Origin of the sequence: Suilimivivens aceti (assembly GCF_025567405.1) — a bacterium.
Lineage (GTDB): Bacteria > Bacillota > Clostridia > Lachnospirales > Lachnospiraceae > Suilimivivens > Suilimivivens aceti.
Map to the genome: position 1 here is coordinate 57,672 of NZ_JAOQKJ010000005.1, position 57,671 is coordinate 115,342.

At 42.6% G+C, this 57,671-nt stretch carries 54 protein-coding genes, 1 tRNA gene and 2 pseudogenes (1 of these 57 only partly in view); 12 read left to right on the forward strand and 45 right to left on the reverse strand.

Features of this window, described 5'->3' with window-relative positions:
* The first annotated feature begins 123 nt into the window (after positions 1-123).
* Together OCV77_RS06885 and OCV77_RS06890 are read left to right on the forward strand one after the other, a co-directional pair.
* A complete protein-coding gene (locus OCV77_RS06885) occupies positions 124-717 on the forward strand; it encodes an alpha/beta hydrolase (protein ID WP_262574233.1) in 594 nt (197 codons plus the stop codon).
* Complete coding sequence (locus OCV77_RS06890; RefSeq protein WP_262574234.1) at positions 714-1,121, forward strand: SseB family protein; 408 nt, start codon at positions 714-716, stop codon at positions 1,119-1,121. Before OCV77_RS06885 ends, OCV77_RS06890 begins: the two co-directional genes overlap by 4 nt.
* A 44-nt stretch (positions 1,122-1,165) precedes the next feature.
* On the opposite strand, the gene OCV77_RS06895 is transcribed toward OCV77_RS06890, so the two are convergent.
* Positions 1,166-1,699: a helix-turn-helix domain-containing protein gene (locus OCV77_RS06895; protein ID WP_262574235.1), complete on the reverse strand. Its 534-nt coding sequence runs from the start codon at positions 1,697-1,699 to the stop codon at positions 1,166-1,168.
* A gap of 66 nt (positions 1,700-1,765) precedes the next feature.
* Positions 1,766-1,972, reverse strand: a pseudogene (locus OCV77_RS16800) (AraC family ligand binding domain-containing protein); the annotation flags it as partial.
* A gap of 128 nt (positions 1,973-2,100) precedes the next feature.
* Between OCV77_RS16800 and OCV77_RS06900 the strand changes: the two are divergent.
* Both OCV77_RS06900 and OCV77_RS16805 read left to right on the forward strand, forming a co-directional pair.
* Positions 2,101-3,291 (forward strand): MFS transporter, encoded by a 1,191-nt coding sequence (locus OCV77_RS06900; protein ID WP_262574236.1) that lies wholly within the window; start codon positions 2,101-2,103, stop codon positions 3,289-3,291.
* A 65-nt stretch (positions 3,292-3,356) separates the two neighbouring features.
* On the forward strand, positions 3,357-3,500 hold the full coding sequence (locus tag OCV77_RS16805) for an ATP-binding protein (RefSeq protein WP_262574237.1): 144 nt from the start codon (positions 3,357-3,359) through the stop codon (positions 3,498-3,500).
* 8 nt (positions 3,501-3,508) lie between these two features.
* Here the strand turns inward: OCV77_RS16805 and OCV77_RS06910 are convergent, their stop codons facing one another.
* From OCV77_RS06910 to OCV77_RS06950, 10 genes and pseudogenes are all read right to left on the reverse strand, one after another.
* On the reverse strand, positions 3,509-3,841 hold the full coding sequence (locus OCV77_RS06910) for a DUF4143 domain-containing protein (RefSeq protein WP_262574238.1): 333 nt from the start codon (positions 3,839-3,841) through the stop codon (positions 3,509-3,511).
* Positions 3,810-4,085: pseudogene (locus OCV77_RS16810) on the reverse strand (AAA family ATPase); the annotation flags it as partial. The gene OCV77_RS06910 and the pseudogene OCV77_RS16810, both read right to left, overlap by 32 nt.
* A gap of 133 nt (positions 4,086-4,218) precedes the next feature.
* Positions 4,219-4,797: a hypothetical protein gene (locus tag OCV77_RS06915; RefSeq protein WP_262574239.1), complete on the reverse strand. Its 579-nt coding sequence runs from the start codon at positions 4,795-4,797 to the stop codon at positions 4,219-4,221.
* Positions 4,794-5,651: a hypothetical protein gene (locus OCV77_RS06920; RefSeq protein WP_262574240.1), complete on the reverse strand. Its 858-nt coding sequence runs from the start codon at positions 5,649-5,651 to the stop codon at positions 4,794-4,796. The genes OCV77_RS06915 and OCV77_RS06920 overlap by 4 nt, the downstream gene beginning before the upstream one ends.
* A 23-nt stretch (positions 5,652-5,674) precedes the next feature.
* A complete protein-coding gene (locus tag OCV77_RS06925) occupies positions 5,675-6,295 on the reverse strand; it encodes a hypothetical protein (RefSeq protein WP_262574241.1) in 621 nt (206 codons plus the stop codon).
* Positions 6,296-6,361: 66 nt separating this feature from the next.
* Complete coding sequence (locus tag OCV77_RS06930) at positions 6,362-7,411, reverse strand: ORF6N domain-containing protein (protein WP_262574242.1); 1,050 nt, start codon at positions 7,409-7,411, stop codon at positions 6,362-6,364.
* An 81-nt stretch (positions 7,412-7,492) separates the two neighbouring features.
* Positions 7,493-7,771: a helix-turn-helix domain-containing protein gene (locus tag OCV77_RS06935; RefSeq protein ID WP_118097008.1), complete on the reverse strand. Its 279-nt coding sequence runs from the start codon at positions 7,769-7,771 to the stop codon at positions 7,493-7,495.
* Positions 7,772-7,849: 78 nt separating this feature from the next.
* Positions 7,850-8,080 carry a hypothetical protein gene (locus tag OCV77_RS06940; RefSeq protein ID WP_262574244.1) on the reverse strand — a complete coding sequence of 77 codons (231 nt, stop codon included), beginning with the start codon at positions 8,078-8,080 and terminating at the stop codon, positions 7,850-7,852.
* Positions 8,061-8,468, reverse strand: a complete 408-nt coding sequence (locus tag OCV77_RS06945; protein WP_262574245.1) for a replication initiator protein A — start codon at positions 8,466-8,468, stop codon at positions 8,061-8,063. The genes OCV77_RS06940 and OCV77_RS06945 overlap by 20 nt, the downstream gene beginning before the upstream one ends.
* 98 nt (positions 8,469-8,566) lie before the next feature.
* Entirely contained in the window at positions 8,567-8,713 is a 147-nt protein-coding gene (locus OCV77_RS06950) for a hypothetical protein (RefSeq protein ID WP_262574247.1), read from the reverse strand.
* 240 nt (positions 8,714-8,953) lie between these two features.
* Between OCV77_RS06950 and OCV77_RS06955 the strand changes: the two genes are divergently transcribed.
* Positions 8,954-9,766 carry a helix-turn-helix domain-containing protein gene (locus tag OCV77_RS06955; protein WP_262574249.1) on the forward strand — a complete coding sequence of 271 codons (813 nt, stop codon included), beginning with the start codon at positions 8,954-8,956 and terminating at the stop codon, positions 9,764-9,766.
* 90 nt (positions 9,767-9,856) lie between these two features.
* Here the strand turns inward: OCV77_RS06955 and OCV77_RS06960 are convergent, their stop codons facing one another.
* The 24 genes from OCV77_RS06960 to trmB form a co-directional block, all read right to left on the reverse strand.
* Positions 9,857-10,981: a DUF2971 domain-containing protein gene (locus tag OCV77_RS06960; protein ID WP_262574251.1), complete on the reverse strand. Its 1,125-nt coding sequence runs from the start codon at positions 10,979-10,981 to the stop codon at positions 9,857-9,859.
* 423 nt (positions 10,982-11,404) lie between these two features.
* The gene (locus tag OCV77_RS06965) at positions 11,405-15,397 is read right to left on the reverse strand and encodes a type I restriction endonuclease subunit R, EcoR124 family (RefSeq protein ID WP_262574253.1); all 3,993 of its coding nucleotides are present in this window, start codon (positions 15,395-15,397) and stop codon (positions 11,405-11,407) included.
* A gap of 15 nt (positions 15,398-15,412) precedes the next feature.
* Positions 15,413-16,624: a restriction endonuclease subunit S gene (locus OCV77_RS06970; protein ID WP_262574255.1), complete on the reverse strand. Its 1,212-nt coding sequence runs from the start codon at positions 16,622-16,624 to the stop codon at positions 15,413-15,415.
* A complete protein-coding gene (locus tag OCV77_RS06975; protein ID WP_262574257.1) occupies positions 16,621-19,386 on the reverse strand; it encodes a type I restriction-modification system subunit M in 2,766 nt (921 codons plus the stop codon). Before OCV77_RS06975 ends, OCV77_RS06970 begins: the two co-directional genes overlap by 4 nt.
* A 37-nt stretch (positions 19,387-19,423) precedes the next feature.
* Positions 19,424-19,615, reverse strand: a complete 192-nt coding sequence (locus OCV77_RS06980) for a helix-turn-helix domain-containing protein (protein ID WP_331488800.1) — start codon at positions 19,613-19,615, stop codon at positions 19,424-19,426.
* 788 nt (positions 19,616-20,403) lie between these two features.
* Positions 20,404-22,410, reverse strand: a complete 2,007-nt coding sequence (locus OCV77_RS06985) for a recombinase family protein (RefSeq protein ID WP_262574260.1) — start codon at positions 22,408-22,410, stop codon at positions 20,404-20,406.
* A 48-nt stretch (positions 22,411-22,458) separates the two neighbouring features.
* Positions 22,459-23,451, reverse strand: coding sequence for an ORF6N domain-containing protein (locus OCV77_RS06990; protein WP_262574261.1), 993 nt, complete (start codon positions 23,449-23,451; stop codon positions 22,459-22,461).
* Positions 23,452-23,605: 154 nt separating this feature from the next.
* A complete protein-coding gene (locus tag OCV77_RS06995) occupies positions 23,606-23,971 on the reverse strand; it encodes a helix-turn-helix domain-containing protein (protein WP_055304882.1) in 366 nt (121 codons plus the stop codon).
* A 66-nt stretch (positions 23,972-24,037) separates the two neighbouring features.
* A complete protein-coding gene (locus OCV77_RS07000; protein WP_262574262.1) occupies positions 24,038-24,274 on the reverse strand; it encodes a hypothetical protein in 237 nt (78 codons plus the stop codon).
* Positions 24,275-24,595: 321 nt separating this feature from the next.
* Positions 24,596-24,904 (reverse strand): replication initiator protein A, encoded by a 309-nt coding sequence (locus tag OCV77_RS07005; protein ID WP_262574263.1) that lies wholly within the window; start codon positions 24,902-24,904, stop codon positions 24,596-24,598.
* A 146-nt stretch (positions 24,905-25,050) separates the two neighbouring features.
* Entirely contained in the window at positions 25,051-25,407 is a 357-nt protein-coding gene (locus OCV77_RS07010) for a MobC family plasmid mobilization relaxosome protein (RefSeq protein WP_262574265.1), read from the reverse strand.
* 372 nt (positions 25,408-25,779) lie between these two features.
* Positions 25,780-26,067, reverse strand: a complete 288-nt coding sequence (locus tag OCV77_RS07015) for a TfoX/Sxy family protein (RefSeq protein ID WP_262574490.1) — start codon at positions 26,065-26,067, stop codon at positions 25,780-25,782.
* A gap of 246 nt (positions 26,068-26,313) precedes the next feature.
* Positions 26,314-27,804, reverse strand: coding sequence for a hypothetical protein (locus OCV77_RS07020; RefSeq protein WP_262574267.1), 1,491 nt, complete (start codon positions 27,802-27,804; stop codon positions 26,314-26,316).
* Positions 27,805-27,813: 9 nt separating this feature from the next.
* The gene (locus OCV77_RS07025) at positions 27,814-29,079 is read right to left on the reverse strand and encodes a hypothetical protein (RefSeq protein WP_262574268.1); all 1,266 of its coding nucleotides are present in this window, start codon (positions 29,077-29,079) and stop codon (positions 27,814-27,816) included.
* Positions 29,080-29,112: 33 nt separating this feature from the next.
* A complete protein-coding gene (locus OCV77_RS07030; RefSeq protein WP_262574269.1) occupies positions 29,113-29,283 on the reverse strand; it encodes a hypothetical protein in 171 nt (56 codons plus the stop codon).
* 141 nt (positions 29,284-29,424) lie between these two features.
* Positions 29,425-31,149 carry a 23S rRNA (uracil(1939)-C(5))-methyltransferase RlmD gene (rlmD, locus tag OCV77_RS07035; protein WP_262574271.1) on the reverse strand — a complete coding sequence of 575 codons (1,725 nt, stop codon included), beginning with the start codon at positions 31,147-31,149 and terminating at the stop codon, positions 29,425-29,427.
* Positions 31,150-31,192: 43 nt separating this feature from the next.
* Positions 31,193-32,140, reverse strand: coding sequence for a 3'-5' exoribonuclease YhaM family protein (locus OCV77_RS07040; protein WP_262574273.1), 948 nt, complete (start codon positions 32,138-32,140; stop codon positions 31,193-31,195).
* A gap of 38 nt (positions 32,141-32,178) precedes the next feature.
* Positions 32,179-33,495 (reverse strand): S1C family serine protease, encoded by a 1,317-nt coding sequence (locus OCV77_RS07045; RefSeq protein WP_262574274.1) that lies wholly within the window; start codon positions 33,493-33,495, stop codon positions 32,179-32,181.
* Between the two features lie 12 nt (positions 33,496-33,507).
* Positions 33,508-33,939 (reverse strand): GtrA family protein, encoded by a 432-nt coding sequence (locus OCV77_RS07050; protein WP_331488804.1) that lies wholly within the window; start codon positions 33,937-33,939, stop codon positions 33,508-33,510.
* Positions 33,940-34,107: 168 nt separating this feature from the next.
* A tRNA-Pro gene (locus OCV77_RS07055) sits at positions 34,108-34,181 on the reverse strand.
* Between the two features lie 172 nt (positions 34,182-34,353).
* The gene (locus tag OCV77_RS07060) at positions 34,354-34,953 is read right to left on the reverse strand and encodes a cytidylate kinase-like family protein (RefSeq protein ID WP_262574275.1); all 600 of its coding nucleotides are present in this window, start codon (positions 34,951-34,953) and stop codon (positions 34,354-34,356) included.
* 15 nt (positions 34,954-34,968) lie between these two features.
* A complete protein-coding gene (locus OCV77_RS07065; protein WP_262574277.1) occupies positions 34,969-36,315 on the reverse strand; it encodes an ArsB/NhaD family transporter in 1,347 nt (448 codons plus the stop codon).
* Between the two features lie 105 nt (positions 36,316-36,420).
* Entirely contained in the window at positions 36,421-36,738 is a 318-nt protein-coding gene (gene trxA / locus OCV77_RS07070; RefSeq protein WP_118798795.1) for a thioredoxin, read from the reverse strand.
* Positions 36,739-36,774: 36 nt separating this feature from the next.
* The gene (gene trmB / locus OCV77_RS07075; protein ID WP_118798796.1) at positions 36,775-37,431 is read right to left on the reverse strand and encodes a tRNA (guanosine(46)-N7)-methyltransferase TrmB; all 657 of its coding nucleotides are present in this window, start codon (positions 37,429-37,431) and stop codon (positions 36,775-36,777) included.
* A 165-nt stretch (positions 37,432-37,596) separates the two neighbouring features.
* Between trmB and OCV77_RS07080 the strand changes: the two genes are divergently transcribed.
* Positions 37,597-39,084, forward strand: a complete 1,488-nt coding sequence (locus OCV77_RS07080; protein WP_262574279.1) for a D-alanyl-D-alanine carboxypeptidase family protein — start codon at positions 37,597-37,599, stop codon at positions 39,082-39,084.
* On the opposite strand, the gene OCV77_RS07085 is transcribed toward OCV77_RS07080, so the two are convergent.
* The 5 genes from OCV77_RS07085 to OCV77_RS07105 form a co-directional block, all read right to left on the reverse strand.
* Entirely contained in the window at positions 39,075-40,037 is a 963-nt protein-coding gene (locus OCV77_RS07085; protein WP_262574280.1) for a 3'-5' exonuclease, read from the reverse strand. The two genes, OCV77_RS07080 and OCV77_RS07085, sit on opposite strands and share 10 nt — an antisense overlap.
* Positions 40,038-40,114: 77 nt before the next feature.
* The gene (locus OCV77_RS07090; RefSeq protein WP_262574282.1) at positions 40,115-41,419 is read right to left on the reverse strand and encodes an RND family efflux transporter; all 1,305 of its coding nucleotides are present in this window, start codon (positions 41,417-41,419) and stop codon (positions 40,115-40,117) included.
* A 4-nt stretch (positions 41,420-41,423) separates the two neighbouring features.
* Complete coding sequence (locus tag OCV77_RS07095; protein WP_262574283.1) at positions 41,424-42,272, reverse strand: carbohydrate ABC transporter permease; 849 nt, start codon at positions 42,270-42,272, stop codon at positions 41,424-41,426.
* Positions 42,273-42,275: 3 nt separating this feature from the next.
* Positions 42,276-43,124, reverse strand: a complete 849-nt coding sequence (locus OCV77_RS07100; protein ID WP_118798801.1) for a carbohydrate ABC transporter permease — start codon at positions 43,122-43,124, stop codon at positions 42,276-42,278.
* Positions 43,066-45,435: an ABC transporter substrate-binding protein gene (locus tag OCV77_RS07105; protein ID WP_262574285.1), complete on the reverse strand. Its 2,370-nt coding sequence runs from the start codon at positions 45,433-45,435 to the stop codon at positions 43,066-43,068. The genes OCV77_RS07100 and OCV77_RS07105 overlap by 59 nt, the downstream gene beginning before the upstream one ends.
* A 208-nt stretch (positions 45,436-45,643) precedes the next feature.
* Here OCV77_RS07105 and OCV77_RS07110 point away from each other — a divergent pair, with 208 nt between their 5' ends.
* From OCV77_RS07110 to OCV77_RS07125, 4 genes are all read left to right on the forward strand, one after another.
* Positions 45,644-46,318, forward strand: coding sequence for a response regulator transcription factor (locus tag OCV77_RS07110; protein WP_118798847.1), 675 nt, complete (start codon positions 45,644-45,646; stop codon positions 46,316-46,318).
* Positions 46,319-46,325: 7 nt separating this feature from the next.
* Positions 46,326-47,693, forward strand: a complete 1,368-nt coding sequence (locus OCV77_RS07115; RefSeq protein ID WP_262574286.1) for a sensor histidine kinase — start codon at positions 46,326-46,328, stop codon at positions 47,691-47,693.
* A gap of 226 nt (positions 47,694-47,919) precedes the next feature.
* Entirely contained in the window at positions 47,920-48,216 is a 297-nt protein-coding gene (locus OCV77_RS07120; RefSeq protein WP_416910407.1) for a transporter substrate-binding domain-containing protein, read from the forward strand.
* Positions 48,203-49,219 (forward strand): response regulator, encoded by a 1,017-nt coding sequence (locus OCV77_RS07125; protein ID WP_262574287.1) that lies wholly within the window; start codon positions 48,203-48,205, stop codon positions 49,217-49,219. The genes OCV77_RS07120 and OCV77_RS07125 overlap by 14 nt, the downstream gene beginning before the upstream one ends.
* A 31-nt stretch (positions 49,220-49,250) precedes the next feature.
* Here the strand turns inward: OCV77_RS07125 and OCV77_RS07130 are convergent, their stop codons facing one another.
* A complete protein-coding gene (locus OCV77_RS07130; protein ID WP_118798806.1) occupies positions 49,251-50,060 on the reverse strand; it encodes an alpha/beta hydrolase in 810 nt (269 codons plus the stop codon).
* A 177-nt stretch (positions 50,061-50,237) separates the two neighbouring features.
* Entirely contained in the window at positions 50,238-52,580 is a 2,343-nt protein-coding gene (gene yicI / locus OCV77_RS07135; protein WP_262574288.1) for an alpha-xylosidase, read from the reverse strand.
* Between the two features lie 205 nt (positions 52,581-52,785).
* On the opposite strand from yicI, the gene OCV77_RS07140 reads away from it, so the two are divergent.
* Positions 52,786-53,721, forward strand: a complete 936-nt coding sequence (locus OCV77_RS07140; protein WP_262574289.1) for an AraC family transcriptional regulator — start codon at positions 52,786-52,788, stop codon at positions 53,719-53,721.
* Positions 53,722-53,777: 56 nt separating this feature from the next.
* Here OCV77_RS07140 and OCV77_RS07145 read toward each other — a convergent pair whose 3' ends face one another.
* Positions 53,778-54,464 carry a YjjG family noncanonical pyrimidine nucleotidase gene (locus OCV77_RS07145; RefSeq protein ID WP_262574291.1) on the reverse strand — a complete coding sequence of 229 codons (687 nt, stop codon included), beginning with the start codon at positions 54,462-54,464 and terminating at the stop codon, positions 53,778-53,780.
* A 1-nt stretch (position 54,465) separates the two neighbouring features.
* On the reverse strand, positions 54,466-56,742 hold the full coding sequence (locus OCV77_RS07150) for a beta-glucosidase (protein WP_262574293.1): 2,277 nt from the start codon (positions 56,740-56,742) through the stop codon (positions 54,466-54,468).
* 193 nt (positions 56,743-56,935) lie between these two features.
* On the opposite strand from OCV77_RS07150, the gene OCV77_RS07155 reads away from it, so the two are divergent.
* A protein-coding gene (locus OCV77_RS07155; RefSeq protein ID WP_262574295.1) for an AraC family transcriptional regulator crosses the window boundary here: on the forward strand, positions 56,936-57,671 show its 5' portion. Its footprint extends 14 nt past the window's final position; the window shows 736 of its 750 coding nt (coding positions 1-736); its start codon is at positions 56,936-56,938; its stop codon lies off the right edge, out of view.

The window sequence follows — 57,671 nt, forward strand, 5'->3', positions numbered from 1 at the left end:
TCCTTATTTATCATAGCAAAATTGTAGGTACTTTCAACACTTATTTAATTATGGTAATATAATAGAAAATACATTGTCCAAAATCAGAATAGAACATAAAGAATCAGATGGGAGACTTCAAATATGAAACTGGCTGTTTACTTCCCCGGTGTCGGCTACCACTGTGACAAACCACTGCTGTACTATGCCAGAAAAATCGCTGCCGCCTGTGGCTATGAACAGCATATTAGCTTATCTTATACAACTCAGATCAGGGATCTCCTCGGAAATCCTATCAATATGAAAGCTGCTTTTCTGGAGCTGTATGAGCAGGCAGAGAGTGCACTTGACAAGACAGCGGCTTTCTCACAGCAGTCAGGCGTAGCTTCCTGCTGTGACGAAATCCTCTTTATCTCAAAGAGTGTTGGTACTGCCATCGCTGCCCGTTATACTAGCGAGCATAACATCCCCTGCCGGCATATCCTGTATACACCTCTTGCAGAAACCTTTGCTTTTCATCCCCGGAATGGAATCGCCTTTACAGGAACTGCCGATCCCTGGGTTAATACCACAGTGATCCGGCAGCAATGCCAGGAACATCAGATACCGTTTTTTCTCTATGAAAATGCAAACCACTCACTGGAAACTGGTGATGTGTTCCGGAATCTGGACATCATAAAAGAAGTTATGCAGAAAACAGAAGAATTTATCAGAAAAGGAATTGGAAATCACTTATGACAAACCAGGATGAACGTTTAAAAGGAAATGAAAAAATAGAAACTGCTATTGCTGCTCTTCAGCAGGAGCCCAGCGATGAGCTGCTGGCACACACACTGACTATCATCAGACGGCGAATGAAGGAACAGGGGCAGTTTATCCTGGCAGTTGAACCTGCCGCTGCCGGAACCCAGATCAATATACAGGCTGTAAAAGCCCCGGACGGCACCACCTGGTGGGCCGCCTTCACCAGCTTTGACGAGGAATTAAAAGGAAGTGGAAGTGTCATGTCCACCTTTCTCACAGATATCCAACAGTTGTTTGAAGCAGCCCTGAAAACAGAAGAAATCAAAGGAGTTATCCTGAATCCCTGGAACCGCACCCTGATGCTGGATAAGAGCCTGATTAGGATTATCATTGGCTGAAAATCGGATATTTTCATAAACGCAGATACTTTTTGATGGACAATTCATTTCTTTGCCCTTCTGTACTCTGAAGGGGTTAAGGAATACACCTGCTTAAATGATCTGCAGAAATAATCTTTATTACTGAAGCCCGTATCTATTGAAATAGCACTTACCTTCTTTTCTGTATTACTAAGAAGTAATGCTGCTTCCTTTAGCCTGTAGCATATCAGATAATTGACCGGAGATGTATTCAGCACATTCCGAAATAAATTCAGGGCAGTACTGGTACTCACATTACCAGCTTTAGCAATATCTGAAAGGGAAATTCTTTCCGTGTAATTCAGGTGAATGAACTGCATCATCATTTGTAAACGTGCAAGTGATGATGAATTCGTACTTTGAATTTTCGGGCAGCAGACAACATTTGACGTTATGTGTTCCCATATCTTTTGTATCTGAACAGATATCTGAAGTTCATTTATTTCACATCTGCTGAGCTGTATAAGCCTTTGCATCTCAGACAGTATTTCTTCCTGCCACTCCTGTGAAGAAGAAAAAATATAATAATCCAGAGATGCGTTCAAAAAGGGTAACACAAATTTCTGATAGATCAGGCTTTCTGTCGGAGCAATCAGAGATGGAAGAAAGAGAAAATTAGGAATTGCAGCGTTGTTTTCGGAATGCATTTTATGAAGAACCCTGGAATTGATAAAAATTCCCTGTCCCTTAGACAAATCAAAATTCTTTTCCCCTATATGAAAGTGAACCATACCAGCTTCGATATATACAAATTCAAATTCAGCATGCCAATGCCAGTCAATACAGTTAAAATCAACTTTTCTATCTGTGACATGACAGCCTCCACACAACCCGTTTTATGATATTCTACAGTATATTGACGAAATAATACAGTGAAAAAGAAGTGAAAATATTATATAGTACTATTTAATGGTGCTGAATAGATAAATACACCAAAGAGCTACGAGGAGAAAAATCGATGAAGAATTATAAAAAGACAAAATTAGCGTGTTATTTAGGATTTATCACACAGGCAGTTGCTGCAAATTTTGCACCTTTACTATTTCTGAAATTTCATACAGATTACAACATTTCACTTGGAAACATTGCCCTGATATCAACCTTCTTTTTCTTTACCCAGCTTTTGGTAGATTTATTCTGTGCCAGGTACGTAGACAGAATTGGATACAGAGTATGTATTGTTGCTTCTGAAGTATGTTCGGCTGCAGGACTCATTGGTCTGGCATTTTTACCGGAAATACTCCCTTCTCCATTTATCGGTATTATTATAAGCGTAATCTTATATGCAATCGGAAGCGGCCTGATCGAGGTTTTAGGAAGTCCCATTGTGGAGGCATGTCCATTTGAGAACAAGGAGGCTACTATGAGTCTTCTACATTCCTTTTACTGCTGGGGAGCAGTTGGAACCATACTTGTTTCGACAGTTTTCTTTCTGCTGTTTGGAATTGACAGTTGGAAATGGCTTGCTGTTATTTTTGCGCTGATCCCTGCTGTTAATATTTACAATTTTGCAACCTGCCCGATTGAATCCTTAGTTGAGGAAGGGCAGGGAATGGGCATCAGGAATTTATTTTCAAAACCCATGTTCCTGATTGCCATTGTGATGATGGTCTGCTCCGGAGCATCCGAGCTTGCCATGGCACAATGGGCATCTGCATACGCAGAATCAGCACTCGGCCTCTCAAAGACCGTTGGAGATCTTGCCGGGCCTTGTATGTTTGCTGTGACAATGGGAATTTCGCGAGTGCTGTTTGGAAAAGCCTGTGACAAAATGAACCTGGACAGATTTATGATTGGTTCCGGTATCTTATGCTTTATCTGTTATGTATTAGCATCTTTTTCAGAAAATCCGATGATCGGACTTGCAGGATGTATTGTATGTGGGTTTTCTGTCGGAATCATGTGGCCGGGAACAATCAGCATCTCTTCAAAGGCATTTCCAACAGGTGGAACTGCAATGTTTGCACTTTTAGCAATGGCAGGTGATCTTGGCGGAAGCATAGGTCCTGCCATTGTAGGAAAGGTTGCAGACATATTTGGAGGCAGTATTCATGTGGGCATGCGCGTTGGGCTCCTGTTCCCAGTCATATTATGTATTATGTTAATTTTATTCAATATTCTGAATCACAACGCGGATAAGCAGAAATAAATGCCCACTTTTTAATTTTTGCACGTATCAGAAACGCTTTGAGAAATACGATCTGATCATAGCCGATGAGCTTGCTTTCCCTAAGGGCATCCCAGAAATCAACCATTATTACTTCGAACCTTACATTCGAGAGATTGGACGAGATTTTTGGAGATGCCGCCATTACAAGTGCAATCGTTGATAGGCTTACATATAAATCTTATGGTTGACCAAATCCTCAGATGCAAAATACACTATATAACGGCACTGACTTTATCCCCTTTATCATTCCATAGTTCCTGGTGGAAATCCTGATTGCATACGCAGGTTCGTATTTTTCCATATAAACCATCATACTTTTGGCCTTCACATGGCTTCCAGCTTTGCACTCTACAGGAATAACATGACTGTCTTTCTGGATCAGAAAATCTACTTCTGCAGTATTATCTGATTCCCAATAATGAAGATCATAACCATTGGTTTTCAATGCAATTGCAACATAATTTTCTGTCAATATACCACGAAAATGTTCTGTTTCCTTACTTTTCCACCGGAAATGAATATTTTTCACGGTTTACTGCCACTCGGGGCAAGCTGCCAGCTGCCATTACATGATATTCCGGTGCTTCTTCTGAAAAATATTTCAGAGAAGTCAAAGCTCTTTCACACATCTGTATCTCATCAAAAATAATAAGTGTATTTTCCGGTACGATCTTTACCTGATAATATTTTTCCAAAACAGATATGATATGATCTGCATGAATATCTGCTTTAAAATATTTACCGATTTTTTCATCAGTTTCAAAATTTACGTAAACCGTATTTTTATACTAATCGATCATTTATGTCCAAATCCACTATTAACCTTCCAAGTTTGTAGCTGTTGGAAGTGATGCCATATTGGACTATCTCCTGATTTTCGGTATCGGATCACCCCCGGAACCTGGTCTACGAGGACTGTTCCTCATAAAATGCGTCCTTCGCCTCAACCGTCAGGTCATCCAGTTCCGAGAAAACCTCATTGAAATTTTTAGGGAAGTTGTTTTCACCGAACGCTTCTATCCTGCTTCCATCCACAAATTCCGCCTGAAATCTCATGCTATAGCCATCTAGTGCATTGGGATCCTCTCCGCGAAAACCTGCCCAGGACGCAACGTTATAATTCTCCAGAATCGTACGTGCTTTATCAAGGGTCTCTGCAGCCACCGGATAATCAAAAAACTCCTCTTCTTCTCCATCCCATGGCTCCACCCGTACGAGCGCTCCTTCCTCCTGCCGGATCAAGCTTATGCTCCAGATCGGTTCCACCATCGTTCCATGCACATAATATGTCAGTTCCTGAATATCCGGAAGCGGTGTGCTCTGACTGTTTTCCTGATTCTCCGTGCTCTCTGTGTCTGCTCCCACCATCGCGTCTTCCGGCATTTTATCCGGCTTATTTCCAGTCCACTTTCCGCAGCCTGTGATCAACGCCGTCCACATAGTAAATGCCATAAGCAATATCCAGCCTTTCTTTCCCTTTTTCATAAGCCACTTCCATCTTCTTTTTGGTCACGCTTCTTCATGAGCATCCGAATGCCTGTCAAAAGCAGTAAAATTGTTACTACGACTCTGAAAATACTTATTCCACCGGAAGACATTCCACTTTTTTTAAGCGCGGTTTTTTTATCCAGTTCTCCGCTTAACATATTGGGTGTCGCCCCTTTTACATGTGTCAGAGTTCCCTGCTCCTGAAGGCCGATTACTGTCACCATATCCCCATCACTCTGATGAGGAACGGAATACTGATAACGCCGATCGCCTTCCTCGAAGACTCCTCTGCCCATCCGCTGAGTTCCGATAAATTTTTCACCACGGTATTTCCGGTCTGTGAGAATGGTGAGCCCTGCCTCTTCCAGCATCTCCTCATCAAATTCGTATTCTCTTCCCAGCATAAGATTCTCGAGAAACTCGTCCGACAGATGATAAATTCCCACATCTGCTTTGCCCAGGAATATTCCAAGACCTCCCAGATCGGAATCCCATTCCATATTTTCCTCTGTCATAGGACCGTTCCATTCTTTCAGCTTCATTTTTTTTGCGCTTCGCATGGCACGTGGGGCATAGATTGTGAGTCCCAGTTCATCATCATAAGCCGGTTCCAGAACCTTCAGTTTTCCACAGACAATCACGATCTTTCCATCATTTGCCGGATCATAGCTGCCCTGTCCTACATATACCACATCATCCACTTTGTCCTGAACAGCCGCACGCTTTGCAGCACACGATTTCACTGTAGAGACCGCACAAAGTAAGCCGAGCAATATCACGATAACGGCACTTGTTTTTTTTCCTGGTTTCTGGGTTTTCTTCATCTTCCCACCCCTTTCTTTCCAGATCATACATCACTGCTCTTCTGATCGCTTTATGGCCAGGGATTCATGATCATATAAACAGTGATGGCATACAATGGTAATACAATGAATAACGGCAACGCCCAGTTTCCCATCGTCTCCCTGACATTCTTCCAACGCATATGTAAAGTTTTCCTGTTCTTTTTCTTTAGGTGGATACGTTTTCGATTTCCATTTTCCAGAAGCTGAAAGATCACAGGTGAATCATAAACCTCAATTCGTCCAAACACCACGAATCCTGCCATAGAAATCGGAAGTGCCAGACACAGCCAGATGATATTGTAACTATAATCCAGCTGCTGGAACAGAGTCCAGTCACCGGAACCCATACACTTAAATGCAGTGAGGATCCATGCCAGAATACAAGTAGAAGCATTTACCAACAGGAGGATCATCGCAATCTTTACGATACGCCCCGGAGAGTAGAATCCCAGCTGTACTGGGAGCTCCTGTCCGTCAATCGTTTCAAAGAACACCGGTTTTATGGAGTCTTCTGGTTTCTTCTTTTCTTCTTCGCTGATACTCTTAAGAATCTTTTTTCGAACTCTGGCCTCTCTTCCCTTACTAAACACCGTAAACAGAATCAATGCCGCTACCAGTCCGACCATGCCAACCAGTTCTTTCGGATCCATAGGTACTCCGCCATAATTCCGAAATGCAAAAAAGATTTTGTACTCTTTTTCAATACATTCACTCCTCTAGTGTGGTAAAATCAAAGTTGGATTTTTCAACAGTGTGGCAATAACCGGAGCATATTTAGATATTCCATAATCTTCAACAATACTGGTTATTCTAGCCCCTGCATCCTTTGATGAAGCCCCACATAAGAAAATCCTTTCATTAGCAGTTCCATAATCTAATACGATAAAACGATCATGGAATATACCACCTGTCTTTTTCATTGATATTTTTACGGATGGATATTCCTTGCAAAAATCCGTAAATTCTATATTATGAAGTTTATTATTCCCAACATTATCGCTGAATAAAGTAATATTTACTCCTGTAGGAGAATTTTTAAGATGTACCAGCGTTCTTAATCCAATATAATTGTCAACGACATATATTGACGACTTTGCCTGCTTATAAATGGATTCATATACCTCATCTGCACTACTGAATTTTGCATTAAACATAAGCCACTTTTCATCATCATCTGAAACAAAGCTGTTCATCATATCAGCCAACTCAGATTTTGTCACAACATCCTTCAAGCCTTCTGCAACATCTGAAATCTGCTTTTCAAGAGATATCATATCTGAGTTGATTTTGTTAATTTCTATTCTGTTGTTAGCAGTTTCCATGCTTAACTGAAGTATTTCCCGCTGACCGATAAGATCACGATTTTCTAATATGTAATCTTTCATTTTCTTAAAGGTTCTTATTAATGCCTTGCTCTGCTTAACAGCCAACGGTCCTTTCAAGACAGTCATCAGCATATATAATCCTTGCTCTGTAAATACATGAGGATTATAACGACTTTTTGAACTTATATTTGCGGTACAATTTTTGTACCGCAAATCTTCTAATTCCTCATCTGTCAATTCAAACATAAAATCTTCATCAAATTTTTCAATATTATTTTTTACCTGTCTATTAAATCCCTTCGTATCATAGCCATATATCTCTGCTAAATCAGCATCAAGCAATACCCTTTTACCCCTAATTTTATACAGTTTTTCTTTTAGATATTCTTCTGTTACTTCTATTACTGTAACATTGATTTCTTTCTTTTTATCTTCTGCCATAGAACTCCTCCATCCATTTTGCGGTCAAAAAAATCGTCCGCAATTCTCATATGGCCATTTTACTAACGTCAGTAAAATGGTCTATTCCTCTTTTTTCTTCATTTTGTCATAATACGCTTTATACCTATAAATCGTCCGCTCACTGACATTGTTCCGCTTCGCAATTTCTACCATTGTCATGCCGCTCTCATACCCAACAACAAAATCATTATAAATTGCCATCCACTTGGCGTTATGTTTCTGACGACCGCTTAATTTACGATTTCTGTAATACTCCAATTCCTCCCGAAGTTCTGCATTCTCTTTTTCCAACTCCTCAATTCTTTTTAATGCCTCTTCAAGTGTTACCGTTTTCTCCATTCCCCTGTTCTCCGTTCATGTCATTTTCGTTTTGTCTATATTGTAAATATCTATGTTACTTTAGTCAATCCGATTATGTCATGTTGTGTCATTTTTTACAATAGCTTTCATACAATCGAAATACCGCTGATATCGTTTACAGTCTAAACTTCTCCAAAAGCAGTCAGCCTGTATATTCTTTATCCACTCACGCAAAATCCATTTTCTTTTTATTGCCGGTCCATATTTTAAGATCAGCGCTGTCACAACATCCACACATCTCTCAAATGCTGCATTCTCTTTTGCATCATCATAATATTTCTTTCTCATTTGTCCGCCCCTTTCTGTGCTTAAATTGCTTTGGCAGCCAATTATCGTTATCTGCTTTCAACAAGTCATGCACATATATCTTATTCGGCCTTCCTAATCCCTGATGGCTTCGATAAATCAGATTATGTGCCTCCAGTTCCTTCAGCATCTTGTTAATCTTCTTATTTCCCAGATGCAACAGCCTCATCATTTCTTTGATTGTAAAAATGATAAATGTAGCTCCATATACATCTCGCCACACATCACCATTACACTCTGATAAGCAGCGCCGATCCAACAAAATCATATAAAGTGCCTTTGCCTCATTCGTCATACTTCTAAATTGCTCCTCTTTAAATAATCGTTTCGGTAATCTGTAAAACTTATCATCATATTTTGTATTTTCCATTTTTCCTGATTCTCCATATACTTTGAGTTTCTTTCGTCATTAACAGCCTTTTGTGCCCAATTCTTGCATAAGATTCAACTCTCGCAACATAAATATTGCTAATTGGCAAGCAGTGCATTTGTACGTACAAAATGCCTTTTTAGCTTGTTGGTGTCCGCCCCCAATCCCCCAAAACCATGAAAACGACTTTTCATGGAGCTGCGCCTTCCGGCTTTTTTCATACTGATACATTTATAACATTCCATAATTTTTGTACTCCTTTCCGATTCATTGTATGAAACTATTTTCTCAAAATTTTTATACGAATCCGGTATATCCAAGATGCTGGAAAAATATCCTCTTTATGATTTTTTCCAATATTCTGGATAAGACATGAATTAGAATTCACTTTATTCTTTACTAATATCATGGTAATCTATCTATATCTTTGAAACGAGGAATATACTATGCACACAAGGCTTACCATACCAGAATGACTGAAAGATTTGAGAGTCGCTGAAAAAAGAATGTCATTGCAGGAATTGTCTGATGCTACCGGCATCCCGAGTTCCACACTTGGCAACTATGAGAAAGATGAAAATGTAGATATGTCACTTGGCAATCTACTGACACTTGCAGATTTCTATCATGTAAGCACCGATTATCTTCTTTGCCGAACTGAACTACGTGAACATACAAATAAGTCAGTATCCGAACTGCATCTCAATGATGATGCAGTCCAAATACTGACTGATGAAAAATATAATCCACGGTTATTATCAGAATTACTCTCTCATGAAAACTTCCACAAATTCATGACTGACCTGGAAATCTATATTGATGGATTTAATGATAAAGGCATTCAGATAGCAAATACTTTTCTTGATGTGATGAGATATAAACTGAACGAACTCGGTGCCGACTCCACCGATGCTTTTACAAAAATATTTGATACTTCTCACATAGAGACAGAACAGTATTACATAAACATCCTGTTGGAAGATTTAAAGCCAATCGTCTCTGACCTGAGAAATACCCATATGAAAGACAGCAACACTGCCAGTGATATTGACTATCAAAGCATGGTCAAAAATATCATTGATGATTTTACTTCTCCAACTCAGATTTCTACAGAGGATACTCCCGAAGCCTCTAATGATGCTTATATTAACGGACTACTCCTTTTGTTCTGCAAAAATTTGGAAATGAAAATCACCCAGCTTTCTGTGGAAGAAAAGCAGACATTAAAAGAAATATTTTCCCGGTCTAAACCTGCAAAAGAACATCGGAAGCTGAGGCGAAGGAATCCCAAGTTATAAACTACTTACCAAAAACAAGGCATTTCACCTCAATTAGGTAATCTGCCTTGTTTTCTATGATTCTTAAATATATGCACATCTTATTTGCCCTTATCTTAATGGACAATCTGATTTCTTCACTTTGTTTGCAAGTTTTAGCAACCCGTTATTTTTACAATAAAACTGCAAATCTCTTACGGTTTGTTTTGATGTAGGTCCAATAACGATAGAGTCGAATAAATCTTCAAAGTCTATTCCTTCTTTTTCACACAATTCTGTTAAATTCAAAATATAGACCTGTCTAATAGTATTAAGTATTTTACATTGAAGATGCTTATCATTTTCATTAACAAAAAGTGGAGAAATCCTTATTTCTTGCTCCGTCGAAAAACTTTCATGCTTATGAAGCATTGCACATAACAACAAATTATCAATCAAATCGTTTAAATTTGAAAAATCGTCCATCTTATCATATTGAATATAATCTCGTAACAGTTCTTCCATTTTATGTTGCTTGGCACAATAACCATAATATTCTTCATTCATAATGATCTGATTGTAAAAAATAAGCTTAAATAACGTTGCTGTATTAAATACAATCGCTACTCCTTGTCCACCACATGCATACCTGTCCCATTGTGCTGCATCATTATGTGCTTTGGATACGCAAAATATATATGGATATTCTTTTTGCAATCTATCTTTGATTTGCCCAAAAACATCATTGGCTTTTTCCTTATTAGCTGAATCAATGCATGCATATACCTCTTTTTCCAGATCGTTTATAAACCCTATTAATTCTTCTCGATCATTCATATGTTCTGCACTGCCAAGCCAAATCTCTTTCTTGCCAATAATCCCACATAATGCATTTATATCTGTATAATGCCATAGTGTTTTTCCATACTTTTTTACCGCCCTTTTCACTCGTTCTTCCCTATAGTCATCTCTTCCCATAGAATTGTTTGCCTTGTAATTTACTACTTTTGTATCAAACAATGGATTGAGCTGTTCATCCTCATATCGATCTTGTAAATCCATTTCATGGTCGTACACATCAAGCATGATGGTCGGTTCAAGTGAAAGGTCTTTACCGACCTCTAGTTTATGATGAACGATGCACTTCTTCTCATCGTCCCAGCGTTCGTAGCAGTAATATTTTCCATCTGCTGTAAAATAACAGCCACGGTTAGGATTAAACCCACTCTTGCGCTTCTTTGTTTCATTGTTCTTCATTGCAGTATCCTTTCCGTCCGAGTGGAGGACGGTGGGACACAAAAAGAGCCTGTGGTTGAAGATGAACCACAGGCTCTGATTTGCCGAAATAGGCGCACAAAAGCAACGGTGGGTGCATCTTCGCTTCAAACACAGCTGTTATTGCTGTGTTTGGAACTCTTATGCATCCCATCGTCCTTATAGCGCTATTCGGACTAAACGAGATTTGTTTTATTGATTACATTTAAAAGTTACCACATTTGCTTTTTTGCCCGTTGTAGAAAGGTCTACGGAAAAATGATGTAAAAAGGCTCTGCGGAATCTAATTACTACGCAAAGCCCTATAAATTGGCATTAAACTGTTGAAGAAAGTTCTACAAAAAAATTTTAAGAACAAAAATAGACCGGATTTCTCCAGTCTACTTTTGTTCTTATCTATTATCATTATTTGATGGGTGGTTGATGTATCAAATGTTCATAATGAATCGCCACCAATTCCGCATAAGTATCAGAATAATCCTCTGCCCAATACAGATGCAGTATTTGGTCATATATGGTATTCTCTTCACCCTTAGCTCCCGGAAGCGTCAAGTCCAATGGTCTCTCCGCTAACTGCAACAATCTATTGCTTAACCTGAACGGAATATGAATTCCCAAGCAACAGGAAACGACATTCTCTTTTGTGAGATTCTTTCCTTTCTTCATATTGCTGACAGTCGTATTATCAAGTCCGGTTACCGACTTAAGCGTTCGAAACGATACATTACAAATCTTCTTATCCATCAACGTCGCAAGTGCTTCTCCGAATTCCATGCCATTTATCGCAGCAAGCATCTCTCGCGCAATCTCGTTCACAAGACCAAGGCTCAATTTCTCATCATCCGACAATGCCGAAAGCTCATCATAATAATTGAAGGTCTTGCTTGCCATAGAGCTCGGCAGGGTAATATAGTGGAGCTCCCCCGTCTCTTTATCCATTACAAACTGCAGGAAGCATTCTTCCTCATGTGCTTTGGCATATTCCGTAAAAAACAATTTTCCCTCGTCATCTCGTTCCAAATATTTCTTATCATAAACACAGAGCTTATTATCCACATATGCGAAACAATCGGTATCCACCATGCTGGCAAGGGCCTTGCTCTCCGAATACCATTCTTTGAGTTTTGCCTTTTTGACGGATGTTGTGATAGTTTTCCCTTCCATCACTTCATCTGTCAGCACAACTCCCACCGGCTTCGAATTGCTGTCGGTGTCCATAGATACCGTTTCGACTTTCGTCTTATGCTTCCTGTCAAATTCATTCTCAGGATATGGATCCTGCCCGCCCGAAAGAAGAAAATACCGCAGATAAGCATCCACTAACATTGCAAGCCTTGACTGGCGGAAATTCTGATGCTCCACAACAGCAAAAAATTCTGTTGCCTTACTATTATCCACGCTCGCCTTCAGTTCATCAAATTTACCATGTGCCTCTATGGTTTCCTTCGTGACTTTCTTTGCCAGCATTTCGCGCAAGAGCCTCTCATAGCATCCCAGTCTGCGAACCACCCGCTTGATCCTTGCGTTTTCAGCCCCCTTCATCAGGTCAGATATATACTCGCGGAAAGACTTACCCGGAATGATTCTTGCATTACCAGCTTGCACATCATGAAGGAAAACCTTTGCATACTTTTGTTCCTCTGCTGACAACATGGAAAACGACTTATGCAAATCAGTCAACGTCTTGTCCAGTGTTTCTTGATCATACTCGCCCTGAATCAGCTTGAGGAACTTTTCAAAACGAGTATTCATGTACTCGGCGTCAATCTTTGTCGTGTCATACTCCGTGATATGAATTTTTACATCATACGGAACATCCCCGCCGTGACCTCCGCCACCACCTCCTGCCATCTCCTTATATCTTGCTAACAGAATCAGATACGTCATTTCATTGAATAGCATCTCGATATCCGTTCCGTCTTCAGCAGAATACACTCGTTGTTTCCAGTTGAAGCCCTGTATCTTAGCTGCTTGAAGATAGGTGTCGAATTGATTGAACGCCTTGGCAAACTTCCGTTTCTCAGACTGTTCCTCTGGTAGCTTCTCAAAGTTATTAATGGCACCAGCATCAAATATTTCCTTAATCTCTTCAAATGTCCTATTAAGATTACGCAAATTCCTCGGCAACTTGTCCACGAATAACCCTGTAGGGACATTGCCGGAATAAGCCTCTACTGCCGCTTCGATGTTTTTCTCCATCGTATTCGGCCTTCGATAATATTTTATGATACCAAAAGGCTTCTCTGATTCGTTGAACAGTCGATTGGTTCTCGAAAATGCCTGGATTAAGTTTTCAAACTCCATCACCTTATCCAGATAAATAGTATTTACCCACTTTGAATCAAAACCGGTCAGCATCTGATTTACAACGATTAAAATATCTATTTGCTGATTCGGCTCCAATCTTTCATACGGTTTCTTATGTGCAAGTCTCAGGCTCACATCCTTCCTGAACTTGTCATACGTCGGTATTGTAAATGTCTGGCCCAATCGATCCCGATAATCTTCCAACATATCCACGATACCGTCTTCCTTATCCAAAGATCCGGTACCGCTTTCGTTATCGATAGTAGGATCAAACATTGCCGTTATCATAAGCTCAGGCATTTCTTTTTTCATAAGCCGCCAATATCGTACCGCTTCTGGAATACTGGATGTCGCAAATATCGCATGGAACTTACCACCACGACTGTATATAAGCCATTTCTTCTTAATATCCGAAATAACCCCCATGACGTACTCATCCGTCTGGTACTGCTCATTCGGGATGAAATCCTCTATGCCTTTTATCCACTTATCACCAACCTTCTTCCCATATATTTTCACCTGGGAGGAGTCCATCCATTTGTAGAAGACCTTCTTTTTCTTTTCATCCTTCATAACGTCTTCTACTGTATCAGCTTTAGCTTTTTCCAAGGCCACCTTCTGGCGGAGCTCATCATCGTCATATATCTTGACCATATAAGGATCAAAGCCAAGGACATTCTTATCTCGGATGCCATCCGCAAGTGTATATCTATGGATTTCGCTGCCGAATATGGTCGTGGTCGTGCTGTCTTTTTTGATATTGACGTCCTGAATCGGCGTACCAGTGAATCCAAAAATAATAGCATGTTTGAAAGTATCCTTTATCGTCGTTAACATGTCACCGAAAGTAGATCGGTGACATTCGTCAATGATTATGACCAGCCTCTTAGATCTGATCTTTTTAAGATCTGCATCCTTTAATCCCTCCATATCCTCTGAAATATTGCTGAGTTTTTGGATGGATGTAACAATAAGCGTATTATCATGATCATCGCTTTTTAGCTTTGATATCAGAATATCTGTATTCTCCGTAGCTTGTACGCTCTCGGTTTCTGTAGCAAATGATCGGTACTCTTTGAGCGACTGGATACCCAGTTCTTTCCTGTCCACAAGGAATATAACTTTATCCGCATCATGGGAACTGGCAATCAACTGAGCAGATTTGAAACTTGTCATCGTCTTTCCGCTACCTGTTGTATGCCATACATGACCGCCCCGCTGTGTCTCCGACGTGTCCTCTTTCCAGTTTCTCTTCGTCACCCGATCAGCGATACCGATTGCAGCATAATACTGATAACTCCTCATAACCTTAAGCAGATTATCATCTGTATCAGCAATCGTATAAAAGCCGATCAGCATATGTGCCATAGGAATATTCAGAAGCCCTGCCGTAACCTTGTCCCATTCATTGATTGGCACGTTGTCAAAGTCTGCCCAATGAAAAAAGAACGCCGGATTAAAAATACCATCCTCTCCCGGATTTGCGAAATATACAGCCTCTTCTGGCTCCATCGCAACAAATACCTGAATCAGAGAAAAAATGCCCCGGAACACACCCTCGTGCGAATACTTTATGATCTGGTTATACGCATCACTCACAGGAATACTGCTTCTCTTTAGTTCGAGATGAATGACTGGCATACCGTTGATCAAGAGCATTAGATCCCCTCGTCTATCATTCAATATCGGAGACTTCGTGTTGAAATGTGGCTGCTGTACAATCTGGTATCTACTTTCGCCGTAGGCAATTTCCTGACGGTCATATATCTTCAGACTGACTTCCTTCCCAAAGTGCAGCTCATCATCCAGATTGTCTCTGATAATAGACACGCTCCGACCATTGATAAAACTATTCAGCTTCAACGGAGTACGCAAATTGATGATCTGCTCCATAATCTGCTGCATCTCGCCATCCGTCAACGGGCATTCATTCAAGCAGTTTCTCTGCCTATTATTGTTGAACAGAATATCCGCCCAGTTTTTAAGCAGATCCGCCTCCGATGGATGACGGATTACTTCCGGTTCCCAGCCACGCTCTATCAAGACGCCTATGACGGCTTCTTCAAAATCGCTCTCTTTATCAAAAATCACGTCCGGCACCTCCCTTTATACAAACATTTTCTCCAAGCACGCACTTTTTATATGTTTTATCTTCTCCAACTCTTCCTTCTCAATTTCTATGAGCCGATCCATCTGTCGGAAGTATTCACCAATTTGTCTCTGTTCTTCTATCGTAGGCGCAATATAGGCACTCATTTCCAGAAACGCCTTCGGTTTCAATGTCCTGAGCTTCTTGACTGTGCCCTCCATGCTTCTGGATATTTCCTTAATGAAGCGTGGATGTCTCACGATACATTCCATAAAAGTCGAATCCTGGTCTGTGTAAAAGATCTTATATATCGGAGATACGCAGCCCCTGCCCAAAGCATTCCGGTGAATCGCTCCATAAATCACATTAGCTGGATTATAGATGATGTCATCATACTCCGTCTGCAGATACTTCTTTGTCGCCTTATCAATAATCAGGAAGTCACGCTTATTGGTCTTCTTATCCTCCGGCCTGATTACGCCTTCCTCAATCGTAAATGCCAGCTGTGGGTACTCATCGGATATCGTGTCAATGATATGTCGTTCCGTGAATATTTCAGAAAAGTGGCAGAGTCTCCACGGCTTCTTATACTGTCCGAATCTAACAGCCGGAACATCCGCTCCATCATATGGAAACATTTTCTCTATCATAGCTTTCCTAAGGCAAACCAGTCTTTGAAGTTCTCGCTGATGTATCATTATAAGATTATTGATTTTCTTAAAATATAATCCAATTTGCACCTGTTCATCTATAGAATCCGGCATCACTATATCGACTTTTCCTATTTCATCCTTGTTGATTTTTTGTGGAACAGCCGTTACTAATGTTCTTTCTCTTAATTCCCTTTTGAATAAAGGCGATTGAATAACATTGCTTAAAAAGTAAGAATCTACCTTCCTTGGTTTTAGCAATGCCAAACTCACATAGAAAGCTATTTTCTCTGATGTCTCTACAACATTTGTAGTTCCTACATCTCCGATTCTTGTCATAAAAACATCCCCGCGTTCCGGGTATATTTTGTAATCCCTTGCGAATGCCTCTTCCGAAATATACTTTTGCGATGTCAGGGTTGCTATATTCTCCACAGACAAAAACATAATTCCTTTATTGGTATATTTGGGTGTTTGATGTACACCATCATAAACATCAACCACAGCGGATAGTTTTTTCTTCTCCCAGTCCACATCAAAACCGTTCATTCTAATCTCAGGAGCATATTTTTTTTTCATCGGACATATCCTCCCAATATTTTTTGAAATTCCATTAAACCTTCAGAATCCGAACCGTCTGCACTTAACATTCCAATCATCTCAGATAAACTTGATTTAACATCCGTTTTTTCACTCTGAATATCATGCATGGTTGTAGAATACTTTAGTGCAAGATAATCCATTTTATTTATCACATCAGTAATAATTGCGGAAGAAATATTATCCAGAGCACTAACAAATGGTGCAATCCATTTCTGTTCTACAATTTGCAAAGCCTCATCTTCGGAGAGATCTTCGATAACCTTTTTTGTCTTGATATGAAGCGCTTCCTTCTTCTGCTTCACACTCCTTCTGGCCGTACTTTCTTCATCTGATAACCGCAAGGCAGATAACAGCTTCCTTTCATACGAATCCTCTGGAAACTCGTACTCCATCTTCAGTTGCTGTATTCGACTTGTTAACGATGGCTTCTTGCAAGATCCATCCTTGTTCTTATCGATCACATCCCAGTCCACATCCGTGCAGGTTTTGATAAATGCCAATTGCTCTTTTTTCGGCATGGTCATATACTTGTTCAAATCATTAATCTCCGCACTCTCCACATCCTGCAATATTTCATCACAGGCTGCTTTCAGTTCCTTGGAAACAAACGCATCATTACTGTCATTTAAAAAACTGCCCTGTTTTTCATCCTCATCGAGGGAATCAATAATCTCCGTATACTCCCCGGCAATCTCTGACAAGCGTTCTTCCAGAACCCGTATTTCTTCAACCTCATTTGGCATGAGCATTTCTTGTACAAGTTCAAATGGTAAGATATGCCCCTTCCATCCATCCTGTACTTCCGTCACTTCATCATCGTCATCATTTTTGTTATTTTTCTTGATAACCATATTCGGGTCTACCTGAGTAATGACCTGGAACCCTTCTGTCTGAAGCATCTCTATATCTGCAGAGATAATATCCCAGTATTTCGCAAATACCTGATAGGCAACATATCGATCCGCCAACTTAACCCGATCAATCCTGCCAAAAATATCCTCAGTAATCTTTTCTTTCTCCTGTTCAACTGAAACATCCAGTATGCCGTCGATCAAGTCATCCTTAAGCGTCTCATAAAAGCCGGCGAATGCTTTTGTAAATGTAACCCTGTATGCTTCAACTGACTCAAAAGAGTCTATTGTACCCTTGATATCCTTTGTCCTTGGCTGAAGATATCCCGCAGACACCTCTTTAAACAATGCATCTCTAAGTCCTGGAAACGCCTCCCAGTATTTCTCAAATGCATCGACCTCACTTACCGGAATACCACCAAACATCGTTGCGCGGATATCCCATTTCTCCGGATCATCCGTAGAATCAACATACCTGGTGATATTTAGGTTATACTCATTTTCCTTTACAGTTTCTTTTGAAACCAATACGGAATATTTATCAATCTCCGTTCTGTATTTTACGGTATCTACTATCTTCTTAATATCAGAAGCCCTAAGCTTGTTATTCTTCCCGGATTTTTCAAAACCCTTGGACGCATCAATGATAAGAACGTCCGAACTCGGTCTATTTTTTTTCAAGACCATAATGATTGTCGCAATATTGGTTCCAAAAAATATGTTCTCCGGTAATCCGATAATTGCATCAATACGGTTTTTCTCGATCAGGTTCTCGCGGATTTTTGCCTCTTCACCGCCACGAAAAAGCACACCATGAGGAAGGACGATGGTCATGATACCGTCATCTTCAAGATGATAGAGATCATGGAGCAAGAATGCAAAATCCGCCTTGGCCTTTGGCGCAACGCCGAAATCCTTATACCTTGGATCGAACTCTTTGTCCTTCGGATCCCACTTCTGGGAATATGGGGGATTGCTGACCACGGCATCCACCCTCACAAGCTTATAAGTAGTCTCTTTCTTGTTCTCTTCAAAGAAAGGCCAGTCGTCCTCCAGCGTATCTCCGTTTCTCACATTGATATTGGCAGGCTTGATTCCTCTCATGACTAAATTCATCCTGGTCAGGTTAAATGTATTCTCTTTCAGTTCCTGCGCGTAATAATCAATCTTTCCATCACCGCTAATATATTTTGCAGCCGATCTGCCGATGTTTATTAATAGCGACCCAGAACCAGATGTAGGATCATATATTTTGATCTGCTTCCTATCTTTAAGGTGCTCTGCAACAATCTCGGACATCAGCACAGATACCTCATGCGGTGTATAGAACTCTCCCGCTTTCTTTCCAGCATTTGCTGCAAAATTGCTGATCAGATACTCATAGATGAAGCCAAGAACATCGTAATCCTGCTTGCCATCCATCGGGATCTTCTTGATAAGCTTCAGCAGCTTCTTCACCGCCTTTGTCTGCGAGCCGGAAGTCTCTCCCAGCTTCGACAACCCAGTCTGAAGAGTATTGAAGATTTTCTCAAATACCTTCTTGTAAACCTCATCGATATTTTGATCGAAGTCGGACAGTGCATCCCTGACATCCTTCACGTCAAAATCATTTCCCTTTGCCAACCATGTTGAGAACAGATTGTCATAGGCAATGAAATACCCAAGTGTCTCCCGCACGTGCTTCGCATACTTGACGTCCTTTTCGGCAACCTTCTTGATTTCATCTTCACTAAGTTTTTCCTTGTGGAACAAATCCAGCTCACGTTCCGACAAATATTTGTAGAAGATGAATCCAAGGATGAAATCCTTATACTCATTAGCCTCTATCTTTGACCGCATCTGATTAGCTGATTCCCAAATCGTTGATGCAAGTTGATGTTTATTCATTATGTTTTCCTCCTGTAGTGCGTATACTTTATAAGCATTATTTATCGGCCGCTCTACCACTACGTGCCCATTCCTCAAGTTCTGAATACTTGAATTTCCACGCTTTGCCAATCTTCATTCTTGGAATATCTTTGCCCTTACGAATCCAGTCGCGAATTGTGGCTGGCTTAACACCCAGGAATTCTGCTGCTTCTCTTGTACCTACCCAGTTTTCTTCTTTTACATTCACAGTCATAGTCTCCTCGCTCCTATAAGGCATAATTGTCCATATTCAATTGTACCTTAGCTGTTGTCATTTTTCAATGGTTTATAATATTTTATATCTGTTTGCGTGGTTACATTTCAAAGCACAGTTTTCTTGTTTCATACCTTGATTTTCCAGTAGTTAGAGTCACTTTCACAGACTTCAAAAATGAATTCCAGCAGATGCTCCTCAAAGACCAGATCGAACTTTTTCTGCTCGGTAAGCTTCCCACCTCCATCGTAATTCGCTGTCTAACCGTCTCATCATCAATTTATTTTATTAAATCTTGTAATAATGCCACAGTTATTTACCTCGTTCTTTCGTTTATGTTTATGTTTTTGCTTTTATATTGTAGCTTATACCGCATTTTTCATAAAAGGTGATAACTTCCTCTGCCCATTATAAAAATGCTTATTCTCCTTGTGAAGACTGTTGCAGAGAAGCCACCAGTCACTCTCCCATTGCAATTGCGTATTTATCAATCTTTTCTATCAGTAAATTGAATAATTTATCGCTATCTGTTACGAAAAGTATATCTTGAAAAAGCAAATTCTTCAATCTTAGTAATTATCCCATCCATCCTTATCTTTAGATTAGATAAGATAGGTATAATTTTAATAAGTCTTAATACCCTCAGTATCATTACATTGTCCTTTAGACACTCCAAGGCAGCCAAAAAAGACATCCCTTGACCCGTAATAATTACGGTTAAGGAATGTCCTTTTTTCGCTACTTAGCAGTAAGAAAGACACACGATGCTGCTTATCCACAATCTATATGATTCCAAAATGTCTAAACGCCTGCATAATCGCATCTTCCTTCTCTGGTGTACACTGTGGCTGTCTCGCATTCTCTGATTTAGCCGGATTGAAGTTCTCACCGACATCTAATCCACATTTCTTTTTAATCTGTGCAATATACAATGAAGAAACCTTCAGTCCTGTCTGCTCCAGTACATAAGTCTTTATCTGCTCATAAATTGCTTTTCCTTTAAATTCAGATAAATCCATATCCTCCAGAGAGAAGTCCACCTTCACTTTTCTGCTATCGACCATTCTCCGTTCCACTTCGGTCTGCGCTGAGCAAAGGTCCACCGGACCTTTAGTGCCCTTGGAAAGCAGTACTACCGTCTCATTTTGTGTATCATTGTCCAAACTTAGGGTAAACTCTTTTTCTATAATCGGCAACTTAAATTCTATGGATTTCAGCCATTGTCCATTCTCTTTACGTTCTTCGTAAATCTGCACATTATCCACTAACTGTGACAGGAACTCTCGTTTCTCAGCTTCGTTCATTTGGGCATACAGCTTATCAAAGAAAATGAGTGCCTTGTAGATATTGTCTCCCGTAATCTTGTCTGCTAGCAGAGCACGTTTTTTAGTTTTTGCAGATATAAGCAATTCCTCTGCTTCCTCTATTTTATCATAAGTCTTGTACAAACGGTTCTCTAAATCTTTTTTTCTTCGCTGATAATGTTTATCCTCATAATCTAGGGAATCAATATCTGACAAGATCATATCTTTATTATGATATAGCTGTCTTAATTGTTTTTCGTAATTTGCTATTTCCTGATCTAATGCGCTGGTGTCTACTTCCATATTTATCTTGCTACGTATTAAATCCGAAAATTTAGGATTGCTAACCAGTTTACTGATCACCTCTGCAACAGAAGCATCCAGCATTTCCTCATGCACCTGTTTTTTATAATCACACTTATGACCTCTGGTCATATTCCGGTGTTTACAGCCATAATAATAAAAGTCCTTATAATTGCTTCCATCCTTGCGCTTCTTAATGGCCTTGTTGCCATACATTCCGGCACCGCAGACAGGACATTTTAAAATTCCAGATAAAAGATGTATCTTTTCTTTCTTATCACGATTGACCTTTTCGTACTTTTTAGCCTGTGCCGCCACCTTGACCTGTGCCTGCTCCCATACTTCTTCTGATACAAGAGCTTCATGTAAACCATCTACCAACAGATAATCGTCTTTCTTAACCTGCCTGTACTCGTTCCTTGTACCATGAACCTTTTCTGTCCGTCTTCTGCCATAGGAGATTTTACCGCTATAAACCGGATTCTGTATAATCCTTCTGATAAGAGCAGCATCAAATAACGGATTTTTACCATTCTGTCTGGCTATCTTATGAATTCCATGATTTTCTAAATATTTAGCAATTCCATTCGCTCCTAGATCTGTATTTACATATTGGTCAAATATCGTTCTGATAGCTACTGCCTCTTCCTCATTCACTACCAATTTTCCATCAATGAGAGCATATCCATATGGTGCAAAACCACCATTCCATTTACCTTCCCTGGCTTTCTGCATCCTGCCTTCCATTGTCTGAACACGAATGTTCTCACGTTCAATCTCCGCCACTGCTGACAAAACAGATATCATAAGTTTTCCGGCATCTTTAGATGAATCTATTCCATCCTCTACACAAATCAGATTCACACCAAAATCCTGCATCACTTGTAATGTTGCAAGAACATCTGCCGCATTTCTTCCAAATCTGGAAAGCTTAAATACAAGGACATAAGACACTTCATCTTTCCCTGATTTGATATCGTCCATCATCTGATTAAATGCAGTTCTTCCCTCTATAGACTTACCGGATTTTCCAGCGTCCTCATACTCACTGGCAATTTCATATTCATTATAGTCACAAAAGGCTTTCATTTTTGTTTTCTGTGCATCTAGAGAATATCCGTCTATCTGCATGGTTGTAGAAACACGGGTGTAAAGATACACTTTTATCTTTTCTTTAGACATTCTTACCACCTCATAATATCATTATTTCAGTCAGAGTATGACCGCTAATTATATTTTTTTATCTGGCAACGAAAGTAATCTGTTTATTACCGGATGAATGATTGCTGTCTCTGTAATCTGATTGATAGCACAAAGTTTCTTCCCTGCATCCTTACTGGATGCTCCACAATGATATACCTTCTCGGTTTCTTCACCATAATCAAGTACAATCAATCTGTCGTGACAATCAGGATTCGGCTTAATCCGAATCGTTGGATATTCATTTTGAAAATCCGTCACTAAAGAGTTTGTAAGAAATCCTCTCCCACCTTTTCCATTCTCTGTGAATAAAATGACTTCCACACCATAGTCCTTCTGTGAAAGATGCTGTAATGATTTTGCATTCATATAATCATCCACAACATAGATTGATTTCTTTGCCTGTTGATAGATTTCTATGTAAGCAATGTCAGCTTCTAATTTCTGACCTTTATAAATAACAAAATTCTTCTTATCTTTATCCGTAATGAAGTTGTCTGCTAAGATAGTCACATCTTTTTGAATGGAATCTACTTTTTTCTCCATTCGATCCTGTCTCTCCGTTATCGTTCCAACCTTAGCTGTTAAAAGATCCATTTCATTTCTAGTAACAAACTGTTGATTTTGACTAATATAGTGACGCATCTCCCTAAAAGTGCGCATTATAAATATACTCTGCTGTTCTGCCAATTCTCCACGAAGAACTGTCGCAAGCATATAAATTCCTTGTTCTGTAAATGCATATGGCAAATATCTCCGTCCACCTTCTTGACCAGCGAAAAAATCATTTTTTCGTGAGGTCACAATTTGTGACCTCACGGATTCAATTTCACTAGTTGCCAATTGAAACATAAAATCTTCCGGAAATCTTTCTATATTTCTTTTTACCTGTTGATTTAACTTTTTGACTTCATAGCCATATATTTCCGCTAAATCTCTATCCAGCATTACCTGCTGACCGCGAATTATGTACACCTTACTCCGAATAACATCCGTAGTAATCAATTCTTTTGTTCCTTCCATTCTTCCTCCCAACCAATCGATTACAATTTCTATAAATTGCTGATTCCTATTCTGTTGCTATGAAATCACGCATTCCTTGTATATTCCATCTTCTTGCCCTTCGGACAAGAATCCTTCCTCGCTCAAAGAGCACAGTCAATTGCGACTTCACATACTATTCCTCCACAATGCTTTCCATCTGCTCCAATTTCTGCAATGCCTTCATATATGCCATCAATCTTTTATACTGTTCGTCTCCAAGGCTATGAATCTGCTTTAATATCTTAATATCCGACCTGGTAACTTCATAATCCATATCTGCATCTTTATACTCCGGATCAATTCCTTTTCCCGTTAAAAGCTGTTCCGGTGTAATATCCAATGCGTCACATATTGATAACAGACAGTCTGCTTTTGGATTTGTCTTTTTCTTTTTCCAGTCACTGATGTTGCTTGTTGCAATCCCGGTTCTTCTCGACAGTTCCAACTGGCTCATATTCTTTTGCTCCATTATGTAGAAAATTCTTTCACTGATAATCATGTGTGTTCCTCCGTTATGTTATATCCGCATTTATCGTTTTCATTTTCCGTTTATACGGTTATTCTATCATGCCGCAGCATTTCTTTCAATAGGAATGATAATACTTCTGAATTTCTCAATATTTTCTGTTTTATATAATTCCTTGTACAACTGTTTTATTCTCTTCATGCGAAGATAACAATCCGGATTCGGTAATTGATCCAAGCCCATTGCGTCTGCGTACTTTGCCACCATTTCACCAATGAAATTCGCCAAATCACTCCATGTATCTCTTTCTTTTATAACCACTTTATTTTTAACCATAATTGAAATCCTTTCTGTCATTGTTATCCATCATATCCCATCTAAGATACTGTTCCTTCATTCAGATAGGATAAGATAGATATTATTAAAATTAGTATTGTTAATATTAGTCTTATTAGATTTTGATTTTTTCGGTTCCAGACCCGTAAAATTAAAAACTCTGTAATCGTAAAAATCAAATTTCCTGACTGTGATTTTTACGTCCTAAGCACTTTGATTTTTTCTTATGTGGATATCTTTCAAAACACTTTCTTCAGATAAAGCTTGTTAGGTTTTCCAAGTCCCTGTCGCTTACGTTCAAGTGTTCCGAACTCCTCCAGTTCATCCAATAACTTGCAGGCTTTTTGTGTTCCACAATCCAATATTTCTTACGGAATAATAGATAAATACTCTTCCGTTTTCATCCACCCATCCATTTTTTATAGACAATGAAACTCTATCTAAAAAGATTGCATATAAAAGTTTTGCATCTATTGACAGCCCCCAAAAGCATGCATCATCTATTAGACATTTTGGTAACTTGAAGAAAGTAAACTGCTCTTCACCAGTACAGTAATTAAACGTCGACTTAATGCACAGATTTTCTAATCCATTTCTTCCAAGCATCTGTTCTTTTTCTAAATTTCTCATAAATAAAGTCCTTCCTTTCATTTTTTCTCAAATTGGCAAGCAGTGCCCCGGTATATACCCGGCGCATTTTTGCTTGTTGGGGAAAATGCCCCAATCCCCTCGAACTGCGGATAAACCGCAGAGCCACGCTAACGCTTTTTATCAATTCACTTTCTCTTCTTTGAATCTTCCTCATATAGATGAATAACTACTTCAAGTGCCTTTTTCAGAAGCTCTGTTTGCTCATTATTCATCTTTTTTATTTCTGCAATATCCTCTTCATACAGCTTCCCCGTTTCATTTGCTTTCTTAGCATACTGATTGAGATTATTACTAATCCTTGTATGTAAAGATATTACCCGGTTCAAATCAGGCCATTCCGGGATTATTACATACCCGTTTAACGCCATCTTTCTGATATACGCACTCATATTTTGAACTCCGGCTTCCTTCATCCGATCATGCAATATTTCCACCTCCTCCGGTTTAAATTTCACATAAATACCTTTTGAATACTCTTTCACTTTGCATTTCCTCCACTCTTTTTACTTTGTTTTTTAGAAATCACTCTATCGGGGCAATTGATGACTTTCTAAAAAATAGGCAACAAAAAAAGCAACCGATGTTACTCGATTGCCATGCCGCCACTTTTACAAGACTATATACGCTCAAAAATTTGTTAGTATTGTACAAACAGTTTTGTGAATAATTCTGTCCATTTTCCATTACAAAATGATAATTGACTTTTTAGAAATAGTTATTCTCAGATTTTCTACAAAATTAGAAAAAGCCCAAACCAAAAGGGTTTGAGCTCCATTTGTACATTCGTATTTTCTGCTTTTGGGTATAAAATCTCCGCAGTTAAATATAGAATACTTGTTCGTTTTTGTCAAGTCTTACTTGCACTTTTTCTCTTTCTTCTTCGGCAATTCTTCCCACATGCTCTCAACCAATTCACACAGAAACTGCCGATTATCCACATCATCAACCAGAATCATTTTTTTCGCACCATCATATGGCGGTTCCATCTCAGCATCCGGCATCAGTTTCACCGACACCGGAACCGGCTTTACCAAAAGTCTGTCATCATATATTCCGCAAAAAAACCTTCCTCGATAATAAAGGATGTATTCTCCCATAGTCTTTATTGGATGCCTGACAATAGTCTTCAGTTTCTCCGGCACTGCCTTCCGTTTATCGCTCAGATAAATACTCGCCTTGCAAAAACCTGCAATATCCGGTTTATTATCCTGCAAAATACCTCAAATCTTTCCGCCAGTTTGGGAATCATTGTCTTTTCTTTCTGCAATAAAATTGTCATAGTTTCGAGCAACTATCTATTTTCATAATTTCTCGTACTTCATGCATATCATATCTAACCAAACACAACAACTATATGTACTCGCTATGAAGCGTTTATTTTGATATTCCTATTTAAGGACAAAACTTTCTTTTGACTTCATTGCCCTGCTAAACTCATCAAACTCCACATATTGTAAAGCTATCCCCGCCTCATCTGCAAATTGACATATTGCGTAAATAGCCTGATCATAATTTTCTCCTGTCTCCAGGTTATATTCAAAAGTATCAATAAATCGATCAAACATTTTTCTCTGACGTTCTTCACATCGAGCAACATGCTTTTTGAACTCTTCATGATACTCATCCATTTCACGTGCTGACTCTAAAAGAATAGCTGTCATTCTGTCATACTCGGCAGCATTTAAATTTGCATTCTTTATAATCTCACGTGTACACGTAACTACATAACTTGCAGTAGTATATACAACTATCGGAAGAATTGGATTTACCGCAGACCCCATAATAGTTCCAACTGCCTTGGTAAAATATATGGTAGTCGCAGCTTTGGCAGTTGTATCCACTAACTGCTCTTTAAGTTGCTGCTCATCAATTTCACCACGCGCATATGAATAAAGTGCCACTCCTCCATCAATAATTCCACCTGCCATAACTGTCGCAGCAACTGAATCACTAAGTAAAGCACTTCCAGCTTTTATTCCTTTATATCTAATTGCAGTACTTACAATGCCAGTTGCGCCACCTCTTGCTGCTCCCTTTATTGCATCTGCTCCAACATCATGTAATGCAGCATCCAGTTCTTTCTTGTCCTGAAATACTTCGAACATATTTGTAACCCCAGATACTATTCCTGTTATTACAAAACTGGCCTTAGCCATATTGGCTGCTGTACACTTCATTTCAACTTTGACTGCTTTTCTTTCAAATGCTTTTGCATACTTTTCCGGCGTTTCATATGCCATCTGAACTTCTTCAAAAGTAGTTCCACCAGATGTTGCATCACCATAATGTAATTCATCTGTCAGATGCTCATGAACATCCCTAAAATCACCTGCATGTATATCCTGCGACTCTGCTCTATTCTTTGCAAGTTTTTTTGCTTCTTTTAGCATAGAACCATCCGCATTGTAATGCTCATCTTTACGTATGAGTCTATCCATACCATTGTATTTTCCCCAATGGTCTCTCTGACCTCCAGCCTGATCAAATACACTGTTAGCAGCACTTCTCTCAATTCCTTTACAGCTTACAGACTTTACAAATTTAGCCTGAACTTCTTTTTGTACACGACCTCCATCTTTAATTAATATGTCTGCCGCCGCGCCCTGATCATAAACATCGGTAACAACAGCTTTTGCTGACATTCCCTTACTTGCAGCGTCCGCATTAAACTTTGCTGCTTCTATATATTCAAACAAATTGCCCTTTTGTTGATCAAAATGTCCATTCTGGATAATTGGTGTTCCAATTTTCCATCTAAACAGGTCCATACCATCAACAGCAGCATTTGTTGCATTTTGAGCATTTGATGACGCCATATTACCAACTAAATTTTCTGTTGTCTTAGATGCATCTTTAACAACTTTCTTAAAAAAAGACATAGACACCTCCTACAATAATGCTGCGATTGCAATCGCTATAACTATTGCTCCAACAAGCCTTACAAGACGCCACGTATAGATTCTACTAGCTGGAAGATTTCTAAACTTAAAAAATATAGGAAATGCAACTCCCGCACAAACTATGAGTAAAATCCCCTTCAAAACACTCGTGCTCATTGATAAACATCCCAAAGCTATCATTATGACTACTGCAAAGAAATTAACTATAAGCATTTTATTTGCTTCTGGTTTCCAAACAATATCTCCGACTTGCGCATCTTCATCAACCATTTTATATGTATCTTTCTTAATCTGCTTTAATCCTTTTGTAGAAGCACTTAATGCCTCCCTAGCCTCACTTGAGACCTCACCCTTTGAATTTAGAATAGGTGTAGATAATACATGATAATAAACTTGTGCCATCAGCCAAGACACGTGGAGCGTCTTTTGCTCCACAATAGATAAACTATCGAAATCAATCATTCCGTCCGCATCTACAGGATGTGAGTTCTTTATTCTTTCGAGTTCCTGTAAAAATGGAGCAAACTTTTTATTTAATTTTTTAATGAAACTAGAGTAGTTATCAGACATCTTTGCAATGCCTTCCATTCCAGTAGTCATTATGTTCATCTGAGATACCGCTTCTTCTGCTTCTGCATGTATCTTCTTAGCTTCAGCAAGCTTTTCTTTTCCTTTTGCTCCAGCAATTACCGCTGCTACGGCTACAATAGGGGCTACAACAACCCCAGCAAGTATTAATTTACCGCCTGCCATACCTAATCCACCTGCTGCCTTAGCACCACCACCAAACCAAGCTAATGTAGCGTTTGTTTTCGCAGCACCAGAAAGAGCTGCTATAGCTGTTCCTGTTGATGCCGTACCAAACATCATTGCTCCACCATAAGAGGCAATACCAACCAATGCACCTGTTCCTAAAGCAGCAAAACCTGCTTTAGCAACTTCATTAGCAGTCATTGATGCATTCTGAATGTTCATAAGCATCTGCTTAGGCTCTTCGTCAGAACCAATAAAATCCATATTAGAATCAATTCTTCTATCCATTTCCACATTCTTAAATGTACCGAATGCAGTCACAAAAGAATCCATTCCTTCCATCCAAGCATTAACTTTAACTTTTCCAAGATTCTCCAAACGCTTAGTTGTCTGTTTCTTCTGTGACTCAAACTTATTTTTTGCGTTATCATACATAGATTGTGCCTCATTTAATAAGCTTTCAATCTCTTCTTTATGAGTAATTGGTTCCAACAATCCCATAGCACCTACCACCTTATCTATAACGTAAACAACTTAATCTAAATCAAATATTTTCTTTATAAGTTTATCAATTTCCTGTGCATCAAGACTTCCATCATCTCCATCACAGGTAATAATAAGGTTTTTGCCTTCAATTATTCTATGCTCTGCATAATAAGATTTCTTCTTTTCCCAACGCATCATATTTTCAGAGTCTGTTTGCATTCCTACATGCTCCAAATATCAGAAAATATCAGCATTGCCAGGACTATAAGCAATAAAGTCTAGCCTAAATTTCTTATCCCACACAGTTACTTCCGGTTCATAATCATTTCATAATAGCTTTTTCTTATAAACAAAATCATCCTATAATTCACTTGGAACCATCTGAAAATACTTCAATGCCGCCTCGATTGCTGTTGCCTTCTCCTTTGGACACTTGGGCTGTCTGGCATCATCTGACTTTACTTTGTTATAATTTTCTCGCTCTATAATCCCATACTTAGCCTTAACCTGTGCAATATACAGATTTGAAACTTTCATTCCATCATTATGCTTAGCCACGTATGCTTTGATCTCCTCATAAGTAGCCTTGCTCTCAGCCGCCGTTAAATCCATCTCGTCCATGTCAAGTCTTACATTCACATGATGCTTCGCTTCGTGGAGTTTGGACAAAAGACAAACCGTCTCCACATGCACGGTCATTGGGAACTGATCCACCGCCCGCCACTTTTTCAGCTCATAGCCACCCTCGCAGAGGATCTTCAGATCTCTTGAAAGAGTCGCACTGTCACAGCTCACATATACGATCCTCTCCGGCTTCATTTTCAGCATGGTATCAAGACAGGCTCCGTCACAGCCCTTTCTGGGCGGATCTACCACGATCACATCTGCAAAGATCCCTTCCTGTCCATATTTCTCTGGCAGTACCTCCTCTGCCTTTCCTACGAAAAATTCTGCATTAGTGATGTGATTTCTTTCTGCATTCTTCCGGGCATCCTCAATGGCCTGCGGAATGATCTCCACGCCATAAACCTGCTTTGCCCTGCCGGAAAGGAAAAGAGAAATCGTTCCAATCCCGCAGTACAGATCCCAGACCGTTTCCTTTCCGGTAAGTGCTGCATAGGAAAGTGCAAGGCTGTACAGCTTCTCTGTCTGGACAGGATTGACCTGATAAAAGGACAGCGGAGAAATAGAAAAGGTGATCCCCTGATCTGTCAGTGCAAAATCATGCAGGACATCCCTTACATGGATCGTGTCCTGTATCCGGTCATTACCCCAGATCGTAGTGACCTCCCCTCCCATGATGACATTCGTTTTTTCAAGATTATGGCTTAAGGAAATACTGGTCATTCCCGGTATCTCCTTAAGGAGCCGGATCAGGCGATCCTGAAAGGGGAGCTGCTTTCTGCTGTTGATCACAAGGCACACCATCAGTTCTCCGCTGGTAAAACCTTTTCGGATCAGTATATGTCGGATCAGCCCCTTGTGGCTCACCTCATCATAAGCCGGAACATGATTTTCCTTCATATAGGTAAGAACTGCCTGCAGGATCACCTGATTCTCTTCTGCTCCGAGATAACATTCTGTATTTTCAATGATACTGTGTGTTCTTCCCGCATAAAATCCAGTCACCGGCTCGCCATCCTTGTTCTGTCCCACCGGATACTGAGCCTTATTACGATAACGGAAAGGACATTCCATTCCCACAACAGGCTCGCCCGTCTCATCTACCAGCTTCTCCGAAAAGCCTCCGATATGAATCAGCTGATCACGGACCTTCCTCTGCTTAAAGGCAAGCTGTTCCTGATAATCCATCGCCTGGATCTGACAACCGCCACACTGTCTGTACAGCTTACAGGGCGGCTCTGTACGCCAGTCAGAAGGCTTCAGGATTTTTTCCACCCTGGCATAGCCATAGTTTTTTTTGACCTTGGTAACCCTTGCCAGGATCCGGTCTCCGATCACAGTGTCCTTGATGAAAAAGGGATAGCCGTCTACCTTGCCTATCCCTTCTCCATCATGACTTATATCTATAATTTCTGTTTCTATAGTGTCATTCTTTTTAAAGCTGTTTTCTCTGTTTTTCACGCTTTTCTCCGCCCTGTTTCTGCGTTATTATGGCTTCCTGCTATTATTCCATTCTGGTTCCTGTCAAATTGGAATCAAACAGTCTGTTGAAGCCAAGCCATCCGTTATTATCCTTGCTGTTTTCCAGAATCTCAGTAAAGGTCTCCATCTTGGCATCCGTATTATCTGCGAGGTTCAGCGCCATGGCTTCCATGATCGCAGGTTTCTTTGGCGAACCAAATTCATATTCCCCATGATGCGCAAGGATACAGTGCTTCAGTTCATTCGCCAATACTTCCGGGAAGCCTGGGATATTCCGCACCTTTTCACCGATCATTTCCACACCGATCACAATATGACCAAGGAACTGTCCTGCGTCGGTATAGTCATTTTCCGGGAAAAGAGAAATCTCTCTGGTCTTTCCCATATCATGACAGATTGCTGCTGTGATCAGCAGATCTCTCTTTAACAGTGGATATGTACTACAATAATAATCGCAGAGCTTTGTTACACCGAGTGTATGCTGAAGCAGGCCTCCCACAAATCCGTGGTGCACCGTTTTGGCTGCGGATGACTGCTTAAAGGCACTGATAAACGCCTGATCCTTTACGAAAAACTCCTGGAGCAGCTGCTTCAGATATGTATTTTCCACTCCGTTAATATAAGAAAGCAGCTCCTGATACATTTCTTCTCTGTCGAATCTGCTGACAGGCAGATAATCCGCAGGCGCATATTCACCTTCCTGACACTTACGGATTCTTTTGACATTGACCTGCAGCACTCCCTGAAAGCTGGTAATATCTCCATACACCTCGATATAATCCAGGGAATCAAATTCTGCGATACCTGCATTATTGGGATCCCACACCTTTGCGTCTATGGTTCCTGTTTTATCCTGAAGTACCACTGTATCATAAGGCTTTCCATTCTTTGTTACCGCCGAGATCTTGTGTTTACAGAGGTAAATATCAAACACTCTGTCACCGTCTTTATAATCTTTAATATATTTCATTTCTACTTTGCCCTTTCCTTTTGTTCATGATTTTTCTCTTATCGGGTTCCCAACGTTACGGGGAGCTCCATTTCCGTATAGCCTTCCGGTCCCTGACGAAGCAGTGTCAACGTCATAGTTTCTTCCGGCTCCATATCCATCATACCATTGATCAGCTCCTGATAACTGGTAACCTTGGTATCTCCAATTCCGGTGACCACATCTCCGCTCTGTATACCTGCCGCCATTGCCGGCGAATCCATGTCTATTTCCATGATATAGGCTCCATAAGGTACGTCGAGTTCCTCATGCACCTGCAACGTCACATCTGCACCATGGATACCAAGATACGGAATATCCTTATCATTTGACATTCTCTCGATCAGCTTCCGGAGATCCGTGATCCCTATAGCACTGACCAGATTTCTGGTATCACTGCTGTTATGGGAGGAATCTATGATACCTATTACCTGCCCGCTTAAATTCACAAGAATGCCCGTGGCAGAAGAGCTGCCGTAAATATCAGTAGTGATCCATTTATATCTGGAATCAGGAAGATCGACCGTACTGCCTGCAGAGGTTACAAAGCCATAACAGACAGACCCGGCAACACCCGCAGGCTGTCCAAGTGCAATAACCGGGTTTCCTATGAGGTTGCTTCCGGCAGAGGTTCCCAGCTTAACCGGCTCTGCAGCCTGCAGCGTTGTCCTCTTCATAGTATTTTTTTCTACTGCAAGAATAGCCAGTCCTGTATTACTGTCCTTTTTTTTCAGTTCAGCTTCATATTCCAGTTCATCGCTGAATGTGATTTCCAGAAGCTCTGCGTCTTCAATAGCTGGATAATTCGTCAGGATCAGAAGTTCTTTTCCGTTATCTGCTATGATCACTCCGGCAACAGATCCCTCATTTTTATATTCATTATTAAACCAGTCCACATCTGAGGTAATTCCAACCACTGTCACCATGGAAGACTGCACACTCTTCGCAACTGCCGCCAGTGAATCGTAAAGCGATGTATAATCCTCGACACCAAGCTTCATCTCGGAAAGCAACTGAGCGATCTGCTCATCCTCCAGTACCGGTGTTACGGGCTCCGGGGACATTTCGGAATCATCTGCGATCATATCCTCCGGCAGGATCTCTTCTGACTCTTTCTCTTCCACGAGTACTACAGTAGACGGCTTTTCTTCTGGATAAAGGCGGTTGCTTATGACCGGTTCCAGAAGAAGAAAGGTCAGACAGGCTACCAGTCCGAAGATCACAGCCATAGCGGCTGTGATAATTGTTTTCCTTATCAGTTTTTTCCGGTTTAAGGGACGCTGCTTGATGGTCTCTTTCAAAAAATCCGTTCTGTCCTGATTCTGCTGTTCTTCCATACAGATTTCTCCTTATTCCTTTTCCCTTTTCTCCTCTTTAAAAGCAAAGAATCTCTGACCAAAGTAATTCAGTATTACAAACAGTCCCATGCCACATACCATGGCGATATTGTCCTGCCATTCTGTGGAAAGTCCGCTTAAAAGAAGCAGGATCAGCTTCTTTGCACCACCATATGCGATCAGATAACACACGGTAATGTTTAAAATGAATTTAAGGATGACAACCGGAGATTTACTTTTATTTTGAAAGGTAAAATATTTATTCAGGAAATAGCTGCATATGCTGCCTACTATATAATTGGCGGCAGAAGAAATCCAGTATGACAGATGCAGCAGATTGTAAGCAAGAAACATGACAGCCGTCCCTACGACTGTATTGACAACACCTACCAGTACAAATTTCAGGAAGGTTATATCCAGTTTACCTTTCAGCTTTTCGATCACGTCTGTATCCTCTTTTCCATATATTCTCACATGATAACAGTATAAAATTTTACAGCCCTTTTTGCAAGAAAGAATCCTGCAAGCAGGATTCTCCACCCAGAACGGGTCATTTCCGATGACATAAAAAAGCCTGAGGATCACAGATCCTCAGACCTTACTTAACTATAGTCGGGGTGACGTGATTCGAACACGCGACCTCTACGTCCCGAACGTAGCGCTCTACCAAGCTGAGCCACACCCCGATTTCATACGACATTAGCTATCATACAATTTTTAGACCAAATTGTCAATACTGAAAACCTGCTATTCAGGTGCAATTCGGCATTCAGAGAAATCCGCAGAAGCTCTGTTTTTAAAAGCACGGCAGATGAACTGCTCCTGCAGCTTCCTGCCATGCTTTTTATTTCAGGTGGATCAGTGCTTATTCTGTCTCCTGTCTATGTAATCGATCAGCATCTCAGCAGTTACATCTTCTCCAAGCTTACTGCTGTTAATAGATACATCATAATTACGGGAATCACCCCATTTACCCTTACAGTAATAATTGTGATAATTCTTCCTCTTTTTATCCTGACGAACCATAAAGGTTTCTGCCTCATCCCTGTTCATTCCATAAATACGTACGACACGGTCAACCTTACTCTCCCAGTCACCGAGGATGAAAATAGAGATCGTTCCAGGATACTTCTTTAATACGTCTTCAGAGCAGCGCCCTACAACCACGAAGGATTCTCCGGATTCTGCTTTTTTTCTCAGGTAATCAAACTGCATATTGGCAAGGTTCTCTTCTGCAGAATTGGAATAACCCTTAACAGTTCTTGTCATAAAGAGGTTTCTTGGAACCTCATCATACTTCTCAAGGTTCTTTACCTCTACGCTTTTCTCATTGGCAATCTCCTGCAGAAGGTTCTTATCATACAGATTCAGTCCATAGTGCTTTGCGAGAATCTCTGCGATCTCATGTCCGCCTGATCCGAATTCACGTCCTATAGAAATAATAAGCTGTTTTTCCATTGATGCTGCCTCCTTTTATAAGTATCTTACAAAGATAAATAACATGGAGAATAAAACTACCATAATGGTTGCAGGTGCAACTTCCTTACAGTACTTGCCCCATCCAATAGGATGACCATGCTTGGCTGCAACAGCAGTACCAACAACATTCGCAGATGCACCGATCGGTGTTGCACTTCCACCGATATCTGTTCCCATGGAAAGTGCCCATGCCAGAGTGGAAAGGTCTACACCCTGTGCTACGGCAAGACTCTTGATAACAGGAATCATGGTTGCTGCAAATGGAATATTATCTACAAAGGCACTGGCAATAGCGGAACCCCAGATGATAATAGCGATCATCAGCTTGATATTTCCTCCGCTGACTTTGGCAATCAGTCCTGCGATCACTTCCAGCACACCGGTCTGCTCCAGACCACCTACTACAACAAACAGTCCGACAAAGAACAGCAGCGTCTTGTAATCTACCTTTTTCATCAGCTCTACAGCTTCCTTACCAGATGTGACCAGTGTCAGGATGGCTATGCCAAGTCCGATGGTTGCAACGGTAAGTCCTGTCTGTGCATGTGTTACAAGAAGAACTACTGCAAGTGCAAAGATAATGCAGCTGATGGTAAAGCTCTTCTTATCCCTGATGGCTGTTTTGGGATCCGGGAATGCGGATGTATCTACAGTTCCGTCACTACGCAGCTGCTTATGGAATACGAGGAAGAAATAAATCACGGTAAGTACCAGTGCACAAATAACGATCAGTCCCGTATTACTGATAAAATCTCCAAATGAATATCCAAGGGATGTTCCGATAATAATGTTCGGGGGATCTCCACACATGGTAGCCGCTCCACCCAGATTCGCACAGAAAATCTCTGAAAGAATCATAGGTACCGGATTAAATTTCAAAAGCTGTGCCAGCTCTACTGTTACTGCTGCCAGGAACAGTATAACGGTAATACTGTCAATAAACATAGCCAGAATACTGGACATAACCATAAAAGTAACGAAAATTGCTACAGTCTTGTAATGAACAGCCTTAGCCAGTCTCATACAAAGCCAGCGGAAGAAGCCTGCATTACCCATACCCTCTACCATGATCATCATACCTGCTATGAAGATAATGGTTGCCCAGTTGATGCCACTGGAGGTCTCAGCCGCTTCACCAGCCTGATACCAGAAGGTTAAAGTTCCAATCTCCTTAAAATTTAACGTATTGATCACTGCTGACATACTGTGCATGCAGACACCGAATACCAGCACCAATGTCAGTAATCCACTCAGCAGTGTTACGATATGTCTTTCCAGCTTCTCTGATATGATCAGCAGAAACATGACAAGAAATATCACAGTTGCAATAATTTGTGCCATTTTCTCTCCTCCTCCTTATAACCTCGGGTGATTATAACACCTAACCCTGAGTGATTCAAGAATTTGACACAAAATTTTTATATTTTTTTCACACTTCTGAACTTTTTATAAAACGCTGTCAATTTTATCGGCAAGATCTGTCTTGCTGACAGCTCCTACAACATTTGCTTTTACCTCTCCACTCTTAAATACGATCATGTTGGGAATGGACATGACCCCATATTTCTGAGCCAGATTCATATTTTCATCTACATTGCACTTGCCAACCTTGCATTTTCCCTCATATTCTGCTGCAAGCTCTGCTACTACCGGTGCCATCATTTTACATGGTCCGCACCAGTCAGCATAAAAATCTACCAGAACCGGTATATTGCTTTTTACAACCTCTTCCTCAAAATTCTGCTCTGTGATCTTCAGTTCCATCAAAATCTCCTCCTTTTCCTTATTATAGTTATATAGTTATCTGTTAGTATCGTTTTGTCTGTAAATAATATACTTGCAGATAGGATTCCCTATACTGGAAAATTTTTCCTCATATTCTGTCATGACATTTCCCTGCATCAGTCTGTCATCATGGTGCAGATCATAGGTACATTCCTTTATCTTCCAGCCTGCTTCCGGTACCTCTTCTACTGCAAAGTCAAACAGGTCACGGTTATCTGTCTTAAACTCCAGTACGCCATTCCCCTTCAGGAACTCATCATATCTTGCAAGGAACTGTCTGGACGGCAGTCTTCTCTTGGCATGCCTGTCCTTGGGCCAGGGATCTGAAAAATTCAGGTAGATCCTGTCAATCTCATCTCTTCCGAATACCTCTGTGATATCCTCGGCGTCCATCCGGACAAAGCGGAGGTTTGGAAGCTCCTTTTCCTCCATCTTCTGGATAGCACGAAGCAGGACACTGGAATATTTCTCAATACCAATATAGTTAATATCCGGGTGCAGAGATGCCATTTCATAAAGAAATCTTCCCTTCCCCATGCCGATCTCTACATGGATCTCATGGTCATTGCCAAATACCTGCTGCCAGGCACCTTTATTTGTTTCCGGCTCATGGATCACAAAGACGCTGTCTGCGATCGCTTCCCGTGAACCCGGTACATTTTTTAAACGCATAGCCTTCTCCTGTCTTTATCTGTTTACCTATATTTTACCTTATCTTTCCTTTTCCTGAAAGCATATTTCTCAGAACAATTTATTAAAATATGATAAATCTTTTCAAAACAGTTCAGCTTTCAGTGTAAATAGTGTAAGATAAGAAAAGAAAAAGGAGAGCTCCAAATGAGACATAACAGGATTTATCAGGCAGGCACCTTTTTTTTGTCTGCTTTTTTATATGTAACAGCTGCCATGACACCCATCACCGCTCTGGCTGCCCCGGCTGACCTGAACGAGGCTGCTGCCCAGCAGGAGGAGCGTCTGACCCTTCCCATACAGAGCAATGAGATTGAAAACTGGCCGGAGGGTCCCGCCGTCGGCGCAGAAGGCGCCATCGTGCTGGAAGCCAATACCGGTGTGGTTCTCTATGCCAAAAATATCCACGAGAAGCTTTATCCGGCAAGCACCACCAAGCTGCTTACCTGTCTGATCGCTGCCAGAGAATGCTCCATGGACGAGATCGTGACATTTTCCCATGATGCTGTCTTCGGTATCCAGCAGGGCAGCTCCAATATCGGGATCGATGAAGGACAGGCTATGACTATGGAAGAGTGTCTGTACGGTATTCTTGTTGCCTCCGCCAATGAGGTTGCCGCTGCCGTTGCCGAGCATGTGGCAGGAAGCCAGGAAGCCTTTGCCGATATGATGAACGAGACTGCAAGGGAGCTCGGCTGTCAGGATTCCCATTTCGTGAATCCTCATGGACTGTTTGATGAAAACCACTATACCTCTGCCTATGACCTTGCCATCATTGCGAAAGCCTTTTTCCAGAATGAGCTTCTGAGCAAGATCGGCAATACCCCAAGGCACCACTTTGCAGCCACTGCTGACCAGCCAGATGACTTTACCGTACGTAATAAGCACCAGCTTATTAACGGAGACACTCCCTATGAAGGAATAAAGGGTGGCAAGACCGGATATACCGATGAAGCAAGGCAGACCCTCGTCACCTGTGCCGAACAGAATGGCTTAAAGCTGATCTGTGTGGTCATGAAGGAGGAAAGTCCGGAACAGTTTAATGATACCGTCAGACTTTTTGACTATGGTTTCAAAAATTTTACCGTGACTAACGTAGCAGAAAACGAAACACGATACAATATCGATGAAACCGAGTTTTTCCATACCTCCTATGATATTTTCGGGAATTCCAGTCCGATTCTTTCCTTAAATAAAGACAGCTATCTGATCCTGCCAAAGACCGTCAGCTTTCAGGAGCTGACCTCGGAAATCTCCTATGATGTATCCGGAGAAAATGAAGTTGCTGCCATTAATTACTATTATGAGGATACCTATGTTGGTACAGCCTCTGTTGACCTGGCAAAAGCTACTGCCTACTCTTCCTATGATTTTGACAGCGCACCCATTACACCTGCCAAAACAGAGCCAGTAACCAGTGGAATGGATAATACCATCTTCATTAATATCAAGATCGTACTCCTGGTCATCATTATCCTGGCAGCTCTGACTATTCTGGTCTTTGTGATCCGGGATCTGCTCATCAATTACAGCTTTTCCGGAAGCTCACGTTCTGTCAGCAGGAAAAAATACTGGACCCGGAAGAAACATGGCAGAAACCGCCGTTCTTCCGGATCCAGAGATATTCATTTCTGATGAGATGCCTGCTTTTTCTTTTTCTGTTTGCGGTGTTCTCTGGCTTCCTCTCTCTTATCCTGGATCTTCTGACATTCTTCTTCAGATATGAATTTGGAAGTCTTCACAATATAAACACCGTCATTTTCTGTTTTACGGATCCGGATCTTTGATTTCATGCTGCCATGCACCGGACAGACGGCCACGCTGTAATAATGCTTGCCGTTTGGCGTAAACCACCGGATCTTTTTACGGATATTCCTATGACAGAGATAGCATTTGGTGCTGATCACCTCCCTATCCTCCAGCGCCTCCTGCTTATCCATAAATTCCCTCGAAATATACTTCATATAATCATGGAAGAAGACATGGATCTCTTCCTCTCTGGATGCAGGAAGCACAAAGGTATCAATGGAAAAATTTTCCAGCACATTTTCCGGCAGAATCTCAAGTATCTTTGCCGTATAGTAAGCATCACTGAAGGCCCGGTGAAAAGGAATATCCTTCTCTATCTTCAGGAAGTCAATCGCGTATTCCAGGCTTCGTCTGGACTTGCGGTCCTCATAGGCAATACTGAACAGCTTCTGTACATCCAGAAATTTAAGAGGACCTGTGCTTAGTGGCTCCATTTTATAATAACGCATATTTCTCTGTAATTCATACAGATCAAGTGGTCCCCAGGTGCAGTAGATCACATTCCTCCCACTAAAGGCAAGAAACTCCTCCATCACCTCCGGGAAAGGACACCCCTTTTGCAGATCCTTCATATGAAGATGGATGATCTTACTGGTAATAGCATGCATATGCTGATAGATCGCCGGCTTTACAAGCTGATTGAACTCACTGATCATTTTCCGTTCACTGCTCAGCAGGATCGCACCCATATCGATAATTTCAAAAGGGATTTCCTTTACCTCTGGCTCTTCCCCTGTATTACTCTGGTTCCACTCCAGATCAAGCACAACATAGTTCATTTCATTCGTTTCCTTTATAAAGATGGATCTATTTTACCACAGAACTGCTTCCCTACCAACCCACTTTTATGCTGTGCTTATTGTACCTGCCCCTGCTGGCGCACGGTACCTCCGTTTTTGATCTCTTTCGTGGCACTTACCACGATCATGGTATCTCCATCCAGTGCCCCGGTTATGGCAGCATAATTCTCATTCTGATCCTGCACTGTCACGTTGATCTCCTCAATATAAGACTCCTCTCCGAGGATCCCTTCCCGCTGCTTCACCGCATATACATAATTTCTTGTATTTTCCGAATGCAGGGCATAAACAGGAATACAGAATGGAAACTTCTCCCCTGCATCTGAAGCAGTCAGGGTTCCGGACTGTCCCGGTATCCCTTCTCCTTCTGAAAGAGGGATCAGAATTTCATAGCTGCCATCTCCGGAAGCACTTTCACCAAGATAGGTGACCGTCGTCTGAAATTCACTTTCTCCTTCCAGCTTTACCGTGACGAAATCCTTCAGGCCCACATGCTTTTTCTGCTCCCTGCTGATCAGGATCTTTAACTGACAGGGTACCGAATCATCTGAAAGCCGCAGCACGGCCGTATCCCCGATCCTCTCTCCCGCAGATAGAGAAACTCCTGTGACCACACCGCTTCTTTCTGAAAACACCTGTCCCTCCTGCTGCAGGACCTCCCGATAAACAGAAAGGCTGTCTGAAAGCTTTTCCTTTTCCATGGAAAGCTCTGTCAGCTCGGAAGACGAGGCTTCTGGAAGAAGCGCATCCTCTACCCTTCTTCCTGCATCTTTTACGGCTTCATCCCGTTCCGCTTTCGTGTCTGCCTCCGCATAGGCAGCGCTCTGCAGCGCCGCCTTCGTTTCCTCGTCCATGCCTTCTTCTCCGTCTTCCTCTGCCTGAACATAAGCTTCTGCGGCTCTTCCCACTTTCGTATCCTGGATCCGTGCCGTGGTATCATAATCTTCTCTGGCCCGTGCAAGCTCAAGATCCCGTTTCTGCTGTGCCAGCGCCTGATTTTCTTCTATGGATGCCATCTGCACGGAAAGCCTGTCAATCTCCTGCTGCTTTTCCTCTATGATCTCCTGCAGATCTGCCAGGTCAACCGTAAAGAGAAGATCTCCTTCCTCCACTCTGTCACCTTCCCGCACAGAGATTCCGGCAAGCCGAAGGCCACTGACAAAGTTCACCGGAATTTCCCCTCCGGCAACTACGATGCCCTCAGCCTCCACCTTATGTTCTACATATTTGCTGTCCGGCTTCTGCGCAGTTACCATGGGAAGCTGATAAGCGTACACAGCCCGGGAAATCAGGGTGCACAGCCACATAATGCCAAGAAATATGATAAATCCTGTAAAAATCTTCCGTTTCTTTTCTTTCATAACCTCACTCCTTCAGCCCGGCATATACAATTCCCTGTTCCAGATCATCATGAAAAAGCCCGAATACAAAAAGCACCGGAATCAGCATGATCACACTGCCGCAGAACGCTGTCGCCGCCTGATTCAGGCTGATCTGCGGCAGATACAGGGACAGGGGCCACAGGGATTTGTCGTCCAGAAATGCCATAGGCTGCTCGATCAGATTAAAGCATTCCAGAAATCCAAGGATCAGTGCCGAACAGATCCCGCCCCTGCCAAGAGGAAGCCCTATCCAAAGAAACAGTCCTGCTTCCCCGGCTCCGTCTATCCTCGCCGCTTCCAGCATGGCCTGCGGGATCGCCGAAAATCCTCCGTAACATAAGAATACCGGGAACGCTGAAAAAACAGCCGGCAGGATCACCGCCCACTGTGTATTCATCAGATGCAGCCTGGTGAGAACCAGATAACTGGAAAGCATGGTCACCTGAAACGGGATCAGCATCAGTACCGTATACAGGGAAAACAGCAGCCTGCTGCCCTTCCCCTTATAGACTGCAAATCCAAAAGCCGCCGGAACTGCCACAAGAAGCTGCCCTGCCAGCACTGCCCCTGTCATCCTCATACTGTTCCAGAACAGCGCAAAAAACTGTGGTGTCTCCAGAAGCAGCTTTTCATAATTCAGGAATGTGGGATAATCCGGTATCGCCGTAAAGAAAAAGCTTCCTTCTCCGGTAAATACCGGCATCAGTCTTTCCCTGATCTCCTGCACATCCATCAGTGACCCTGTCAGAAGCAGAAACAATGGCAGAACCGTTACAAGCGCCGGCAGCAGTAAAAGTGCCAGGATCAGTAATTCCTTTCCTCTTTTTCTCATCACTTACTCCTCTTTTTCCTTCCATCTGCCCTGCAGCAGCCAGATACCGGAAAGCAGTACCAGAAACAGCAGTACCGAAGCCGCCGCCATCTTGGAAAACTCCAGATTCACAAACCAGTTGTTAAACAGGTGCTGCAGCAGGTAAATACTTCTGTCAGGATAAGCTCCGGCTGTCAGATAGGCCTCCCGGTAGATCTTGAAGGAATTCAGGAAAGACAGGATCACAATAGTAAAAAATACATTTTTTAGTCCCGGCAGTATGATATAGCGCACCCGCTGAAAGCTTCCTGCCCCGTCCACCATGGCCGCTTCCAGGATCTCCTTCTGGATCCCCTTGATCCCGGCAAGCCACAAAATCACCGTATATCCTGTATTTTTCCAGAGATAACACAAAAGCAGTACCAGAAATTCCTGCCCGGTTAAATAATAGCCGATCACTTTCCAGACGATCACAACGACTGCTGCCGGCAGGGCATAAGGCAGGAGATACAGCGGTTTCAATATCTGTGCCTTTCCTGATCCGCTGAACAAAAGAGCGATCAGAAAGCCGCAGATCAGCAGCAGCGGGATCCCGGTCAGGGTAAACCGCAGTGTATTTTTCACTGCCAGCAAAAAGGCCTGATTGGCAAAGATTGTTTTGTAATGGGAAAATCCGGTAAACTGTCCGGTCACCTCTGTCATAAAGGACCGCCTGACCACATCTCCGAAAGGGATCACGGTAAAGAACGCCGTTCCGATCAGACTGGGAAGAAGAAAGCATAAAAATGCTTTCTTCTCTCTTCTTTCCCGTATGCTACTCCGCCATATAAATGGCCAGCTTTTCCCTGATATTTCTGACTGCCTCCTCTTCATCACAGCTTCCTTCCAGATATTTCTTTCCCTCTTCAAATACGGCCGTTTCCAGTGTCTCATCTTCCAGATAGGGAACTTTGACCTGCTCTATCAGCTGATACAGGCTGTTTTCTGCTTCCTCATCGGGCCAGTAGACATTCAGAGTGGCCTCCAGCCCGTCAGCATTGCCTACGGACATCATGCTATAAACTACATCTCCGTTTTCATCCGGTTCCTGATCCTGCAGCCAGCTTGCATTTCTGCCTGCCGCAAAATTTTCTCTCAGGCCGTCTTTATTAATGGAAAATCCACTGACCTGCCCCTGATACTTCACAGAGAAAAACATCCGTAAAAAGTCAAGTGCCTGTTCCTGATTCTTCGATCCTGCACTGACAGAGACCAGCGTCTGTGGTATAAACACATCACTGCTCTGCCCGTTCATCGGCGCAAAGGTAACATCTTCAAACCCGTCTACCTTTTTTACTGAGGTAAGCATTCCATAATCATAGGTACCGTCTACCATTCCCATCTCTGCCAGGCTTCCGCCGCCAAGGTAACTCATCTCATCCAGTCCGCAGAATGAAATATTGGCTGCCCAGTTTTCTCCATAGTCAGCGACAAAATACTCATTGTACATATCAAAATTTTCCTGTCTCTGCGGCGTCATGCTCTTCATCTGTGCCTCATAGATCCTCTTTGTCTGTACCAGAAATTCTTTTATCTTTTCTTCATCCAGCGTACTGTCTTCTCTGATCCATGCCGGTGCAGAAACCATCGCAAAACACTTCATTACCGCTACCGGAGAATACATATAAGGCTGGAAAATCTGACTTTCCGGATTTTCCTGCTGCAGCTTTTCAATAGCATCTGCTGCCCGTGTCAAACCCTGGCCTGCCTCTGCTGCCCACTGTCTTCCAAATACCATGGGAAGATTGATCGTACATGGTAGCGTATAAATCCCACCATCCTGCTTCATTGCTTCTATGACATTATCAAAGAACTCTGCATCCTGTTCCATATCAGCAACAGTATCTGTCAGATCCAGCAGAAGTCCTTTTTCTATATAGGAAGAAAGCGGCATTCCATCCATGATCAGAATATCCGGTCCCTGTCCTGCCAGAATCTGTGTATTCAGCTTTTTCAGGGCATCCTCTTTGGTTACGGAGCTTCCCTCCTCCATTCCGATTTCATATTCCACATAAACATCTGGGTTATTTACCTGATACTCCGTTATTGCTGCCTGCATATAAGTATCTTCTGAAAGGCTGTATGCCTTCAGCTTCACAGACGGTACAGAGGCAATATCTGGATCATACACAAAATGCACGACAATACCACCGTTGAAAACAGCCAGAAATTCCTGATTATCCAGCTCCACCATGCCACACAGGCCATAGGACGGAGAACTGAGCCTTGAAAGGCTTCCGTCAATGACCTGCTCTACTGCACTTCCGCCGATCACATATCTGTGAAGTCCTTTGGTACCGGCCAGATAGATCACCCCGTCTTCCTTTCCCTGAAACAGGTACAGATCAAACCAGCTGCTTCCGTTAAAGGACCTCTGTCCATAGTATTCCTTTACAAAATCTGCCAGCACAGTATCCTCTACATACGTATCCGCCTTAAGGTCATACAAAAGCGGTGCCTCATAATCATAGCCATCCATGATCATCAGATCTCCGGCAAAGGAAAGCATTCTCGGCGCATCCTCATCTATGGTCAGAAAAGGCGTTCCTTCCGTTTCTCCCTTCTTTACCCGGTAAAGCGTATGGGCGCTGACCGATGCAAAGTAACAGTCCCCCTCCGGAGAAACCCACACATTTCTGGCATATTCATCCTCTGGCAGCGGCAGTGTCAGTTCCGTCGTCTCTCCTTCCGGAGAAATCACTATATATCTGATATGTTTTCCAAACTCGTCTACAGACTCTTCTTCCGTGCTGTCATCATAGATCACAGCAGTAGTTCCATCCGCATTCATCTTCAGATCCATCACATAATGCTGTTCTGCGTTCAGCTGATCCACGACCGGTATCTCATAGGCATGAAAGCTCTGTCCCTGATCTTCCGATACCAGAGAACTGTCAAATTCGTTAAGTATTACGATATTTCCATCTGAAAGTGTCAGCATCTGACAGATGTTTCCCTGCATCATATCCTCTAAAGACAGCTCTGTTTCCGTATACCTTCCCATGGCAGTACTGCCTGAGCCATCATCTGTCTTTCCATTTCCTGCTGTACCTTCTGTATTTTTCAAGGTGCCGCAGCCACTAAGCAATAGCATTCCGGCAAGCAGAAGACTTCCTGTTTTTATCCATCTTTTCCTTTTCTTCATGAAAAAGCACTCCTTTTCGCTGTTTGATTTTCTGTCTCACAGCATAACAGCCCTTTCTCTAATCTGCCTCTAAGATTTCTGAAGATATCTTAAGATCATTCAAAAAGGATCCACCGGATCCTTTTTTCATATGCATGGCAATTTTAAAGAAAGCTTACAGATTTCTGTGGTATACTTTTTAATAGAATACTTTTATGAGGGAGAATCCATGAGAATTTTACTTGCTGAAGACGATGAAGAATTAAACCGTGCTCTGTGCTTCCAGTTAAAGGCACAGGGCTTTTCTGTAGACACCTGTCTGGACGGAGAAGAGGCTCTTTTCTATGGAGAACAGAATATTTATGATGTGATCCTGCTTGACCGCATGCTTCCTCATATGGAGGGAACTGCCGTCCTTTCCCGGCTTCGCAAAAAGGGTGTGCTGGCACCGGTCATTCTGATCACTGCCCTTGGCACACTGACTGACAAGGTGACCGGATTAAACCTGGGCGCTGATGACTATCTGGTGAAGCCCTTTGCTTTTGAAGAACTGCTGGCAAGGATCCACTGCGTGGCAAGGCGGCCAAGGACACTGGAAAATACCCGGAACATTTCCTTTCTGGATCTTACCTTTTATCCGGAAGAATACCGGCTTTCCGGCCCTTCCGGAAGCTGCACCCTCTCCAGAAGGGAGGCTGCCCTGATGGAAACCTTCCTCCGCAGAAAGGAACAACCCCTTTCCCGGAGTTCCCTTCTGCTTACTGTCTGGGGGCCGGACAGCGATGTGGAAGAAGGAAATCTTGACAACTATATCCACTTTTTAAGGAGGCGCCTTACTACTGTAGGCAGCAGCCTTTCCATTAAAACCCTGCGTGGCTTTGGCTACTGCCTGAAGGAGAAATGAGGTTCCCATGTTTCAAAAGGTACGAATCCGTCTTACCCTGCTCTGCAGCGGCATCATCACCCTGCTGATCATCATCATGTCATTTCTGTATCTCCGTATTTCAGAAAATAACCTCTACCGGAACCAGTTTTATTCCTTCCAGAATGACAGCAACACCATCATCATCAATCTGGAGCAGCAGTCTGTCATCACCATGGAATGGCTTTCCAAAATGGAGGCCCAGGGAAACTATCAGTTTTATCTGCTGGATAACGGACATCCCTTTCTTTATAATACACTGCATGATACGGCTCCTGCAGAAAACCGGGCTGCTTCTTCATCAGATGGCAATACTTCTGTGTCCAAAAGCAAGACATCTTCTGCTCTTTCTGACATCTTTGGAGAGGCGTGGACGTATTATGAAAGCACGCTGCCCCAGGATTCTTCTCTGGAAGAGGCATCCTCTCTGTCTCCCTATACGGCATGGCACCGGACCTTTTCCTTCACAGATTCCGGGAAAAATGATTACTTCTGCACATTGATCACGCTGGAGCGGAACACCTCACAGCTTCAGATCATGATCCTTTCTTCTCTGGCCGGTCTTGAAAAACAGATCCGGGAACAACGCTTTCTTTTCCTACTGATCGACTCCTTCACCGTGGCTTTGCTCTTCCTGTTTTCCTTTTTCTTCACCGGAAAACTCCTTGCCCCCATTGAAGAGAGCCGGAAAAAGCAGCTTTCCTTTGTGGCTGCAGCTTCCCACGAGCTGCGTACCCCTCTTTCCGTGATCCTTTCCAGTCTGGAATGCTGTCATCAGGCCTCTCCGGATGAAGTCGCGGGCTTTCTTGCTACGATTGAAAAACAGGCAGCCCTGATGAAAAGTCTTGTCAATGACCTGCTCACCCTGTCTGCCTCAGACAGCGGGCAACTTGTACTTTCCAGAAGCACTGCCGAACTGGACACTCTGCTGCTTGATACCTTCGAAGCTTTTGAGCCGCTTGCCGCCAGAAAATCGATCACCATGTCTGTTTCCCTCCCGGAAGAAGCGCTTACGCCTTATTCCTGCGATGAAATGCGCATCCGGCAGGTACTCTCGATTCTCATTCAGAATGCCATCAGCTATACTCCGGCAGGCGGACATATCCACCTTGCTCTTTCTGTCAGAAATCATCAGTATCTTTTCTCTGTGGCCGATAACGGTCCTGGCATTGCCGATGCTGACAAAGAACATATTTTTGAGCGCTTTTACCGGGCTGAAAAATCCCGGAATACCAAAGGCCATTTCGGTCTTGGGCTTTCGATCGCCTGTGAAATCGTAACTGCACACCACGGACACCTTTGGGTTACTGACACAAATGGCGGCGGGAGTACGTTTTTTATAGGTCTTCCCTGTTGAAATTTCATATGTTTTCCTTTATAATATTGAAAATATTATCTGCTGTTACAATGCTTTTTTACGGTTTCAGAACGTACTCCATCACACAGCAGAAAGCAGTACACCCGGAGGTAGACCTACATCATGAACAGATTCAGACAACTTGCAGCAAAAATGGCCACTATTTTACTGACTACAGTGCCCTTGCTTACAGCAGCAGTTCCCCTTTCCGCACAGGCTGCAGAAGATATCTTATCTGACAGGCTGGAATTACGAATATGTCTATGCTTCTTTTTCAGAATGTTATACCATGCTGGCTAATGGAGAAATCGATCTGTTCGGTAACGTTTCCTACACTCCTGAGCGGGCAGAGCTCTTTAATTTTTCTTCCTATCCTCAGGGAAAAGATACCTACTGGCTGTATGTAAATAAAAATCAGTCCTCTCTGGCTGATGGTGATGTTGATGCCATTGTGGCGCCGGACCTTGCCACAGACTATGACTATCTCGCTATCTCCAGTATCGGCTACAGTGAATTCTATTGATATCCGTACCCCGATGAATGCAATTATCGGTTTCACTGATATCACCCTGAAAAATGAGCCGGCTCCTGAAGTAAAAAGTTATCTTGAAAAAGTTAAACAGAGCTCTGACTATCTGCTATCCCTGATCAATGATGTACTGGACATCAGCCGTATCGAGAGTGGAAATATCTCCTATGATCCGGAACCGGTCAATATTACTGCCGTTACAGACTCTGTACTGGATATCACCCACGGCTTTACTATCAACCGTGATCTGCAACTTATCGTACACCGGGATGAACCGGAAACCCATTATGTGTTGGCTGACGAAGTAAGGCTTCGTGAGATCCTGATCAATATCATAAGCAATGCCGTAAAATTCACCCATGATGGTGGACGCATTACTTTTGAAACCTTCCGTAAACCCGGAACTGCCCCGGACAATATCATATTCGGATACCGTATTTCTGATACCGGCCTTGGCATGGCTATTACCAAACGATATGTGGAACTGATGGGCGGTACCATTACCGTAGAAAGCACTAAGGGCAAAGGTACAACCTTCACCGTGGAGCTTCCTTTAACTCTAGCAGACCCTATTGAAAAAAGGAAAGCGTATACGGCTCCTGTCCAGAAAAGAACAACTGATCTTCACGTACTCATGGCAGAAGACAATGATCTGAATGCTGAAATCGCAACTATGCTGCTGGAAGATGAAGGTATGCATGTGACAAGGGCAGCAGACGGCTGTGAGGTAGTGAAAATGTTTAAAAGTCATCCTGCCAGTACCTATGATGTGATATTAATGGACATTATGATGCCCAGGATGAACGGTTATGAAGCAACACAGGCGATCCGTAACATGAACCGTCCTGATGCAGGGAAGGTACAGATCGTTGCCATGACGGCCAATGCCTTTGCAGAAGATGTTGTGAAATGTAAAGAGGCCGGGATGGACAGCCATCTGCCGAAGCCCTTTAAGGCTGATCAACTGATAGCATCCATCATCGCCCCTAAAAATTAGAATATTATATTAATCTAAGTATAAAAAAGGGTTACAGCTGCTCAATAAATGCCTGCGCAAGCTGAATCCATACCGTAGTTTCCGGCTGCAGATTCTCCTCACAGGAGCAGGTGAACCGGTTTCCAAGTCCAAGACCATGAGCCCCCTTCGGGAATATATGTAACTCTACCGGAACCTTTGCCTTGCAGAGTGCAGTTGCAAATAACATAGAGTTTTCCACAGGAACCAGTCCGTCCGTAAAGGTATGCCACAGAAATGTGGGTGGTGTATCTTTGGTAACCTGATTTTCCAGAGACATTTTCGCTGAAAGTGTCTCTTCTTTATTTCCAAGAAGTGCACGGAAGGAATCCCTGTGTGCAAATTCTCCGGAAGTGATCACCGGATAGCTGAGGATCAGACCGTTTGGTTTTAACAGACTTTCATCCCCGCCAGCCACTTCATTTACCAGAAATTCACTGTTCCAGAAGCAGCCAAGACTGGCTGCCAGATGTCCTCCTGCTGAGGATCCCTGCACCAGAATTTTATTCGGGTCAATATGCCACTCTTTCACGTGCTTACGGATCGTTACCATGGCGCTTGCCAGCTCCAGAAGTGCAGCCGGATATCTCGCCGGTGCCACACTGTAATTCAGAACCGCCGCATGGTATCCCATGGCATTGAACTGCATGGCAATAGGCTCTCCTTCCCGTACGGATATATTTTCATAACCGCCGCCCGGGCAGATCAGTACAAGCGGCCGCTCCGTGAAAACATAACAGTCCTCATAGTCCAGAATATAAGTGGTCAGCGTGGGAGTCCCAATACTGCCTTCTACTGTCATATCGATTGTTTCGTGTATCATGTGATTCTCCTTTTCTTTTATTCCCTGTCAGATCATGAATCTTCCATTCACGATCCGGATTCTTTTTGAATATGCAGGGCAATCAGGAAAAGCTGCCCTGCGGCAGCTTCCCCCAAAAACCATATTCTTTATTTATTCTGCATCACTGTCTCATCATTCCTGCCTGTGCAGACTCCTTTAGAAAGTAACAGTCAGATCTGCATTTCCGGAAAGGGAAATGACAGTGTCCTTCTTATCAATCTTTACTTCACCCTGTGAAACAGAGATTGCGATCACATTTACCAGTCTGATCCTGTAAACCTTGTCACTCTTTACTGCGATCTGGATCTGATTGCCGTCTCTCTTTGCTGTCATGGCGATCTCCTCTGTCTTATCCATGCCATAAACGGCCGCCTCTGCACTCTTTCCATCCTTCAGTGCATAGAGACGAAGCTCTGCATCATCACCATAATCATAATCCGGCTTGTCATCATGTGCGCCCATTGCTACAATGGAGTTTTCCTTTACCATAAGCGGAATGCTCAGGTAATCACACTTCTCTGTAAACCAGCCGCAGCCTTCCTTCTCTTCTCCTGTAAAGAAGTCTGTCCAGGTTCCCTTCGGCAGATAATACTCTGCAAGGCTCTGGTCATTAAAGACTGGCGCTACTAACAGGTTATCACCCAGCATATACTGCTTATCTACATAATGACAGGTCTTATCCTCTGTAAATTCCAGCACCATACTTCTCATGGTAGGAATACCGCTTATAGAAGTTTCGATCGCTGTCTTGTACAGATAAGGCATCAGGCTTGCCTTTAATCTGGTGAAGAATCTTACAACATCTACTGCCTCATCATCATAAACCCACGGTACTCTGTAGGAAGAGCTTCCATGAAGTCTTGAGTGGGAAGAAAGAAGTCCGAATGCTACCCAGCGCTTGTAAACATCAGCGGTAGAGGTATTCTCGAATCCTCCGATATCATGTGCCCAGAAGCCGAATCCGCTCATCAGCAGAGACAGGCCGCCACGAAGGCTTTCTTCCATGGATTCATAATCTGACCAGCAGTCACCGCCCCAGTGTACCGGGAACTTCTGACCGCCAACAGTTGCAGAACGTGCGAAGAGAACAGCCTGTCCTTTTCCTCTCTTACGCTCCAGCAGCTCATAAACACATTTATTGTAAAGGTAGGTATAGTAGTTGTGCATCTTCTTCGGGTCAGAGCCATCGAAGTAAACAACATCCTCAGTAGGGATTCTCTCACCAAAGTCTGTCTTAAAGCAGTCAACACCCATATCAAGCAGTACTTCCAGCTTATCCTGATACCACTTGTAAGCGTCAGGATTAGTGAAGTCAACAAGTGCCATACCCGGCTGCCACATATCCCACTGCCATACTCTGCCATTGGTTCTCTTAATGAAATAACCCTTCTCCATACCTTCATCGAAGATATCAGATTCCTGGCCAATGTAGCTGTTGATCCATACACAGATATTCAGACCTTTGTCCTTGATTCTCTTTAACAGTCCTGCAGGATCAGGGAATACTCTGCTGTCCCATACGAAATCGCTCCAGTGGAACTCCTTCATCCAGAAGCAGTCAAAGTGGAAGGTTCGTAACGGAATGCCACGATCCAGCATACCATCAATAAAGCTCATAACTGTTGCTTCATCATAATTGGTAGTAAAGGATGTTGACAGCCACAGTCCGAACGTCCAGGGAGCCGGAAGGGAAGGCTTACCTGTCAGATCTGTATATCTGGTCAGTACTTCCTTCATGGTAGGTCCATTGATCAGGAAATAATCCAGATAACCGCCCTCTACGGAAAACTCTGTTCTGGTCACCATCTCGGTCGCTACCTCGAAGGATACCTTTTCAGAATGATTTACCAGTACGCCATATCCCTTATTTGTAAGATAAAAAGGAATATTCTTATAGGACTGCTCTGTGCTGGTGCCTCCATCAGCATTCCAGATATCCACGCTCTGTCCGTTCTTTACAAAGGGAGTGAATCTCTCACCCATACCATATACAAGCTCTCCGACAGATAAGGAAAGCATCTGTCTCATATAAGTTTCTTCGCTGTCTGTATAATTATAAGCAAGTCCCTTGAAATCTGTCTTCATCAGTGCCAGGTCACGTCCTGCACTTCTGGTGATCATCTCACCATTTCTGTAGTAAGTCATGGACCAGCTCTTCTTGGTGATCACAAGTGTAAGCTCACCGCTTGCAATGCTGATCTCTTCCTCACTGTCCTTAACGTCAAGGGGCAGCGCTTCGTTCAGCTCCAGCTCGAAGGAAGGTGTATCTACAACCTCTCCCTTATAATGATAAGTCCGGACTCTTAAAATTTCCGGTGCAGGAGATGTGATCTCCAGTGTCAGATTTACGCCCCCCAGAGTATCTCCTCTTGTAACAATATGAGTAGTTGGAGCACAGATTGTAACCTTTTTCTCTTCAATCTTTGTGAAATAAGCTTCTGCAGGAGCAAAGCAGCTGCATCCTTCCTTTTGTAACCAGCATCCATTACTGAATTTCATGTTTTTACCCATTCCTTTCTGAAAAAATAGATTCTTTTCCTCTGACAGGCAATTCCGTCCTTCCCTCAGAGGTCTCTCTGTAATGATAGAATATAACTATTTTATTGCTGATTCTTTAATTATCTTCTACTTTTCTAACACTATCTTGACATTTTCGTTCAAAACAGCAAAAATGAAGGTAATCTTTTTTAAAGGAGAACCACCTATGGAGCCAGGATCCGTTCTTTCCAAACAACAATATGAAGAAAAAATCAGCCATACCACCGCCGATCTTCCCTTTGCCCTGCACAGACTTTCCTATCCGGCCGGTGCGGACATTCTCTTTTACCAGCACTGGCACAAAGAGTTTGAATTCATTATGGTTACCGGAGGCTGCCTGGAGCTTACCGTAGAAAGCAGAACCCATATCCTGCAGTCAGGAGAAGGTGCTTTTATCAATGCCTCCTTCAGCCACAGTGGAAGAAGCGCCTGTTCACAGTCCTGCTCCTTCACCGCACTGGATTTTTCCTATGAGCTTCTGGACGAAAACCCTCACAGCCACTTTTCCCGGAAATATATCAATCCTGTGCTGGAAGGATATCTTCTTTTCCCGGAAGCAATTCATCTGTCAGGGAATACCCTGCTCCTTTGCAAGGCTGCTTCCTGGCAGTCCAAACTACTGTTTACATTAAGAGAAATCGAAAGCTGCCAAGATGACACTCTTTCCAAAAGAGAGCTCTTTCTGAAGTCCCGGATCTACCTGCTTTGGGAGCTTTTGTTCCAACAGGCACAGCCAGACGGTTCTGGGAACCGCCAGGAACGCCATAACAGAGAACGGCTGTCTCCTGTGCTTTCTTATATCCGGGAACATTTTTCAGAAGAAATTTCCCTTGCGCAGCTTGCCAATATCGCAGCCCTGAGCGAAGGACGGTTCTGCCGGATCTTCAGGGAAACCATGAACCAGACCCCATTCCAGTACATCATGCACTATCGGGTCATGCAGAGCTGCAGCCTCCTGACAGAAACTGATCTTCCCATTGGTGAGATCGCCCTGCGCTCCGGCTTTAACAATATCAGCTACTATAACAAAACCTTCCTGAAACAGATCGGCTGTACACCGAGGCACTACCGGACCTATACTGTTTTCGGAACCTCTGGCTGATCCTGCCTCCCACGGCAGCCTGCTAAAGCGCACCACAGAAAAAGCTGCAGGATATCCTACAGCTTTTTCAATAGATCCGGTAATTCTCTTAAATCTGTTATTTCGTAATCCGGGATGATCCCTGTCCCGTTCTCCTCCCCCTCCTTGTGGAACCAGATCGTTCTGACACCGGCATTGATCCCGCCAAGGATATCTGATGTCAGGCTGTCCCCTATCACCACTGCTTCATTCCTGTCAAAATCCGGAATCCTTTCAAAGCATCTGTCAAAATATTCCTTCGATGGCTTATTGACTCCGATCTCCTCAGAAATAAAAACATCTTCTACATAGTCCCGGATGCCTGCACTTGCGATCCGTCCCTTCTGCACATGGGCCGTTCCATTGGTCATAATATAAATCTGATATTCCCCTGAAAGCTTCTGCAGAAGCTCCTCCGCATAGTCCATGAAGTAATGCCCCTCTCCAAGAAATCCTTCATACAGGCGGGCCGCTTCCTCTGCCTCCCGGTCAATTCCAAATTCTTCGAATAAAAGCAGAAAACGGCGTTTCTTTACCGCTTCACGGTCAAGCTCTCCCTTTTCCAGCAGCTTCCACTGTGCCAGATTGATCTTATTATACCGGTCCAGCATATAATCTGTCGGCTCTAGGGAAAGGGCACTGAGCGCCTTCGTCAGTGCAAGCCTTTCCGCCTTATCAAAATCAAGCAGCGTATTATCCAGGTCAAACAGTAGTTTACGTAACATATTATTTCTTAATTCTCTCATTCATCTTTTTTAATACTTCCTGAAGATCTGCCCGTTTCAGTCTGCCATTGCTGAAGGAAAGACCGGAACGGAGAGGGGTATATTCAAACATTGCCGCCATCATATCTTTGGAAATTGCCTCTGAACCAGAGCCACCCTCGCTGCCGCCAAAGTCCATAAAGCCGTTCTCCATCAGAGCCTTTACAATATCGCTGACTCTTTCATCCCTCATGGCATCACCTATAAGGGAATTTTCGTCATAATGATCTGCCAGCAGATAAGTACCGGTTACAGTCACCTTTTCAGAAAGTACGATATCCCGGCTGGAACGTCCGATCTCGACCAGGAAATCACCCGGCTCCACATAGAAATCATGTACCTTCGGCTCATAATAAGCAAAGGCTCTCTTAGAAAGCGCAAATGTTACCGTCTTTGTTTCTCCAGGCTCTAAAGCAACCTTTGCAAATTCCTTCAGTTCTCTTACAGGACGTACAGCACTGCTCTCCAGATCTCTTACATAAACCTCTACCACTTCCTTACCGGCCATCTTACCGGTGTTGGTCACATCTACACTGACGGTCAGCGTATCAGAGTCCTTCATGGTTTCCTTATCCAGCTTCAGATTAGAATAAGCAAAATCAGTATAGCTCAGTCCATAGCCGAAGGGGAACAGGACATCCATTTCCTTGAAGTCATAATAACGATAGCCTACAAAAATTCCTTCCTTATACTCTACTGTATCCTGTCCACCGGGGAAATTCAGGTAGGAGGGATTGTCAGAAAGCTTTAAGGGGAAGGTCTCTGACAGCTTACCACTGGGATTTATCCTGCCAAACAGTACATCATACTCAGCACCGCCGACAGCCTGTCCGCCAAGATAGGCCTCGATCACACCCTTCACCTCTGAAATCCAGGGCATTTCCACAGGGGAACCATTGTGCAGGATCACTATTACATTCTTCTGTACTTCAGTAACACGGCGGATCAGCTCATTCTGGCAGTCAGGCATTCTCATATGCTTCCTGTCATAGCCTTCTGATTCAAAATTATCAGGAAGTCCGGCAAAGATCACTGCCACAGCTGCATCCTTTGCTGCTTCCACAGCTTCTGTGATCATCTGCTCATTGATCTCATCCCTGTCATCATCATAGCCCTGCGCATAAACATAGTCCATTCCCTCTTCCAGGCAGTCAAGGAATGCTGTCACCTTATGGCAGTTGATATGGGAGCTGCCGCCGCCCTGGAATCTTGGCTTCTTCGCATATTTTCCGATAACTGCCAGCTTCTGCTCTTTGCTAAGCGGAAGGATATGGTCTTCGTTTTTCAGAAGCACCAGTGTTTCTCCGGCAATCTCTCTTGCCAGCTCATGGTCAGCATCCCTGTCAAATACCGCGTTTTCCTTTCTGCCTTCCTGTGCTCTGTAAACGATATTTAAAATCCTCTCAACTGCCTGATCTACAACTGCCTCGTCCAGCTCACCCTTCTTTACTGCTTCTACGATCAGGGCATCATTTTCACCAAAGGAGCTTGGCATTTCCAGATCAAGTCCTGCCTTTAAACCCGGCACTCTGTCATTGACAGCACTCCAGTCACTGACAACAAAGCCTTCATAGCCCCATCTTTTGCGGAGGATATCCGTCAGGGTTTCCTGATTTTCAGAACCAAATACACCGTTGATCCTGTTGTAGCTGCACATTACTGTCCAGGGCTTTGCATTTTTGACCGCACCCTCAAAGGCTGACAGATAGATCTCATGCATGGTTCTTTCATCCACCTCTGCAGAAATGGACATTCTTCTTGTCTCCTGATTGTTCAGGCAGAAATGCTTAATGGAGGTTCCCACATTCTGGCTCTGCACACCTTCGATATGTGCGGTGGCAATTTCACTTGCTGCGTAAGGATCCTCAGAATAATACTCAAAGTTACGTCCGCAGAGCGGGGATCTCTTAATATTCACTGCAGGTCCAAGGATCACGCCTACGTTTTCTGCCTGACATTCCTTTCCAAGCGTCTCTCCTACACGGTGAAGAAGCTCCCTGTCAAAGGAGGATGCCATGGCACAGCCTGCCGGAAAGCAGACAGCCTTGATACTGTCATTTACACCAAGATGATCTCCCTCCAGATCCTGCTTTCTCAGTCCGTGAGGTCCATCGGACATCATCATATCCGGAATCTGCAGTCTCTCTACTGCTTTGGTATGCCAGAAATCCGCTCCGGAACAGATCCCTGCTTTTTCTTCCAGCGTCATTTCTGAAATCAGCTTCTTTAAGTCTTTCATAGTCCCTCTTTCTGCTGCACTGCAGCCCATTCATTTATTGTTTATCTGCACCACTTGCTGTCATTCTCTTTTCGTCCATAACAGCTTTTCATGGTTTCATCATATCGGATCCTACTTTTTCTTTATATCATAATTTTTATTTTTATGTTATGATTTTCATATATATTTATAGAAAAAAGAGGGATCATTTCTTATGGCAAACATCAATGAGAAACGACTGAAATATCTGGAATTTGTAAACCGGGAAAATAACTTCAGACACCTTCGTTATGAAGAAGAGATCAGACCCTATCTCTATATGAAGGCCGGAGATCCCAGAGCTCTTGACGCCTACAGGCAGCTCATTGACTCTCCCCTCGTTGGTCATTTGTCCGACGATCCATTACGAAACCGGAAATATCTCTTTGTCTCTGCAGTAACTCTGACCACCCGTTATGCGATCGAGGGCGGCATGGATCCGGAGACAGCCTATAATATCAGTGATCTTTTTATCCAGGAAATGGATACCTGTCAGAGCACAGATGCAGTGAGGACACTGGAACTGGAAATGGTCAAGGTTTTTATCACCCAGCTTGCAAAATCAAAAAAAGAGACCGTTTATTCCAGACCGGTCGTGCAGTGCATTGACTACATCTACTACCATCTGAATGAAACAATCTCCCTGCAGGAGCTTGCTAAGGAAACAGGGCTCCATCCAGGCTACCTTTCCACTCTTTTTCACCGCGAAATGGGAATGACCCTGACGGAATATATCCGCAAGCAGCGCATTGAAACAGCGAAAAATATGCTTCTCGATTCTGAATATTCTTATGCGGAGATTGCCGCCCTTCTGGCTTTCAGCTCCCAGAGCCACTTTACAAGAGTCTTCCGGGAAGAAACCGGCTATACGCCAAAGGCTTACCAGACCCACTTCTTCCGCGCAGGAATCG

Bases quoted from the DNA above. Each gene is read 5' to 3' on its own strand.
- OCV77_RS06885 (WP_262574233.1), top strand. From the start codon at position 124: ATGAAACTGGCTGTTTACTTCCCCGGTGTCGGCTACCACTGTGACAAA.
- OCV77_RS06890 (WP_262574234.1), top strand. From the start codon at position 714: ATGACAAACCAGGATGAACGTTTAAAAGGAAATGAAAAAATAGAAACT.
- OCV77_RS06900 (WP_262574236.1), top strand. From the start codon at position 2,101: ATGAAGAATTATAAAAAGACAAAATTAGCGTGTTATTTAGGATTTATC.
- OCV77_RS16805 (WP_262574237.1), top strand. From the start codon at position 3,357: ATGAGCTTGCTTTCCCTAAGGGCATCCCAGAAATCAACCATTATTACT.
- OCV77_RS06915 (WP_262574239.1), bottom strand. From the start codon at position 4,797: ATGAAAAAGGGAAAGAAAGGCTGGATATTGCTTATGGCATTTACTATG.
- OCV77_RS06920 (WP_262574240.1), bottom strand. From the start codon at position 5,651: ATGATCTGGAAAGAAAGGGGTGGGAAGATGAAGAAAACCCAGAAACCA.
- OCV77_RS06925 (WP_262574241.1), bottom strand. From the start codon at position 6,295: ATGGATCCGAAAGAACTGGTTGGCATGGTCGGACTGGTAGCGGCATTG.
- OCV77_RS06930 (WP_262574242.1), bottom strand. From the start codon at position 7,411: ATGGCAGAAGATAAAAAGAAAGAAATCAATGTTACAGTAATAGAAGTA.
- OCV77_RS06935 (WP_118097008.1), bottom strand. From the start codon at position 7,771: ATGGAGAAAACGGTAACACTTGAAGAGGCATTAAAAAGAATTGAGGAG.
- OCV77_RS06940 (WP_262574244.1), bottom strand. From the start codon at position 8,080: ATGAGAAAGAAATATTATGATGATGCAAAAGAGAATGCAGCATTTGAG.
- OCV77_RS06945 (WP_262574245.1), bottom strand. From the start codon at position 8,468: ATGGAAAATACAAAATATGATGATAAGTTTTACAGATTACCGAAACGA.
- OCV77_RS06950 (WP_262574247.1), bottom strand. From the start codon at position 8,713: ATGGAATGTTATAAATGTATCAGTATGAAAAAAGCCGGAAGGCGCAGC.
- OCV77_RS06960 (WP_262574251.1), bottom strand. From the start codon at position 10,981: ATGAAGAACAATGAAACAAAGAAGCGCAAGAGTGGGTTTAATCCTAAC.
- OCV77_RS06970 (WP_262574255.1), bottom strand. From the start codon at position 16,624: ATGAAAAAAAAATATGCTCCTGAGATTAGAATGAACGGTTTTGATGTG.
- OCV77_RS06975 (WP_262574257.1), bottom strand. From the start codon at position 19,386: ATGAATAAACATCAACTTGCATCAACGATTTGGGAATCAGCTAATCAG.
- OCV77_RS06985 (WP_262574260.1), bottom strand. From the start codon at position 22,410: ATGTCTAAAGAAAAGATAAAAGTGTATCTTTACACCCGTGTTTCTACA.
- OCV77_RS06990 (WP_262574261.1), bottom strand. From the start codon at position 23,451: ATGGAAGGAACAAAAGAATTGATTACTACGGATGTTATTCGGAGTAAG.
- OCV77_RS06995 (WP_055304882.1), bottom strand. From the start codon at position 23,971: ATGATTATCAGTGAAAGAATTTTCTACATAATGGAGCAAAAGAATATG.
- OCV77_RS07000 (WP_262574262.1), bottom strand. From the start codon at position 24,274: ATGGTTAAAAATAAAGTGGTTATAAAAGAAAGAGATACATGGAGTGAT.
- OCV77_RS07005 (WP_262574263.1), bottom strand. From the start codon at position 24,904: ATGAGAAATTTAGAAAAAGAACAGATGCTTGGAAGAAATGGATTAGAA.
- OCV77_RS07020 (WP_262574267.1), bottom strand. From the start codon at position 27,804: ATGTCTTTTTTTAAGAAAGTTGTTAAAGATGCATCTAAGACAACAGAA.
- OCV77_RS07025 (WP_262574268.1), bottom strand. From the start codon at position 29,079: ATGGGATTGTTGGAACCAATTACTCATAAAGAAGAGATTGAAAGCTTA.
- OCV77_RS07030 (WP_262574269.1), bottom strand. From the start codon at position 29,283: ATGCAAACAGACTCTGAAAATATGATGCGTTGGGAAAAGAAGAAATCT.
- OCV77_RS07040 (WP_262574273.1), bottom strand. From the start codon at position 32,140: ATGAAATATATTAAAGATTATAAAGACGGTGACAGAGTGTTTGATATT.
- OCV77_RS07045 (WP_262574274.1), bottom strand. From the start codon at position 33,495: ATGGAAGAACAGCAGAATCAGGACAGAACGGATTTTTTGAAAGAGACC.
- OCV77_RS07060 (WP_262574275.1), bottom strand. From the start codon at position 34,953: ATGGAAAAACAGCTTATTATTTCTATAGGACGTGAATTCGGATCAGGC.
- OCV77_RS07065 (WP_262574277.1), bottom strand. From the start codon at position 36,315: ATGGCACAAATTATTGCAACTGTGATATTTCTTGTCATGTTTCTGCTG.
- trxA (WP_118798795.1), bottom strand. From the start codon at position 36,738: ATGGAACTGAAGATCACAGAGCAGAATTTTGAGGAAGAGGTTGTAAAA.
- trmB (WP_118798796.1), bottom strand. From the start codon at position 37,431: ATGCGTTTAAAAAATGTACCGGGTTCACGGGAAGCGATCGCAGACAGC.
- OCV77_RS07080 (WP_262574279.1), top strand. From the start codon at position 37,597: ATGAGACATAACAGGATTTATCAGGCAGGCACCTTTTTTTTGTCTGCT.
- OCV77_RS07085 (WP_262574280.1), bottom strand. From the start codon at position 40,037: ATGAACTATGTTGTGCTTGATCTGGAGTGGAACCAGAGTAATACAGGG.
- OCV77_RS07090 (WP_262574282.1), bottom strand. From the start codon at position 41,419: ATGAAAGAAAAGAAACGGAAGATTTTTACAGGATTTATCATATTTCTT.
- OCV77_RS07095 (WP_262574283.1), bottom strand. From the start codon at position 42,272: ATGAGAAAAAGAGGAAAGGAATTACTGATCCTGGCACTTTTACTGCTG.
- OCV77_RS07100 (WP_118798801.1), bottom strand. From the start codon at position 43,124: ATGAAGAGGAGGCAGTCAGAAATATCAGGGAAAAGCTGGCCATTTATA.
- OCV77_RS07105 (WP_262574285.1), bottom strand. From the start codon at position 45,435: ATGAAGAAAAGGAAAAGATGGATAAAAACAGGAAGTCTTCTGCTTGCC.
- OCV77_RS07110 (WP_118798847.1), top strand. From the start codon at position 45,644: ATGAGAATTTTACTTGCTGAAGACGATGAAGAATTAAACCGTGCTCTG.
- OCV77_RS07115 (WP_262574286.1), top strand. From the start codon at position 46,326: ATGTTTCAAAAGGTACGAATCCGTCTTACCCTGCTCTGCAGCGGCATC.
- OCV77_RS07130 (WP_118798806.1), bottom strand. From the start codon at position 50,060: ATGATACACGAAACAATCGATATGACAGTAGAAGGCAGTATTGGGACT.
- yicI (WP_262574288.1), bottom strand. From the start codon at position 52,580: ATGAAATTCAGTAATGGATGCTGGTTACAAAAGGAAGGATGCAGCTGC.
- OCV77_RS07140 (WP_262574289.1), top strand. From the start codon at position 52,786: ATGGAGCCAGGATCCGTTCTTTCCAAACAACAATATGAAGAAAAAATC.
- OCV77_RS07145 (WP_262574291.1), bottom strand. From the start codon at position 54,464: ATGTTACGTAAACTACTGTTTGACCTGGATAATACGCTGCTTGATTTT.
- OCV77_RS07150 (WP_262574293.1), bottom strand. From the start codon at position 56,742: ATGAAAGACTTAAAGAAGCTGATTTCAGAAATGACGCTGGAAGAAAAA.